Genomic DNA, 57,671 nt, shown 5'->3' on the forward strand with positions numbered 1-57,671 from the left:
CGTGCGCACGGGAATGTTCTGCAGATTCGGATCGTTCGACGCAAGACGGCCCGTGACCGCCACGGCCTGCGCGTAGTTCGTGTGCACGCGGCCCGTTTGCGCATTCACCATGCGCGGCAGCTTGTCGGTGTACGTGGACTTGAGCTTCGCAAGCCCGCGATGCTCGAGCAGGATCTTGGGCAGCGGGTAGTCTTCGGCGAGCTTTTGCAGCACTTCTTCGTCGGTGGAAGGCGCGCCGCTCGGCGTTTTCTTCACGACCGGCAGCTGCAGCTTCTCGAAGAAGATCTGGCCGATCTGCTTGGGCGAGCCCAGATTGAATTCGCCGCCCGCGAGCGCATACGCTTCCTCTTCGAGCGCGATGAGCCGCACGGCAATTTCCGCGCTCTGCTTTTCGAGCCTTTCGCTGTCGATCAGCACACCGTTGCGCTCGATCTTGCGCAGCACGCGCGACGTAGGCAATTCGATGTTGCGATACACGTGATCGAGGCCCTTCTCGGGCGCGATCTGCGGATAGAGCGCGCGATGCAGTTGCAGCGTGACATCGGCGTCTTCGGCAGCGTATTCGGCGGCCTTTTCGAGCGAGACGTCGTCGAAGCCGATCTGCTGCGCGCCCTTGCCCGCTACCTCTTCGTACTTGATCGTCTTGATGCCCAGATGGCGCAGCGCGAGGCTGTCCATGTCGTGGCTGCGATGCGATTCGAGCACATACGATTCGAGCAGCGTGTCATGCTCCACGCCATTGAGCTCGATACCGTAGTTCGCGAGCACCTGCTCGTCGTACTTCATGTGCTGGCCGACTTTCTTGTGCTTCCCGCTTTCGAGCCAGGGCTTCAGGCGCGCAAGCACTTCGCCCTGCGGCAGTTGATCGGGCGCGTCCGGGCCGCGATGTGCGAGCGGCAAATAGGCGGCCACACCGGGTTCCGTCGAGAACGAGATGCCGACGAGCTTCGCGACCATCGGGTCGAGCGCCGTGGTCTCGGTGTCGAACGCGGTGAGTTCGGCGGCTTCGATGCGCCTGAGCCACGTGTCGAACTGCGGCCACGTCTGGATCGTTTCGTAATGACGCGGGGCATCGACGAACAGCGCGGGCTGCACGATCGCATCTTTTTCGGGCACGTCGCCCTGGGTCGCGGCGGGCACCGTCTCGCTCTGCTGACTCGCTTCGGTGACTTCGCGCAGCCAGGTCTTGAAGCCGTGGCGCGCGAAAATATCGCGCAGCTCTTCGCGCGCTTCGGCTCGCGTGGCGAGCGACGCTTCGATCGACTCGAGATGCGGCGTGAGATCGCAAGCCGTTTCCACCGTGACGAGCTTTCTCGCCATCGGCAGGAAGTCGAGCGCGTCGCGCAGATAGCCGCCCACTGCACCCTTGATTTCATCCGCATGCGCGATCACGCCGTCGAGCGAGTCGTATTGCGTGAGCCACTTTACCGCCGTTTTCGGGCCGCACTTGTTCACGCCCGGCACGTTGTCGACGGTGTCGCCGATGAGCGAGAGATAATCGATGATGCGCTCCGGCGGCACGCCGAACTTGGCGATCACGCCTTCGCGATCGAGCGTTTCATTCGTCATCGTGTTGATGAGCGTGACGTGGTCTGTCACGAGCTGCGCGAGGTCCTTGTCGCCGGTGGAAACGATGACCTTCATGCCGAGCTTCTCGGCCTGATGCGCGAGCGTGCCGATCACGTCGTCGGCCTCCACGCCTTCGATCATCAGGAGCGGCCAGCCGAGCGCGCGCACGGCCGTGTGAATGGGCTCGATTTGTGCAGCGAGCGGCTCGGGCATGGAAGGCCGGTTGGCCTTGTACTCGGGGTACCAGTCGTCGCGGAACGTCTTGCCCTTTGCATCGAACACGCACGCGCTATACTCTGCCGTAACGTCCTTGCGCATGCGACGCAGCATGTTGATGATGCCGTATAGCGCGCCCGTGGGTTCGCCGTCAGGACCGCGCAGATCCGGCATCGCATGGAAGGCCCGATAGAGGTAGCTAGAACCGTCGACCAGCAGCAGGGTCTTACCTTCCAGCCCGTTTTGTAGCTTCAGCTTTGTATCCACGCGTAGTTCTTCAGGCATTATGGACAAGAGAAAAGTGATTCCGAGTCTGCGTTCACTCGCAGATCAAGAGCGCGCGACGGCCAAGAAGGCGCGCGCATCGTGGCAGATGTTCACGATTATGGCAGAGTTTATCGAGGCGACCGAGTACCTGTCCGAGATCCGGCCGGCGGTCAGCATCTACGGTTCCGCCCGCCTGAAACCGGAGTCGGAGTACTTTCAGCTCGCCACCACCATCGCGCGCAAGGTGTCCGATGCGGGCTTCGCCGTGATCTCCGGCGGCGGCCCCGGCATCATGGAAGCCGCGAACCAGGGCGCGCATGCGGGCAAGTCGCCTTCCGTCGGCCTGAACATCGAATTGCCGCACGAGCAGTCGGGCAACCAGTGGCAGGACGTCTCGCTGCGCTTCCGCCATTTCTTCACGCGCAAGGTCACGTTCGTGAAGAACTCGGACGCCGTGATCGTCATGCCCGGCGGCTTCGGCACGCTCGACGAACTGGCCGAAGTGCTCACGCTCATCCAGACGAAAAAGTCGCGCCACGTGCCCATCATTCTGGTGGGCGCCGACTTCTGGAAGGGCCTGCTCGACTGGTTCCGCTCGGCGCTCGTGCCCATGGGTCTCATCAATCCCGAAGACATGGACCTGATGCAGGTGATCGACGACCCGGACCAGGTGCTCGAAGCCGTTCTCAAGTTCTACGAAGATGCGGACACCGCCGAAGATACCGGCAAGGAGCATCCGGCGCGCAGCGACCGCGACTCCGACGAAGACCGGATGTTCTATCTCTGATGCACCGCTTGCGGATGGCCTGCGGTTAATGTTTTCGCAGGCCTTCGCACCGCTCGCGCCTCAGCGCATCACTCCCCTCATGCTTTCTCCGCGCTTGCGGGCACGCCGGACGCACCGAGCGGCGCCCGCGCGCTCGCCTGCTGCTCCAGCCAGCGGCAAAACTGCACGACGAGCGGCGCTTGCGCCACCTCGCGGCGCGCCACCCACCAGTAGCCGCGCGCGTCGAGATGCGGCCCCGCGAGCGGCGTGACGAGACGTCCCGACGCGAGTTCGTCGTCGAGCAGCGGCAGCGGGCCGAGTGCAACGCCCAGACCATCCACGGCAGCCTGCAAAGCCAGATAGAAGTGATCGAACGACTGCTTCTTGCGGCATTTGGCTTTCACGCCTGCGGCCGCAAGCCAGGTGCGCCACGCATCGGGCCGCGTGTCCGAATGTAGCAGCACGTGACGCGCAAGATCGCTCGCCTGATGAATCGGCGCGCGCTTGAGCAGCGCTGGACTGCATACCGGCAATTCCATCTCGTCGAGAAAATGACCGGCCTCGCAGTCGGGCCAGTGGGCCGGGCCGCGCCGCACGGCCACGTCGAAGCCTTCGAGCGTCTCGACCGGCGCGTTCGAAGTCGACAGGCGCAACTCGACGTTCGGCGCGAGGCGCTGAAACTGCGAGAGCCGCGGCAGCAGCCATTTCATCGCGAAGGTAGGCAGCGCGCTCACGCGCAGCACGTGCACCACGCCCGTGTCGCGCAGCTGAGTGGTTGCGCGCGCGATGTCGTCGAATGCCGACTGCACGGCGGCGAGGTAGCGCCGCCCGTCCTCGGTCAGCGCGACCCGCTTGCCGTGCCGGTGAAACACCTGCACGCCGACCCACGCTTCGAGCGCGGACACCTGCCGGCTAATGGCACCGTGAGTCACATTGAGCTCGCCCGCCGCAGCGGAGAAGCTGTTGTGCCGTGCAGCGGCTTCGAACGCGCGCAGCGCGGGAAAGGGAGGAAGGGAGCGTGCCATGCTTGTGAGTGTAGATCACAAGAGCGCGGCATAGAAATCGTTTTGCCGCGCGCGCGATTGGGCTTAATCTCCGAACTTGCCTCAGAGGTCCCTTCCATTCATGAAACAACCCATCTCATCGCCCGCCGCAGCCGGACATGGCGCGGACGACGGCCTGCACACGCCCTCGGTACGCGATCTGTTCCTCGGCTTTCTCGGTCTCGGCTTCACGTCGTTTGGCGGTGCGCTGCCGTTGGCGCGCCGCACCATCGTCGAGCAGCGCCGCTGGCTCACCGCCGGCGAGTTCACCGATCTGCTCGGCCTCTGCCAGTTTTTGCCGGGCGGCAACGTCATCAATCTCTCGGTCGCGCTCGGCATGCGTTTTCAGGGATGGCGCGGCGCGCTCGCCGGCATCCTCGGCCTGATCGCGGGTCCGTCGCTCGTCGTGATCGGGCTCGGCGTGCTCTACGAGCGCACGCAAGACGACCCGCACGTGCGGCATCTGTTCGTGGGGCTCGCCGCGGCCGCCGCCGGGCTGCTCGTTTCGATGGCCCTGAAAATCGTGCTGCCGCTGCGGCGCGATCCGGCCGCGGCCGTCGTCGCTACGTTCGGCTTCGTAGCCATTGCCGTGCTGCGCACGCCGCTCTTGCCCACCATGCTCGTGCTCACGCCAGTCGGCATCGCGCTCGCGGCACGCGCGGCGCGCAAGGAAGGAGGCTCGCGATGAGCGCCACACTCGTTGCGCTCGCCGCGATCTTCGGCCAGCTCTCGCTGCTCGCTTTCGGCGGCGGCAACACGATCCTGCCCGAGATGCAGCGTCAGGTCGTCGAGGTCCACCACTGGATGCCGGCGAGCGAGTTCAGCGCGCTATTCGCGCTTGCCCAGGCCGCCCCGGGCCCGAACATGATGGTCGTGACGCTGGTGGGCTGGCACGTGGCCGGCTGGGCAGGCATGCTGGTCACGTCGATTGCGAAGTTCGGGCCGTCGTCGCTCGTCACGATCGCCGCGCTGCATGCATGGGATCGCTTCAAGGACCGCCCGTGGCGGCGCATCGCGCAAAAGGGCCTCGTGCCGGTGACGGCGGGTCTCGTGGCCGCGAGCGCCGTGCTGATCGCGCGGGCCTCCGATCCATCGTGGATCGCCTGGGCGATTACCGGCGTGTGCGCCGTGCTCGCGTTTCGCACGAAGATTCATCCGCTGTGGCTGCTTGGCGCGGGAAGTTTGATTGGGCTGACGGGGTTCGGGCAGTAAGCGACGCCGAATGATTCGGCATCCGAATTGATAAAAGGCAACAGCGCAATTCGACAGACTGGCCGGCGCTCACCGCGCGCCGGCCAGCCATCAAGCGGCTACTGGAACGCCACCTCGGCGAAGCTGCGCAATTTCCGGCTATGCAGCTTGTGCAAGCCGTTCGTGCGCAGGATCTCCATCGCCTTCACGCCGATCTGCAGATGCTGATCGACTTGCGCGCGATAGAACGAATCGGCCATGCCCGGCAGCTTGAGTTCGCCGTGCAGCGGCTTGTCGGACACGCACAGCAAGGTGCCATACGGCACGCGGAAGCGGAATCCGTTCGCGGCGATGGTTGCGCTTTCCATGTCGAGCGCGATCGCGCGGCTTTGCGAGAGGCGTTGCACCGGCTCGCGATGATCGCGCAGCTCCCAGTTGCGGTTGTCGACGCTCGCCACCGTCCCCGTGCGCATCACGCGCTTGAGTTCCACACCGTCGAGCTTCGTGACCTCCGCGACCGCGCGCTCGAGCGCGAGTTGCACTTCGGCGAGCGCCGGAATCGGCACCCACAGCGGCAAGTCGGCGTCGAGCACGTGATCCTCGCGCACATAGCCGTGCGCGAGCACGTAGTCGCCCAGACGCTGCGTGTTGCGCAAGCCCGCGCAGTGGCCGAGCATGATCCACGCATGCGGACGCAGCACGGCAATGTGGTCGGTGATCGTCTTCGCGTTCGAAGGTCCCACACCGATGTTGATCATCGTGATACCGCTGCCGTCCGCACGCTTGAGGTGGTAGGCCGGCATTTGCGGCAGGCGCGCGGGCGCCGTGCCTTCGTCGTCCTGTTCGCCCAGGTTCGCGTTGTAGGTGACCACGTCGCCGGGCTCGACGAACGAGGTGTATTCGCTGCGATAGTTGCGCAGGTCCGCGTCGTCGGTATGCGCCATCATCGCGCGGCCGAGCTTCACGAACTCGTCGATATAGAACTGGTAGTTCGTGTAGAGCACGTAGTTCTGCACGTGCGTGGGCGACGTGGCCGTGTAGTGCCTGAGCCGATGCAGCGAAAAGTCCACGCGCGGCGCGGTGAAGAGCGCAAGCGGATGCGGCTCGCCGGGCTCCGGCTCGAAGGTGCCGTTCACGATGCGGTCGTCGAGCTGCGCGAGATCGGGCGTATCGAACACGTCGCGCATGGCGAAGAGGCGCTCGCGGTCGAGATCGCCTTCGAGGTGGATGCCTTCGGCGAACGCGAAGTGCACGGGAATCGGCTGATCCGACACGCCCACTTCGATGCCCACATGATGGTTCTTCGCCAGCAGACGCAACTGCTCGCGATAGTAGTTGCCGAAAAGATCGGGCCGCGTCACCGTGGTCTCGAACACGCCGGGGCCCGCCACGAAACCGTACGAGCGGCGCGAGTCGATATGCGTGTTGACGTTGGTGCGGATGCGCACGAACGGGTAGCACGCGCGCACACGGCGCTCGAATGCCTCGCCGCGGCGATAGCGCGCAAACGCATCGCGCAGGAACGACGTATTCGCTTCGTAGATGCTCGAAAGGCGCGCCACGGCGTCGGCGGCGTCTTCGAAAAACTCATCCGGGAAGTCGTGCGCCGGCGTCATGAGGGGCCGCAGGTAGCTATCGTTGTTCATCTTCGTTCGCCTCTCCGTTTGATGGGTCCACATTACCACGGAAGGTGCGACTTTCTGGCGACGGACCTGGCCGCGCCGAGGGCTTTTGGAGCACCCGCCGCGAGAGCGCTGCGAGCGCCGCGCACCGCCCGCCGGGCGCGGGCCGCAGCGCTTGAGCGACATGGGGCAAAGCGCCCGGATTTGCTAGAATTGGGGCATCCCATCGGAGAATGACCATGAAGTCGCACCTTCTTGCCGCCGTCGCGGTGACGCTCGCTTTCAGCGGGGTCGCCATGGCCGCGCCGGCCGACGACGCAAAGACCGCCGTCGAGGCACAATCCGCGCAATCGGAGAACGAACGCGCGGGCCTGCCCGATCTGGCTGCGATCAACAACAAGCCGGCCGCACGCGTCACCTCGAAGGTCGACATCAACGACGTGCCGCGCGTGCCCAGCTATCACGAAGTGAGCCCGAACGGCACCGAAATCACCGAGTTCCGCGACAAGGGCAAGCCCGTCGAGATCAACGTGCATTCGAACTTCGGCACGCGCTACACGATGAGCGCGAACCCCGACACCTCGCCGCAAGTGCGCAACAACGGCCAGGCCAGCACGCGCCTGCCGTCGATCAACCTGCATTACTGAGCCATCCGGGCGCGCGCATGCCTTTGTTGGGCATGCCCGCGCCAACGCCATGTGCGCCGCCCCTTGAGCCGGGCCGCGGCCATCGCGCCTGAGCCGGACACGCCTGCAAGCCCCTCGGGCAGCACCTCGCAGCGTTCGCCGACCCGCCATTACCAATCAACCGACCTTCTTGCATGGCCGTCTTCACCGCTGTCACCGACCAAGAGCTTGCCCAATGGCTGCGCGACTACGATCTCGGCGATGTCGTCGAATTTCGCGGCATCCAGTCCGGCATTGAGAACAGCAACTTCTTCCTGACGACGACGCGCGGCGAATACGTCCTGACGATCTTCGAAAAGCTGACGGCCGAACAACTGCCGTTCTACCTCGACTTGATGCGGCACCTCGCCTCGCATCGGGTGCCGGTACCCGACCCCATGCCGCGCAAGGACGGCGCGCTCTTCGGCCTGCTGCACGGCAAGCCCGCGGCCATCGTCTCGAAGCTCGAAGGCAAGCCCGAACTCGCGCCCGGCGTGGAGCACTGCGCGGAAGTGGGCCAGATGCTCGCGCGTATGCACCTGGCGGGCCGCGACTACCGCGGCGACCAGCCGAATCTGCGCAGCCTTTCATGGTGGGAAGAAACGGTGCCGACGGTGCTGCCGTTTCTGGACGACGCCCAGCGCACGCTGCTCACGAGCGAACTCGACCATCAGCGCGCATTCTTCGGTTCGAGCGACTACGCGGCGCTACCCGGCGGTCCGTGCCATTGCGACCTGTTCCGCGACAACGCGATGTTCGCGCACTCGCACCCGGCGCCGGGCCACGAAGTTCGGCTGGGCGGCTTCTTCGACTTCTATTTCGCCGGCTGCGACAAGTGGCTCTTCGACGTGGCCGTGACCGTGAACGACTGGTGCGTCGACCTCGCCACCGGCAAGCTCGACACGGCGCGCGCCGACGCGCTCCTGCGCGCCTACCAGACCGTGCGCCCATTCACGCCCGAGGAAACGCGGCACTGGATGGACATGCTGCGCGCAGGCGCGTACCGCTTTTGGGTCTCGCGCCTGTATGATTTCCACCTGCCGCGCTCGGCCGAACTGCTCAAGCCGCACGATCCCGGCCACTTCGAGCGCATCCTGCACGAGCGCCTCGCCGGCAGCGAGGCGGGTTCCCATCACGCCTTGCCCCATCGCCCATGCAACTAATTGAAGTCCCCGCGAAGACGGGCTATGTCTGGTTCCGCCAGGGTATCTGGCTGTTCCGCCGCAATCCGCTCGCGTTTCTCACGCTGTTTTTCGCCTATTTGCTGGCGATGACGCTGATTTCCGCCATTCCCGTGATCGGCGGCGTGCTGCCACTGCTGTTCGTGCCCGGCGTGGCCGTCGGCTTCATGGCGGCGTGCCGCAACACGATCGCGGGCAAACCGGTGTTCCCTACCATTCTGATCGACGGCTTTCGTTCGTACGGCAGCAACGTGGCGAAGCAACTGCTGGTGCTCGGGGCGATTTACGTGGGGGCGATGTTGCTGGTGCTGGCCGCGTCTGCGTTCGTGGACGGCGGCGCGCTATTGCGGCTGATGACGATCGGCGGCGACCTCGACGCGCAAGCGCTCGCCAACAGCGACGTGCCGCTCGCGGTGCTTGCTTCGCTGCTCTGCTACGTGCCGGTGTCGATGCTGTTCTGGTTTGCGCCCGTGCTCACGGCGTGGCACGACGTGCCGCCCGTGAAGGCCCTGTTCTTCAGCATCGTGAGCTGCTGGCGCAACAAGGGCGCGTTCATGGTGTATGGGGCGCTGTGGTTCGCCGTCTCGACGGTCGTATCGATCGGCCTGTCGACGCTGCTGCGCGCGCTCGGCGCCGGCGACTTCACGGTGGCGATCCTGATGCCCGCGCTCATCATCGTGACGACGATGCTCTATTGCTCGTTCTACGCGACCTATCGCGGCTGCTTTGGCGTGCAGGAAAAGCAGGCCGCGGAAATGCCGGACTCGGGACGCTGACCGGCGGCGCGGTAGTCCTTCAAAGTCAAAACGCAAAAACGGCGCCTTTTGGCGCCGTTTTCATTTTGCCCCGTTAGCGGGGGCTGCATTCCTGCTTAGCCGTAATGGTTCATCCACGACGGGTGGCGCGTGGCCTTCTCGCGATCCATCTCGCGCATGCGGAACTCGAGATCGTAGATATCGACGGACTGCGCGAGGTACGCTTCCTCGCGCTGCTGGCGGCGAGCTTCTGCAGTTTCGGAGAGGAAAAGGAAAAGACGGCTGAGCAGGTACATGATTTGGCCCTTCTTTGACGGGCACGTGCCCGCGAATCGAATGAAGCCATTATAGGGTAAACCCTGTTAAGGGTAAACACCTAAGTTGCCCGTAGTCGCTTTTAACCAACGTCCTGTGTCAATTCGGCGTCGTAGGCCTCGTCGGAGGCCTCGCGGCGATGAGCCTCGAAAAAATCCCAGATCAACGTGCTCGCGTCCGGTCCCGTCGAGGAGTGGAACGGTACGGTGTCGTCGCCGCCGCTCCAGGCGTGGTCGAGGCCCGCCACGCGGCACAGTCGCACGACACTCGCGCCGTCTAGCTCGTAATCCTGCTCGCGATAACCGTCCTTGAAGGTCTCGCGCGACACGACGCCCTGACGCACGCCGCGCGTATCCGCAAGACCGTTCAAACGCAACAGTTGCAGCGCGAGCTGTTCCGCGTTGACGGGCGCGACGACGGCGTCCGCCTCGCCCTGCACGACGATCGCGGGCATGCCCGGATGGATGCGCTCGCCCAATTGGGTATCGACGAGCGCCACTGGATCGTGGTGCACGCCGCGCCGCATCACATCGAGCGCCGTCACGCCCGAGCGCGCCTCACCGAAAGCGGGGCCGGAATGCAGCGCGATGGCGGCGAAACGGCTGGGTGAGCGCACCGCGAGCAGCATCGCGAGCCCTGCTCCCGCTGACAAACCGGCCAGATAGACGCGCGAGCGGTCGAAGCCATGCTCCTCGACGAGCGCATCGACCAGCGAAACGACGGATGCCGCCTCGCCGCCGCCCGCCGCGTCGCGCGAGTCGTACCAATGCCAGCATTGATGCGGATGCGCGCGTTCCGACTGCTCGGGATACACCACCGCGAAGCCATGACGGTCGGCGAGCAGATTCATGCGGGTGCCTTCGGCGAAGGAATCCATCGACTGCTTGCAGCCGTGCAGCATCACGACGAGCGGCATGCCCCGCGTCTTGCGCGCCGTCGGCAGGTACAGCCCGTAAGGCAGGGAACGTCCGGCATGCAGGTCGTTCGCCGGTACAAGGTGCTCCGCGCGGCGCCATTCGCCCGCGGCCCAGGCGGCCGCACGCGGACCCACGCGCGACTCGCGCACCGGCGCGCTGCGCGCCTGCCCCGGCGTGACGCGCCTGGCCGCCTGCTCGGCTGCGGCCTGAGCGGCGCGCCAGATTGCCTGCGGCTTGGGTGCATCGATCCCCGCGCCTTTCAGGGCGTCGCGGGTCGCCCGGGTCTGGATGGCGAGCAGACGTCGCATGCCACCTGCCCATAGCTTCGTCAGATTTTTCGTCATCTATGGCCTCGTAAAAGGGTCCGACACATCGTGGCGTTTTGCCGCGATCCGTCGTTGTGCAACGCACAATAACACCATTTGGATGACGCTGCAGATCGAACAGGCTGGGTTCTGTCCGCGCGTTCGTTCGTCGAGGCACGCCTTCGTCTATGCGAGGCAGCTATACTGGATGCGTGTCTCACGCGCGTGTCGGCCAGCCAGGCGGCTCGCGCGTTAAGTCGCTATGAAGTAGCGGTTAAGCACCTGCAACCCCAGGATCCTCTTCAGACAGCCGGCAGCGCGGACCATGCCAGATTTGCCCCTTCACCTTTGGTACTCGATTACCAACCTCGGCGGCGCCGGCCTCACCCTGCCGCTGGCGTTGGCTATCGCGCTGTGGCTGATAGTCGGCTACTCGTGGCGCATGGCGGCGAGCTGGGTGTTTGTGCTCGGTCTGGCAATCGGCCTGGTGACGCTCACCAAGATCGCGTTTCTCGGCTGGGGCGTGGGGGTAAGAGAACTGGATTTCACGGGGATCAGCGGCCATGCCATGTTGTCCACGGCCGTCTATCCCGTCGCGTTTTTCCTGATGCTGCAAGGCGCGCCGTCCTTCGTGCGCGCCACGGGCGTGACCATAGGCCTCGCGGTGGGACTCGCAGTCGCGCTCTCGCGCGTCGTGCTCGACGCTCACTCGCCTTCCGAGGCTGTCACGGGCTGCGTGGTCGGGGCGCTCACCGCGCTCGTGTTCGCGCGCTACTGGTGGCAGGCGCAAGCCCGGCGAATTTCAGCGGCGGCCGTCGCGCTGAGCCTCGCGGCGCTGACTGTCGCCTTACACAACGTGCATGTGCCCACGCATCGCTGGGTCACGCACATCGCGCTCACGGTTTCGGGTCACGACCGGCCCTACGTGCGTGCCAAATGGAAGGCCAACCGCGCCAACCGCGCGCCGGTCGCGCCCGTCTCGCAAACCCGCAACGGGCTCACGCCGCCCGCCCAGCGCCACGCCTGAACCCGCCTGATTGGCGGCGCCCCGTTCGACGCCGCTCAACCGGCCACGCCTAGCAGCACGCTCGAAGCCTTGAACACGGCCGTCGCCGCTTGCCCTGCGACGAATCCCAGCGCGTCCACGCTCGCTTCGGTCACGATCGCGGCGATCACGGTGCCGCCCGGCAGGGCGAGCGTCACTTCGGCGTTCACGGCGCCACGTTGCACAACCTCGATCGTCCCGCTGAGCCGGTTGCGCGCCGAAAGCCGCTCCGCGTCTGCCGCGCTCGCGACCAGTATGACCGACGTCGCCTTCACGAGCGCCACCACGGGCGCGCCTGCGGCAAGGCCGAGCGCTTCGGCGCTCTCGTGGGTGATCGTGGCGACGATGCCCTCGCCGCCGGGCAGCGCGATCGACACCTCGTCGTTCACCGCACCACGCACGATCCCCGAGACGGTGCCAAAGAGCTGATTGCGCGCGCTCGTGCGCATGGCGAAGCGGCCGAGCACGGCGAGGTCGCGCGCGAACCCGCCAGCGTGCGCATCGCCGCCTTCGCCCGAAACGGCCCCAAGCGCGTGCGCCGCACGCTCGATAAAGCGCTGGTGCTCCCTCTCGATAGCGCGAAACGTCTCGACGAGCCGCAGCGCCCGCGGCGTGAGCGTCGTCCCGCCGCCGCCCTTGCCGCCCGTCGCGCGCACCACGAGCGCCTCGCCCGCGAGATTGTTCATGACGTCGACGGCATCCCAGGCGCCCTTGTAGCTCATGCCGACCGCTTTCGCGGCGCCTGTGATCGAACCGGTTGCATGGATGGCTTCCAGCAGCGCAATGCGCGCCGCGCCGCCAAGCATCTGCTGGCCGGACTGAAACCAGACCGAGCCGCCCAGACCCAGTTCCGGCGCCTCGGCGGGTGTCGATGTATCAGTGGAGCCGGCGTCGGCTTGGCCGGCTCCGGCGGATGGGGAGTTCAGTTCAGTGGGATTCATCATGCGCAACACAAGCCAAAACGAGACGAACGAACGATGGTTCGGCGCGGCTCGCCAAACCGCCAATCCGCGCCAGCGATTATAGAGACGCACGTCAGGCGCCGCGCGCCACCTTCGGCGCACCCAGTTCGCGTAACAGGCGTTCGCCCTCCTTCGCGGTATAGCGCTTGACGGCCTCGCACCAGCCGCGTGCGAACCCAAGCTGATACGGCTCGGCGTCCATGCGCTCGAGATAGCGCAGGGCCACCGCGGCGTCGTTGCCGTCGCCGAGCACGCTCTGCAGCCGTGCTAGCGCGCGCGCCACCTCCATGCGCGTGCGGCGCGACGTGAGCGTGGCGAAGAATTCGATCGTGTAGCGCAAATACTTCGCGTTGATGCGCGCGCGATGACGGCTCGCCTCGTCGATGGCCGTGAGCTTTTGCGTGCTCGCGAGTTGCTCGTAGTAGCGCCGCACGCGCTTCTTCGCGTGGCGATGCAGCGAAAACCCGGCGCTGCCGGCGTCGTGCGCGCGTCGCGCGCGCAAGTCGAGCCACTGGAGCCACGCCAGCGCCGCGAGCGCATAGCGCTGCGAGGCCAGCGCCTCGCGCAGCCGCGCGCGCGCGGCGAGCCGCTGCGCGTTTGCCGCGTCGCGAATCGCGTCCCAGCGCCCCGGCTCGACGTCGGCGGCAGCGAGCGCAGGCAGCGTCGATTCGACGAAGACATCGCGGTCGCGCGCATCGCCGAGCAGGCCGCCGAGCCATTTGAGCTCCGGCTCGATGCGCGTCTCCCACGCCTCGTCGCACCAGCGCGAGAAAATGCGCATGGCGGTGCGCAGCCGCCGCTGCGAGACGCGCATCTGATGGATGAACTCGCCGTTCGTGCTGTCGCGCACGCCCGCGTCATTGCCGAACCACTGCACGCTGATGTTGCGCCCGATCGCCACGAGCGCGGCCTCGGCGGTGGCCGCGCCGGCCAGATCCACGGCTTCGGCCTTGATGGCTTCGGCGTCGCCGGTCACGCTGCCAGCGCTGGCGCGCTCAAGCGCGTCGGTCAGCCGCACGAATGCGGGGAGCGCCCCGATCAGGTCGCCGGCACAGGCAAACAGCGCATCGACGATAGGCCGCTCGTCCTCGCCTTCGGGCCAGGGCGCGCTCACGCGCAACTCGTGCAAGGCGGACAAGTCGGGCGGGGGCGCCGCATCCGCGCCGTGAGTGTCCCGAGCCACCATTTCTTGCTGCGCTGCCGACGGCTCGTGCAAGTCTTCGTCGAGCGTAAGCAATACGTCGATGCCATCGCGCGGCCACTGCCAGCGGCTGCGCATCGCCACGAGGGTGGCCGATGGAGCGAGATCGTCCGCGCCGCCCAGCGCCTCGCGAAACGGCTCGGGCGCGGCGTCGAAGAGCGCATGCGCGATGCCGTTCGCATCGAGCGCCGCCTCGAAGATCGGTGCGACCACGGTAACCCCAGGCGTATGAACGCGTCGGCTCGACACGACAACGCGCTGCGTGTCGCCGCGCGATTCGACCGCCACGCGCCAGCCGAGCCCCCGAAGGACCCCGCCGCGATCGAAGGCGACCGTCGTCACGCGCTCGCGCGCGTCGGGCAGCGCCACGAGCATCGGCAATGCCGCGCCCAGGCTGGCGGCCCGCTCCGAAGGTTTCGGGCTGGCGTGCGCCCTGGACGCCGCTCCCGTGGCGGCGACGGCTTTTGCGTTTTTTCTATCCGGCGCTGCCGGGATCACGACATCCAGCACGATTTCCAGAACGCGATCCATGAACGCTCCAGGGTTCTGTCGGGCGACGGCTTGGAACAGTGCAAGCGGATGGAGAACCAGGAACTGCGACGACGCGATCGATGGTACACGCGAGCGCGCCCCGATGCCCCAGGTAACGTCCCTGACGCTTCGGGCAATCGGAGTCTGATGATGGTCAAGACTGCCACGACCAGACGGTGGAAAAATAACGACCTGCCAATTTCTCCCATTTTGCCTGTCTGTAAGGAGTGTTGAGTGTTCCCTGAGTACAGAGATTTGATTTCGCGCCTCAAGATCCAGGACGACCATTTCGCCCGGATTTTTCATCGTCACAACGAACTCGACCAGCAGATCAAGAACATGGAAGCGGGTGTCGTGGCTTCGCACAGCATGGAAGTCGAGCAGCTAAAAAAGGAAAAGCTTCAACTGAAGGACTCGCTCTACCTCATCCTCAAAAAGGCGGCAAACGCCTGAGCCGGCCGGCGTCCAGCACTGGCCGTTAGCTGGACAAGCGGGCCGGCGCTGGCCAGCGGCGCGCAGGCTTTTGCCTCGGCGCCGCCCTGCCAATCAAGCCCCGACGACTTCCCTGCGTGCCATTGCCGCGCGCGCCTTCGATGCATCCGCGTTGAATGCGAGTCACTCCGCATGCACTCCCATCCCCGCATCCGCCGACACCATGCCCAAATCCATTCCCTACCCCGCTTCCGACGCCGCCAGCCCCGCCGCACGACTGCCGCTCGTCACGCCCCACAGCGCCGAATTGCGCACCGTCGACAGTGCCGTCGAATCCGCGAGCGAGACGATCGCAGGCGCTGTCCATGATCTCGTCGCGCGCACTCGCGCCGGGCACAATCCGCCCGCCATGCTGCTCGAGTCGATCGCAGCATTGATGCAAGGCATGTCGCCCGACGAAGCCGCCCAGTTGCGCAGTCTGATCCTCGAAGGCAACCCTGCCGACTGGCGCAACTCGCGCTCGCGCCACCCCGACGAGGAACTCGCCTCCGGCTGGCGCGAAGGCGGCTATCCGTATCGCAACCTGATGTCGCGCCGCGCCTACGAGCGCCAGAAGTACCGGCTGCAGGTCGAACTGCTCAAGCTTCAGGCGTGGGTGCGCGAAACCGGTCAGCGCGTCGTGATCCTGTTCGAGGGCCGCGACGCGGCCGGCAAGGGCGGGACGATCAAGCGCTTCATGGAGCATATGAACCCGCGCGGCGCGCGCGTCGTCGCGCTTGAAAAGCCCACCGAAGTCGAGCGCGGCCAATGGTATTTCCAGCGCTATGTGCAGCATCTGCCTTCGGCCGGAGAGATCGTGCTGTTCGATCGGTCCTGGTACAACCGCGCGGGCGTCGAGCATGTCATGGGCTTCTGCTCGCCGGAGGAATATGCCGATTTCATGCAGCAGGTGCCGGAGTTCGAACGGCAGTTGATCCGGAGCGGCATCCATCTGATCAAGTTCTGGTTTTCCGTGAGCCGTGCCGAGCAGCGGCGACGCTTCAAGGAACGCAAGGTGCATCCGCTCAAGCAATGGAAGCTGAGTCCCGTCGATCTCGCTTCGCTCGACAAGTGGGAGGCGTACACCCTGGCGAAAGAGGCCATGTTCTCGCAGACGGACACCGCCGATGCGCCGTGGACGGTCGTTCGCTCCGATTGCAAGAAGCGCGCGCGGCTCAATGCCATGCGATTCGTGCTGCACAAGCTGCCTTATGCGAGCCGGGACGCAGAGGCGATCGGGGTGGTCGATCCGTTGCTGGTGAGTCGGGCGCCGTAGGCGGCCTTGCCGATTCACGGGTCTGCGCGCTTCCCCCAGATCAAAGCCTCGGGGTGGCGTTCGAGATAATCGGATAAGGCGTTCAGGCTGGCCAGCGTACGCCGCAACGCGGCCAACGCCTGATGAGCGTCGCTCTGCAACGGCGAATCCTGGTCGAGCATCGCTTGCGCGGAACGAAACGCCCGTTGCGCCGATTCGAGCGTCGAACGCGCACGCGGTACGAGCTCCGTATCGAGCCGCGCAAAGAGGACATTCGACTGCTGCAACGAGGCGTCCAGGTTGCGCCCGATCGCCTGAAGCGGCATGCGGTCGAGCCGGCGCACGATATTCGACACCTGGTCCTGAAGCTCCTCGAGTGAATTGGGCACCGTCGGCAATTCGACCGGCGAGCGCTCCGTGTCGACGCGCGCCGCGGGTGCGTGCGGGAAGATGTCCAGTGCGACGTACTTCTGCCCCGTCAATAGACTTCCCGTGCGTAGCTGGCCGCGCAGTCCCTGAGCGACGAGCTGGTGCAGCAGGCTCTTGCCTGCCGTTCCCGCACCGTCGCCGAGCGCGTCGCGGTAGTTGCGGCCGAGCCGCGAGGGATACAGGCTCAGCGTGACCAGCATGTCGAAACGTCCGCTTTCGGGTTGGAGGTCGATAGCGACCGCCGTGACCGTGCCCAACCCGACGCCGCGGAATTCGACTGGCGCGCCAACGGACAGCCCTCGCACCGACTGCGCGAAGCGCATGCGCACCACGGCAGGCGGACCTTCGTTCGCGCGCATCGCGTCAGTGCGGCTTTCCGCGAGCCGGAAATCCTCGACGCTCGTCGCGGACACTGGGCGCACGCTCCCACGCGGCGTATCGAATGCGAGGCCGCCCGCGAGCAGCGCCGCGGCCGGCGGCGTTTCCAGCCGCATGCCGCTGGAATCGAGCTTGAGCTCGACGCCGCTCGATTGCCACCAGCGCGTATCGGACGTGACCAGACGATCGAACGGTCTCCTGACGAAAACGCCGATACGGACGTTGTCGCCACTGGGCACCAGCGAATAGCCGAGCACCTCCCCGACCTGCACACCGCGAAAATAAACGGGCGAGCCGGCATTCAGCGAGCCGAGCGTTGGGGCGCGAATCACGAAACGCGTGCCCTCTGCGTCGCTGGTGATGGCCGGCGGCGTGTCGAAGCCCGTGAATGTGTAGCACGCCCTGGGCGAATGAATGTCGATATCGACGTCGATCCAGGTTCCCGATACGGCGGTCAGGAGCCCGGAGATGTTCTTCACGTCGATGCGCGGACGCACAACCCAGAATTTCGTGCCGCACATGGCGATGTGTGGTCCGGCCGCATCGAGCCTCAGTTCGGCATCGACGCGCTGACCATCCGCGGACAAGCGCAGATGCTCGAGCCGGCCAACGACCACGCCGCGATATCGCACCGGCGTTTTGCCGGCGACGAGCCCGGCGCCCGACACGAAGCTCACGGTTACACGGGTGCTGCGTTGCGACAGCGCTTGAGCGAGCATCAGGCCGCCAGCCAGGTTTGCCAAAACCCACGCGGCCCAGACTGCGGCATGCCACCACCGCCGGTCACTCACAACTTCCCCACGACGACATGCCACACGCGCCTCGCAAATCGGGATGCGAAGGCGAGCGCATGGCCAACCGCGCATGCAAAGAAGCTGAAGAGACTCACGGTGCGTTGAAGATCTGGCGAGAAAGTCGATGGGGTTCGGACCGGCGGCGCCCTTTGCGCTCAGGCGGCTTCGCCGTTAGCGCAACTGCTCGACGAGCGCATCGGCGCCCTTGTCGATGCCGGTTTCGGCCGCGCTCAGGGAGCCGAAGGCAGCGGGCAGATTCATCGCGTTCGGGTATTGCTTTGTCACGTAGGCGCGAAGCAGACGCCCCGACGCACTGTCGTACACCTCCACGGCATACGACACCGAGCCGCTAAACGCTCCTTTGCCGCCCCGGATCGCCTGAACGCCGTTGTAGAGATTGCCCGCGATGTCGAAATGCATCGCCTGGCCGATCAGGGCAGTCGTTTTCTCCGCGCCGGTCAACGTGAGTTTCACGCGCAGCGTCGCGGGCGACGGCTGGGTCGCCAGGTCGAAACGCTTCGATAGCGTGTCGGCAAACGTCTTGTGCATGTAGGCGGCGAGCACGTCCTTGTCCGAGTCCGACAGGTCGCCGAACTGATTGTCGGCGTCTTGATACACCGCGACCGGATCGACGATGACCTGCGAGTAGCGCGACCAGAGCACCGGCGCCGCATAGCGGAATGGCGTCTGCGCGGCGTCGTGATCCCGGTTCTCCTTGAGCTGGGAGGACGAGGCGAGGCTGTTATAGGCCACGGGCTGCACGCCCGCACACGCCGACAACATCAGGAGTACTACGCAAGCCGACGACATGTGAAGAAAACGGTTGTTGAGCACGAAGGCATCCTTTTAAAAGTTGCCGGATACCGCCTGGCATCCGGCCGAGTCCACGACGAGACGAAGCGTAGCATCGGTCTCGGAGGATGTAAACCGTCTATCCGGTTTGTTTGTGGAACGATGCAGGGGTACAATCGCGCCCATGGATAACCAGACACGTTCCGAGATTTCCCGCAGAAAGGCGATTGACGCGGCGCTTGCGATCCTGACCCGCGACGGGGTCGGCGGACTGACATTCGATGCGCTCGCGCGCGAAAGCGGCATCAGCAAAGGCGGATTGCTACACCAGTTCCGTAACAAACTGGGCGTGCTGCGCGCGCTGCTGGATCGTCAGCGGGAACAATTCGAGCAGATCGCGCAAGATCACCTGGCGGCGGGCGGCCAGGCCCGGGCAGAACCGGTCCTTTCGGCGCAGATCGCGATTTTCAGGGAGTCGATCAACCAGCCGGACTCCGTCGCGCGCGCCGTGCTCGCGGCCCTGGTCGAAAGCCCGGCGCTGCTCGAAGACCTGAAGGCCCAGGACGCGGCCAAGATGGAACAGCTGCAGGTCGAGGCCCGCGACCTCGAACTCTCGTTGCTACGCTACTTCGCCGCGAGCGGCATCGCGTTTAGCACGCTGCTCGGCCTGTCGGCCGTGCCCGACGCGCTGCGGGAACGGCTGTTCGACCGCCTGCTCGACGAGAAGAAGTGGTGACGTGGCTGCCGCGCGGGAGCAATCGCGCGGCAGGCTGACGGCCGCGTCAGGCGGCACGCTCCGCGCTCAGGTTGCGTACTGCGCCACCCCATTCCCGAACGACCAGTTCTCCCGCGCGACATCCACGAGATTCACGAACACGTCCTCGCGCCTCACCCCCGGATCGCGCGCGAGGTTTTCGGCAATCTGCGCGAACAGCGCCTTCTTCTGCTCCTGCCCGCGCGTGTTGTTCACGGCGATCTGAATCATGACCAGATCGTCGCTGCGCTCGATCCCGAGGTAATGCCGGCCGAACACGAAGTTATCGGCATCGTGCTCGGTGATGATCATGAAGATGTCGTCTTCGGGCGCCTTGAACACCTCCATCAGCGCTTGATGAATGCCCTGCGTGAGCGCCTTGCGATACGTGGCGGGCTTGCCTGCGCGAACCGCGATACGAGTGAACGGCATGTCGATCTCCTGCTTCGGTGGGTTTGACATGACATCAGCTTAGGTGCGATCTATCATAATAAACAGGCATAGATAGAGATTTCATCCATTTTCATCTGAAATGAAACCACTGGATCTCGACGCCGTGCGCGCCTTCGTGCTCGTCGCCGAGCTGCGCAGCTTCACGCGTGCCGCCGACGCCCTCGACACCACGCAATCGGCCGTGAGCCTGAAGCTCAAGCGTCTCGAGGCGCATCTGGGCAAGCAGTTGCTCGAACGCACGCCGCGCGTCGTGCGGCTTTCGGCGGATGGCCTCACGTTCCTCGCCGCCGCGCGCGACCTGCTGGGCGCGCATGAGCGCGCGCTCGGGGCGCTTGCGGGCGACGAGCGGCGGCTCGCGCTCGGCCTGAGCGAGCATGTTGCGGACGCCAACCTCGCCCGCCAGCTCGCCCAGCTTCGCGTCCATGATCCGGGGCTCGTGATCGAGCTGCATCTTGGGCTCTCGGCGCATCTGCTCGCGCAGTTCGACGAGCGGCGGCTCGATGCCGTCATCGTCCGTCAGGAGGAAGAGGAGGCGCCGCGCGGCGACGCCCGCCGGCTCTTCGCGGAGCCGCTCGTCTGGCTCGCCGCACCGCAATGGCAGTGGCAGCCCGGCACGGCGCTGCCGCTCGCGCTGCTCGCCGCGCCATGCGCGGTGCGGGCCGCAGCGATTCGCGCGCTAGACGCCGCAGGCGTGGCCTGGACCGAAGTGTTCGTGGGCGGCGGTGTCGCCGCGGTGGGCGCGGCGCTGGCCGCTGGTCTCGCGGTTTCGCCGCTGGCGCGCCGGGTCGCGCCGCGCGAACTGATCGACGTCGGCGCGCGGCTCGGTTTGCCCGCGCTGCCGGTTTCGCAGGTCCTGCTTCACTCGCGGGTGCGCGAGCTGCGAACCGCGGGGACGCTGCAATTGTTCGCGTCGGGGCTCGGCACAGGCTAGATAGCGTTCAGCTCAGGATGGGCGGCAGCGCGTGCGGCATGGGAATCGCACGCTGGATCTGCGGCGGCGGCGCATCCACCACGAGCTTGTGGCGTGGCGCGGGCCGCACGGCGGCAGGATTCGGCGCGGGACGCTTTTGCGTGACGGTCTTGGACGCGGGCGCCGCGCCGGAAGCGGGATGATGCACACGGGCTGCCGCGTGGGCCTCGCCCGGCGCGAGCCATCAATACGCCTGCCCGCACCTCGTCTCTCCCCAAAGCCGTCCCAATGTCCGGCGAGGATTATACCGAGTCAAAACTTGCAATAATCCATATATGGACTAATATCTACTAAAAGTTCAATTCAGGACTCGACCACCATGTCACCCGCCACTGCTTCCGTCACACCGTCGCGACGCCCCCGCGCCGAACCCTCGCTCACCGAAATGTCGGCGGCGGGGCTCAGGGCGTTCTTCAACATTGCGCGCGACTGGGACCTGAGCGCCGAAGAGCAGATTATTCTGCTCGGCTCGCCGGGCCGATCCACGTTCTTCAAGTGGAAGCAGTCCCCGCACACCGCCCGGCTGGGCCGCGACACACTCGAACGCCTTTCGCTGCTGCTCGGCATCTACAAGGCGTTGCAGATTCTCCTGCCCCAACCCACCTCCGCCGACACCTGGATCAAGCGCCCCAACAGCGCACCGCCCTTTGGCGGACGGCGCGCGCTCGACCGCATGCTGGCCGGCAACGTCAGCGACCTCGTGGCGGTGCGCCAGTATCTCGACGCAATGCGAGGCGGCTGGGCGTGACGCAAACGAACTGGCAAGACCGCTGGCGCAGCGCGCATCTCACCTGGTCACCCGCGTTCAGGGTGATCCCCACCCGGTTTCCAGCCGTGAACCTGTTCGACCGCGTGGCTTCCGCGGACGACTTCGAGGCGCTCTACGCGCTCGAAGCGCTCACCAACGACCGGCTGCGCACCGAAACCGGCGACCTCGACCTCGTGCCGCGCGAGGAGCGCCGCTTCGGCCCCGGCTACGGGCCGATCATGGCGGCTTTCACGCATCTGAATCCGCAGGGCAGCCGTTTTTCCGACGGCACCTACGGCGTGTTCTACTGCGCGCGCTCGCGCGCCACCGCCGTGGCGGAAACGCGCTATCACTCGGGGCTTTTTCTCGCGGCCACGAACGAGCCGCCCATCCGCCAGCAAATGCGGCTCTATACGGTGATCGCACACGGCGAGGTGATCGATCTGCGCGATGACCCCGCGCTCGACCCGGGCGTGCTCTCGCCCGACGACTACACGGCCGGCCAGGCGCTAGGCCGCGCCGCCCGCGAGGCGCGTGCGCCGGGCATTGCGTATCCCTCGGTTCGCGACGAGGACGGCCAATGTCTCGCCGCCTTCAGCACGACGCTGCTGCGCGCGTGCCATCACGCGGCGTATCTGGAATACAACTGGAATGGGCACACCATCGACATGGTGTTCGAGTTGAACCGCATCGTATGAGCCGAGCGGCCAACGGGAGACCGGCAGGCGCGAGGCCTCAGGGAAGCACGATCGCGGCCGCGCCGTGCGCGAGCGCCTCGACCTGCGAGACCGACAAGATGCGCGATGTGAGCGCCTCGACCATGGTGAGGCGTCCTTCGGTGATGAACGCTCCGGTGTCGATGAACACCTGCGAGCCGATCTGCCGCACTTCACGCACCGGCGTATGCCCGCAGAACGTGAGCGAGAGCGCATGGCGCGCCGGATCGCCCGTGCCGAGCACGAGATCGCGGCCCCAAAGCATGCGTTCGCGCACGTCGGAATCGAACTGGCCGCTGTCGAGCGCGGCGTCGTCGCCGAAAAATTCAGCGTGAATGATATTGAATCGCTTTTCGCCCTCACCCACCACGCGCGCGAGCGGCAATTGGCGCAGCCGTTGCGCGTAGTGCACGAGTTCGGCGTCGGGCACGCTGTGCGCCCAGCCGCCGCCGATGCCATACCAGCGGTTGCGCGGCATCTTCCCTTCGGCTACGGCGCACAGTGCGTCTTCGTGATTGCCGAGCACGGCGTAGAACCACGGTTTGTCGAGCAGCGCGAGCGCCTGTTCGCACTGCTCGCGCTCGCCGCGGTCAACGAGATCGCCCACAGAAAACAGCCGGTCGCGCGCGGTGTCGAACTCGACTTCGCGCAAAAGATAGCGCAACGCCTCCACGCAACCATGCAAATCGCCTACTACGAAGTCGCGACCTGCAAGATTGGCGGCATGGTGCTGCACGAGAGCGTCGGGTGTATGCGTCATCACTTCATCATAGCGCTGTGTGAGTGGGCCATATGAGCGCCAAATATCGTACCGAATACGATTGCGACAGGCGCGTCACAAAGCAGACAACACGCAAGCGGCGTGCCTGCGTTCACAGCATACGCGTTTGCGGTTATCAGTGCCGGCGCTAACGCGGCGCAACGCCCGGCGTTACGGTGAGTTACTGGGGCTGGGCACGCAGCGCCGCGACCTCGCCGGCCGTGAGCGTGGCCCGAAGATCGCCGAACTGCGTCGTCACGTAGTTGGAAATGGCTGCCACCTGTTCGTTGCTCAATGCATCGCCGAATGCCGGCATCAGCACGTCGCTGTCCTTCGTCTGGCGCCGCACACCGTGCAGGATCACCATCGCGAGGTTGTCCGGGCTCGGCGCGCCTGCAACGCTGTTATGAATGAGCGATGGATACGCGCCCGGCGCGCTTCCCCCCACGCCGCCGCCTGTCCAGTGGTGGCAACTCGCGCAGTTCGCCACGAAAAGCTGCAAGCCGTTCACGGTCGTGATCGTCGTGCCGCGCAGCGCGGTGATGTCGTTCACAGCGGGCTTGCCCCAGGCATCGCGCGGCCGCGTCACGCCGCCCGAAACCGGCGGCAGCGCGCGCAGATACGCCACGATCGAACGCAGGTCCTCATGCGTCAGATATTGCGTCGAGTGCTGGACCACGTCGGCCATCGGACCGGCTGCGCTCGCATGACCCGCGGCAATGCCCGTGGAGAGATAGGCGATCAGCGCGTCGTCGCTCCAGTTGCCAATGCCGCTCGTGCGGTCGGGCGTGATGTTGTAGGCCTGCCAGCCTGCTTGCGTCGCGCCCGAGAAACGCTCTGTCGTCTTGAGACCCTGCATGAAGTTGCGCGGCGTGTGGCATTCCTCGCAATGCGCGAGGCCTTCGACGAGATAGGCGCCGCGGTTGAATTCGGCGCTTTGCTTCGGGTCCGGCACGAAGCGGCCTTCGTTGAAGTTGAAGAGATTCCACAAGATCATCAGCCAGCGCTGGTTGAATGGAAAGCGCAGTTCGTTCGCGGGCGGCGTGTCATGCACCGGCGCGACCGTATTCAGATAGGCGCGGATCGCGAGCATGTCCCGCTCTGTCATGCGCGTGAATTCGACGTAAGGAAACGCGGGATACAGCCGCTTGCCGCCCTTGCCGATGCCTTCATGCAACGCGCGTATGAAGTCGGTATCGCTCCACTGGCCGATGCCGGTATCGGGGTCCGGCGTGATGTTCGGCGTGTAGATTTTTCCAAACGGCGTGCTGATGGGCAGGCCGCCCGCAAACGGCCGGCCTGGATCGGCGGTATGGCACGCAACGCAGTCGCCAATGCGCGCTAGATAGGCGCCGCGCTTGATGAGCTCGGGCTTGTCGGCGTCCGCAATGGGGGTCGACGTGTCGTCGCCGCGCGCCGTGGACATCGGCAGTTCGTCGACGGGACGCGAGTTCGACTCGTGCGAGGCATGCCACGCGATATAGAGCGCGAAGGCACAGAAAAGCGCGGCCGCGAGAGCGGCACGCGCGCGTCGCTCTCGCTCGTGATTCGTGGTGGCCGCTGTGGAGGACTTCGCTGTTTTCATCGTCTGGCTCGTATCAAAGCTCGTGGCGCAGCTTGTCGGCCAGCTTCAGCGACAGCGCGGCAATCGTCAGCGTGCAGTTCACCGAGGCGGCCGAGGGCATCACCGCGCTGCTGGCGACGAACAGATTCGCATGATCGTGCGTGCGGCAATCGGCATCGACGACCGAATCGGCGGCGTTCGCGCCCATGATCGTCGTGCCCATGATGTGATTGTTGGGCGCGAAGGTATCGTCGAATGCGATGTCCGTGCCGCCGAAAAGCTGCGCGATCTGCGCATAGAGTTCATGCGTGTTCGCCGCGCTCTTCTTGACGTAATCGTTGATCGAGTAATAGATCTCGGGCTGTGGAATGCCGAGCCCGTCCTTGTGTTCGCTCGAGGGCAGCACGCGGTTCTGCGGCTCGGGCAAATGCTCGTGGAAACTGTTGATGGTGAGCGTGCGCGACGTGCGCTCGCGTATCTCCCGGTCCAGTTCCGCGCCGGTCAAGCCATTCGCGATGAGCGCGGCCGTCACGGCCATGGTGGGCACCCCGTTCGACAGATGCAGTTTCTTCGCGGCATACGCGGAGCGGAACGCACCGTCGCGGAAGTTCACGACCGAGGTCATTTCCATGGGCCCGCGCCCCGGCCACAGTGGTTCGTTGGCCATGAACGTGATGCCCGTGCCCGGATGATCCATGAGATTGCGGCCCACCTGCCCGGAGCTATTGCCAATGCCGTGGGCAAACGCGTCGCTCTTCGACATCAGCATGAGCTTGGGCGTCTCGATGCCGTTCGCGGCGAGCACGAAGAGCTTGCCGGTCACACGCGTGCTTCTGCCGCCTGGATCCTTGTAGTGAACGGCGGTAACGAGCCCTTTGTTGTCGGCCTCGATGCGATAGACCACGGCCTGCGGCACGAGCTTCGCGCCCGCGCGCTCGGCCTTGTCCGCGTGAACCACGCCGTTGTACATCGCACCGATCGGGCAAATCGGCATGCAGTTGTTGTTGCCGCAGCAGGTGGGCCGCGCATCGAACGGGCGGCTATTGCGCGCGACCGGCTCGGGCACCACGTGAAAGCCATTCGCATTCAGTACTTGCGAGAAGCGCTGATCCATCCAGGAAAGCGGCAGCATGCTCATTGGATACGGCTTTGCCCGCGGCGAGCCGAGATCGTACGTCGCGTCCGGACCGGACACGCCCAGTGCCTCTTCCGCGAGCTGATACCACGGCTCCAGCGTCTCGTAGGGATAGGGCCAGTCGCGACCCACGCCGTACTGGGTTTTCAAACGAAAGTCCGCCGGCAGCAAGCGCCACGCGGCGGCGGCCCAGTGCCACGTGGTTCCGCCCACGAGACGCAAATATTGTGAGTTGTACGGATAATCGCCCTTCTGCACGAGATACTCGTTGGGCGGCGCGTATTCGGGATGCGGCGCGTAGCTCGCAGACGGATACGGCGTGGCGAAATCGGCCTTGGCGGGCGAATTGCGGAAGTTCTCCACGATCTGCCAGCGCGCAACGCGCGGCCCCGCTTCGAGCAGCACCACGCAAGCGCCGGCCCGGGCGAGCTGGTGCGCCACCAGACTGCCCGCCACGCCGGAACCGACGACGACCACGTCGGCGCAACGTCCTGTCGCCATTGTCGACCTCATCCTTTGGCTTTCGTTGTGGTGGCCTGGCGCGGCCGTGATGTATGTGCCGGTTGCTCCGCTATTCGCCTGCGGGTTTGTGCTTCCAGTGGAACGGCACGTCGCGGCAATACGAGGGAATCGTGAGCACGTCGTTGACGGGGTCGAACATCAACGCCTTTTCGAAGGCCACCACCTGCACCTTCGGCATCTCGCCCACGAGACCGAGATACCACGCGCGCATGATGTCGCCCACCATCGATGCGAGTTCCGGCTGATCGGGCTTGAGCGCGGCGGTCACGGTATCGGAGGGCACGCCGCCATGACCTTGAATCCAGGTGTTGAGCGTGGCGACATTCGCGTCGAACTGACTGCGCGCGTGGCCGAGCGCGGCATAGACGCGCTTGCCGAGCACGGCGTCGAAGCTCGTGCGGCCAGTGAGGCGCTGCGATAGCTCGATGAAGGCGTCATAGCCGGTACCGGATGCGCTCGCCGAGGTGGCCGCGAAAGCGCGGCCCACGCCGAAAGGCGCGCGCGAGCGCCCGGCAGCCGCGAAGGCGAGCAGCGCCGCTGCGCACGTTCCCGAGACGAAACGCCTGCGGCCAGGACGGCCGAGGCGCTCCAATACAGCAGGAAGATCGTGCGGCGCCTGAGACATCCCGTGTTGTGTCACCTCTGTCATGGGCACTCCAGATGAGGTCGATCCCGCCAGGTTCCCCTGGCGGGGGGCGAAACACGCTTGCCGCCGGCGCGGGCGGCGCCTGAAAACAGGCCATGCGAAAAACGTTTGCTATCGTCGTTCAACGCGGATCAATGCATATGCACCGTCGTTGCGCTGACTGCGAGAGCGCGCTTGCGCGTTGCGCAAGCAATATAGCCCCTTATGGCCCGATAAGACAAACCGAAAGCTTGCATGCCCGGCATAACAGTGAACAGCGCGTCACCCCGGCGGACCGCGCACGGTAGAATCGCCGCAATTGATTGCTAACCCGCGCGACCCCGGGCCACGCCATGAACTTCATACCGCTGGTACTGCGCAACCGGCCGCACTTGATGATCGCCATCGCCGTGGGCGTCGTGCTCGGCTTGCTCTCGCCCGCCTCGATCCATACTTCCGCGCGCGTCCTGCTCGGCTGGGACGCCACGGTATGGACCTACCTCGTGCTGATCTGGCTACACATGGTGTTAGCAAACGAAGAGAGCGTGCGCGCGAACGCCCGCCGCGAAGACGAAAACGCGGGGACCGTGCTGTTTCTCATCTGCATCGCAACGGTGGCGAGCATCGTCGCCATCGTCATCGAGCTGGGTACGACGAAGGATCTCGGCACGGCCTCGAAAGTGCTGCATTCGCTGCTCACGGGGCTCACGCTCATCGGGGCGTGGTTCCTCATTCCCACCATCTTCACGCTGCATTACGCGCGCCTCTACTACGGTTCCGATCCCAACGAGCCCGCTCTCGCGTTTCCCGACAAAAAGCTCACGCCGAATTACTGGGACTTTCTGTACTTCTCGTTCACCATCGCCTGCGCGTCGCAAACCGCCGATATCGGCCTGCGCGGGCGCAGCGCGCGGCGCGGTGTGCTCGCGCAATCGATTTTGTCGTTCTATTTCAACGTTTCTGTGCTAGGCCTGTGCGTGAACATCGCCGCCAGCATGGTCGGTAGCTGATCCGTTTTTCTCCGCTGCAACCGATACCGGCAATCGCCGCCGGGTTCTCCGCTGGATTCGCCCGCCTTTGCTCCCAGCCTTTGCGCCCAGGCTTTGCGAACATGCGCCTTGCACGCGGCGCCGCGCGCCTGTGTCGCTCATGGGCATGTGCCTTGCTCGACTCCCCCGCAAGTCGCCACGCGGCGCAAGCGGTTTGGTTCCGGCCTGCTCTTGCACTACTCTGAACAGGTGCCTGTCCACCACGCGCAGCGCGGCACGCTCCGGCAGCCCCCGGGCGGCGCGATCGCATTTCGGCTAACCCCGACTTGCATCCCCTTCGCCTGACGTACCTGGAATACGACCGATGGAACCCCCCCACGCCTATGCGCCGCGGATCTACTTCGTCCATTCCGTCCTGGCAGGACCACTCGACGCGTGGCCGGCGCACATCGCCCGCGCGGCGTCGCTTGGCTTCGATCACGTCCTGATCGGCGCGCTGTTCGCCTCGGGCGCGTCGGGCGACGACCGCATTGTCGCCGACCACGCGCGCCTGAACGCAGCCTTCGGCAGCCAGCTCTCCGCCGACGACGCCGTGCGCGAACTCGCGCTCGCGGCGCAATCGCGCGGCGTCACGCTGCTCGCCGATCTCGTGCTCGACCGCAGCGCCGCTGACGGCGCGCTCTACGCTGCGCATCCCGAATGGTTCCATCCCTTCGAGCCCGAAGACGCGCGCCTCGACCCACGCCACGGCCACAGCGAAGCCAACGTGGCCTATGCCGATTTCGAGCGCGCGAGCGCGCCGCTCATCGCATGGTGGACGGCGCGCGCCATCGCGCTCGTCGAAGCGGGCATCGGCGGCTTTCGCGTGGACTCGCCGCACCGCACGCCGCCCCACGTGCTACGCGCGATCTTCGATGCCGTACGCGCACGCTTTCCGCAAGCGCGCTGGCTCGCCGCGACACCAGGCCTGCCGCGCGAAGCGATCACGCACCTCGAAGGTGCGGGCTTCGACGCCGCCTTCTCCTCGCTGCGCTGGTGGGACTTCTCGTCGAGCTGGATGGTCGAGGAGCACGCCGCATTGCGCCGCGTAGGATCACCGATAACGTTTCCAGAAGCGCCCTATGGTGCGCGCTACGCGCACGATCAGGAAGGCGCCGCCGATGCGCGCGCGGTCGAGCGCGCCTATCGCCGCATGCTGCGCGCGGCAGCGGCGATAGGCACCGGCTGGCTCATGCCGATGGGTTTCGAATATGGCGTGGACGAAGCGACCTCGCACAGCGGCAACAGCACGCAGACGTGGGAAGCAGCGAAAGCCCGCGCGCCCTTCGATCTGAGCGCCGATGTCGCGCACGCCAACGCGCTGCAACGCGAAACGTGGGCGCTGCAGACCAACGGTGAACTGCGCGCACTCAGTGGCCCTGGCGCCAGCGTCGCGGCGCTCTTGCGCGGCGACCGCGCGGACCTGCGCGACGCGCAAGACGCCATCCTCACGCTCATCAATCCCGCGCTCGCCGCGCCTGTGCGCGTGGATCTCGCGCGCCTGCTCGACGGCGTGCCCGGCGGCTTCACGCGCTTCGCGCCGCTCGACGCCGAAACGCTGCGCGGCGCGCGCCTGCCCGCGCCGCGCGACGCGAGCGCTATTCCCGATGCGTTCACGCTGCCCGCGGGTGCATGCTGGATGTTCCGCGCGCTCGCGAGTCCGCTCGTAGTGCTCGCGCCGCCCGAAGATCGCGGCAAGACCGACACGAGTGGACACAAGAGCGTGCTCGAAGCGATCGCCGCGCCGCGTATTGCCATCGAGAGCGCGCAGCCCTCGGTCGATCACGGCCGCTTCGCCGCGAAGCGCACCGTCGGCGAGCGCTGCGAAGTGCGCGCGGCCATCTTCGCCGAGGGCCACGACCGCATCGACGCCGCCGTGCTCTGGCGCGCCGCCGACGAAACCGCCTGGCACGAGTCGCCGATGACGCCCGTGCCGCCCGCGGGCACCGACCTGTGGGCGGGCCACATTCCGCTCGATCGCATCGGACGCTACGAATACGTCGTGATTGCCTGGCGCGACGACTTCGCCTCGCTTGCGGAACATCTGCACAAGAAGCGCGCGGCGAGCCAGCCCGTCGATCTCGAACTGGAAGAAGCGAGCCGCCTGTTCGCGCTCGTGCTCGCCACTGCGGAAACATCGGGCTCGGGCGACGACGACCAGAAGCGCAACAACGAAACGCTCGACGCCATCGTCAAGCGCTTCATTGCTGCGGACACCGAAACACGCTGCGCGATCATCGCCGCGCCTGCGACCGCTGCGGCCGTGCGCGCCGCGCGCCATCGCCCGTTTCTCTCGCACGACACAATCGTCAATCGCGTGGATGCGGAGCGCGGCGCCGCACGCTTCGCAAGCTGGTACGAGATCTTCCCGCGCTCGATGAGCGACGACGAATCGCGCCACGGCACCTTCGACGACGTGATCGCGAAGATGCCGCGCATCCGCGAAATGGGCTTCGACGTGCTGTACTTCCCGCCGATCCACCCCATCGGCCTCGCCAACCGCAAGGGGCGCAACAACACGCTCAATGCGCAGCCCGGCGACGTGGGCAGCCCCTACGCGATCGGCGCGGCCGAAGGCGGCCATACCGCGGTGCATCCGCAACTGGGCACGCTCGAGGACTTCTGCCGCATGCTCGCCGCGGCGCGCGAACAAGGCCTCGAAATCGCGCTCGACTTCGCGATTCAATGCTCGCCCGACCACCCGTGGCTGAAGGCGCATCCCACCTGGTTCGCATGGCGGCCCGACGGCACGCTGCGCTACGCCGAAAATCCGCCGAAGAAGTACCAGGACATCGTGAACCCCGAGTTCTACGCGCACGACGCGAAGCCTGATTTGTGGCTCGCGCTGCGCGACGCGATCCTGTTCTGGGTGGACACGGGCGTGCGCATTTTCCGCGTGGACAATCCGCACACGAAGCCGTTGCCGTTCTGGGAATGGATGATCGCCGACGTGCGCGCACGTCACCCCGACGTGATCTTCCTCTCCGAAGCCTTCACGCGGCCGCGCCTCATGTACCGGCTCGCCAAGCTCGGCTTCTCGCAGTCATACACCTACTTCACGTGGCGCGAATCGAAACGCGATTTCACCGAGTACCTCACGGAACTCACACAAACCGAGGTGCGCGACTTCTATCGGCCTAACTTCTTCGTCAACACGCCCGACATCAATCCGCGCCATCTGCAGACTGGCGCGCGTTCGAGCTTCCTGATCCGCGCCGCGCTGGCTGCGACGCTTTCCGGGCTGTGGGGCGTTTACTGCGGCTTCGAACTGTGCGAAGGGCGCGCCATGCCCAATTCGGAGGAATATCTGGACTCCGAAAAATATCAGCTGCGCGCATGGGACTGGCATCGCCCCGGCAACATCGTCGCGGAGATCGCCACGCTCAACCGCATCCGGCGCGCCAACCCGGCGCTGCACACGCATCTCGGCATCACGTTCCTCGACGCGCGCAACGACTCGCTGCTCTGCTTCGAGAAGGCCACGCCCGCGCGCGACAACGTGCTCGTCGTGGCCATCAATCTCGATGCCTTCAACGAGCAGGGCGCCGACTTCGAACTTTCGTGGGCGACGTTCCAGCGCTGGCACCTCGACGACCACGCCCCCCTCAATGTGATCGACGAAACGACGGGCGAGCGCTTCGAATGGCGTGGGCGCTGGCAGCACGTGCGGCTCGACCCGCATGCGCGCCCGTTCGCGATCTGGCGCATCGAGCCCGCGGCGGGCCTGCCGCGCGAAGAACCGCTGCCTGAACACGCCGATGAGCACATCGAGGGCCATCCCGAACTGGACGCGGACTTCCCGCCCGGAGGAGCGACATGAAACGCGACCCCGCTACCCACGAGCCTGTCGCAACGAACGTGCAGACCGTCACGCGAGACTCGACCGCACACGATCCACACCATGAGGAACGCGGCACGCAACGGCGCGGCAAGGCGTCGATGCTGTCCGACGACCCGCTCTGGTACAAGGACGCGATCATCTATCAGGTGCACGTGAAATCGTTCTTCGATGCGAACAATGACGGCGTGGGCGACTTCCCTGGCCTGCTCGCGAAACTCGATTACATTGCCAGCCTCGGCGTCACGGCGATCTGGCTGCTGCCGTTCTACCCCTCGCCGCGCCGCGACGACGGCTACGACATCGCCGACTATCGCAACGTGCACCCCGACTACGGCCAGCTCGCCGACGTGCGCCGCTTCATTCAGGAAGCGCATGCGCGCGGCATGCGCGTGATCACCGAACTGGTCATCAACCATACCTCGGACCAGCACCCGTGGTTCCAGCGCGCGCGGCGCGCCAAGCCCGGCTCTAATCATCGCAACTACTACGTGTGGTCCGACACCGACCAGAAGTACCTGGGCACGCGCATCATCTTCATCGACACGGAGCCGTCCAACTGGACGCACGACCCCGTGGCCGGCGCGTACTACTGGCACCGCTTCTATTCGCACCAGCCCGACCTGAACTTCGACAATCCGGCCGTGCTGCGCGAAGTGCTGCAGGTCATGCGCTTCTGGCTCGACATGGGTATCGACGGGCTGCGTCTGGACGCCGTGCCCTATCTCGTGGAGCGCGAAGGCACGAACAACGAGAACCTGCCCGAAACGCACGGCATTCTCAAACGGATCCGCGCGGCCATCGACGAGCACTACCCGAACCGCATGCTGCTGGCCGAAGCGAACCAGTGGCCGGAAGATGTGCAGGAGTACTTCGGCAACGAAGACGAATGCCACATGGCGTTCCACTTCCCGCTCATGCCGCGCCTCTACATGGCGATTGCGAGCGAGGACCGCTTCCCGATTCTCGACATCATGAAGCAGACGCCGGACTTGCTGCCGAGCTGCCAGTGGGCGATCTTCCTGCGCAATCACGACGAACTCACGCTCGAAATGGTGACGGACTCCGAGCGCGATTACCTCTGGAACACCTACGCGAGCGACCGGCGCGCGCGCCTGAACCTCGGCATTCGCCGGCGTCTCGCGCCGCTCATGGAGCGCGACCGCCGCCGCATCGAACTCATCAACTCGCTGCTGCTCTCCATGCCCGGCACGCCCGTGATCTATTACGGCGACGAACTCGGCATGGGCGACAACATCCACCTGGGCGACCGCGACGGCGTGCGCACGCCGATGCAGTGGTCGTCGGACCGCAATGGCGGCTTCTCGCGCGCCGACCCCGAACAGCTCGTGTTGCCGCCGCTCATGGGCTCGCTCTATGGGTACGACGCCATCAACGTCGAAGCGCAAAGCCGCGATCCGCATTCGCTGCTCAACTGGACGCGTCGCATGCTCGCCACGCGCCGCGCAAAGCAGGCGTTCGGGCGCGGCACGATCCGCTTCCTGCGGCCCGCGAACCGCAAGATTCTCGCGTACCTGCGCGAGATGCCCGGCGAAGCGCCGATCCTCTGTGTGGCGAACCTCTCACGCGCGCCACAGGCGGTGGAACTCGATCTTTCCGAATTCGCGGGCATGTCCCCCGTCGAAATGACGGCCGACTCCGTGTTTCCGGCCATCGGGCAACTGCCTTATCTGCTGACTTTCCCGCCCTACGGCTTCCTGTGGTTCCTCCTGAGCGCCGGCGATCAGCGGCCTTCGTGGAGCCAGCCGACTTCGGAGCAATTGCCCGAGTTCGTGACCGTGGTGATCCGCGAAGGGCAAACCGGTGCGACGCCCGAAAACGTGCGGCTGCTCGAATCGGAAGTGCTGCCTTCGTGGCTCTCGCGTCGCCGCTGGTTCGCCTCCAAGGACAAGCCGCTGCGCTCCGTGCGCCTCGCGGCGCTCACGACGATTTACGGCGCGGGCTTCGCGTTCACAGAAATCGAGGCCGAGCTGTCGGACGGCACGAGCGAGCGCTACGTCCTGCCGATCGCGATTACCTGGGGCACCGAAATCACCACGCCGCTGCATATTCAGCTCGCGCTCTCGCGCGTGCGGCGCGGCCGCACGGTGGGCTATCTCACGGATGCGTTCTCGCTGCCGTGGTTCGCCTATGGCGTGCTGCGCAAGCTGCGCGAGCGCGCCACGGTACCCACCGTGCAGCAGAGCACGATCCGCTTCGAGCCGACCGAGCGACTCGACGAACTCGACCTTGGCGAGACGCCGGAGGTGCGCTGGCTCGCGGCTGAGCAGAGCAACAGCTCGCTCGTGATCGCGGAAACCCTCGTGCTCAAGATCGTGCGCCGGCTGATGGCGGGCGTGCACCCCGAAGCGGAAATGAGCCGCTACCTCACGAAGCTCGGCTACGCGAACACGGCGCCGCTCTATGGCGAAGTGGTGCGTGTCGATCCCGCGGGCGTACCGCATACGCTCATCATCGTGCAGGGTTTCATCGACAATCAGGGCAATGCGTGGGACTGGGCGCTCGACTATCTGCGCCGCACGATCGACGAACTCGCGCTCGCCGTGGACGACGACACGAGCGTCGACCAGGCGCACGAGGAGGAAGCCGTGCACGGCTATTGCGCGGTGATCGGCGCCATCGGCAAGCGCCTGGGCGAGTTGCACGCGATGCTCTCCCAACCCAGCGACGACGAAGCCTTCGCGCCCGTTGCCGCCACCCCCGACGACGTGCGCAACTGGATTGCCGACACCAAGACCATGCTCAACGAAGCACTCGACATCGTCGCGCAGCATACGGGCGAAGACGAGCAAACGCTCGACGAAGACGCGCGCGACCTCGCGCGCAGCCTGATCGATCGCCGCAAGGCGCTCGTCGCGAAGATCGACGAACTCGTGCCCGACGACACCAAGGCCGCGCGCATCCGCATCCATGGCGATTTCCACCTGGGCCAGGTCCTGCTTTCCCAGGGCGACGCGTATTTGATCGACTTCGAAGGCGAGCCCGCGCGAGCGCTCGACTACCGGCGCGCCAAGACCTCGCCGCTGCGCGACGTGGCGGGCCTGTTGCGCTCGCTCTCGTATGCGGGCGCCGCCGCGCAATCGACGCTCGAAAACGCGCCGCAGCAAGTCGTCGATCGCAAGCGCGCCCTGTTCGAGCGCTTCCGCGGCTATGCGGCCGAAGCATTCCTGAGCCAGTACCGCGCGGCCGTGGCAGAAGGACCGCTCACGCTCGTCAGCGCTTCGCACGAGCAGGCGCTGCTCGACCTGTTCCTGATCGAGAAAGCGGCTTACGAGATCCGCTACGAGGCGGCCAACCGCCCCACCTGGCTCGCGTTGCCGGTACGCGGTCTCGCGGCGCTGGCGGCACGCGTGCTAGGGCTCACCCCTACGCAGTCCACGCAATCGCATTCCGGCGGAGGTGGCCATGGTTGAGCGCGCGGCCCAAGCCGGGCTGAATCTCCACGACGCCGACGCACTCGCCGGCGCGTACCACTCCGATCCTTTCTCCGTGCTCGGGCTGCACTGGGTGGACGGCGCCCCTTACGTGCGCGCATGGCTGCCGAACGCCTCAGGCGCGAGCGTGGTGGCGCGCGACCGCGCCCACACGCTCGGTGAACTCTCGCTCGTGCATCCGGCAGGCCTCTATGCGGGACCACTCGCGGAAGCGGTGCCCTACCGGCTCGTGGTCGACTGGCATGGCGTGAGCCAGGAAATCGAAGATACCTATTCATTCGGCCCGCAGCTATCGCACGAAGCGCTGGTGCGTCTCGCAGACGGGGACCCCTACGCGGTGCTCGAATGCCTTGGCGCGCGGCCCTTGACCTGCGACGGCATCCCCGGCGTGCGCTTCGCGGTCTGGGCGCCGAATGCGAAGCGCGTCTCCGTGGTGGGCGACTTCAACGCGTGGGACGGGCGGCGTCACCCCATGCGGCTGCGCCACGAAGCCGGCGTATGGGAGCTGTTCATTCCGCGTGTGGCGGCCGGTGCGCGTTACAAGTACGAGATACTCGGCGCGCGCGGCGCGGTCCTGCCGCTCAAGGCCGATCCCTGTGCGCTGCAGACGGAGTGCCCGCCGGGCACGGCTTCGATCGTGGCGCCCGTCGAGGCGATCGACCACTACGCGTGGCGCGATCACGAGTGGCTGCAAACGCGCGCCGAACGGCAGAACGCACGCGCGGCCATGTCGGTCTACGAGGTCCATGCGCCTTCATGGCTGCCCACGCAAGGCGCCGATGCCCCCGCGCCCGACTGGGGCGCGCTCGCCGAGCGCCTGATCCCCTACGCGCAGGGCATGGGCTTCACGCACATCGAATTGCTGCCCGTGGCGGAACACCCGTTTGGCGGCTCGTGGGGCTATCAGCCGCTCTCGCAGTTCGCGCCCACCGCGCGCCTTGGCGCGCCGGTGGACTTCGCGGCGTTCGTCGACCGCGCGCACGAAGCGGGGCTCGGCGTGATTCTCGACTGGGTGCCCGCGCATTTCCCGAACGACGCGCACGGTCTAATCGATTTCGACGGCACGGCGCTCTACGAGCATGCCGACCCGCGCGAGGGCTATCACCCCGACTGGAACACGATGATCTACAACCTGGGACGCCGCGAGGTGAGCGCGTTCCTCGTCGCTTCGGGCCTTGCGTGGCTCATGCGCTATCACGTAGATGCGCTGCGCGTGGACGCAGTCGCCTCGATGCTCTACCGCGACTATTCGCGTGCGCAAGGCGAATGGGTACCCAACATCTATGGCGGTCGCGAAAATCTCGAATCGATTGCGTTTCTCAAGCGCCTCAATCACGAAACGCAATATGTTCCGCAACGCCCCGGCGTCATCACCATTGCTGAGGAATCCACAGCATGGCCGGGCGTCACGGCGCGCCCCGAGGATGGCGGCCTCGGCTTCCAGTTCAAGTGGAACATGGGCTGGATGCACGACACGCTGCACTATATGCACGAAGACCCTGTCTATCGCCGCTATCACCATCACCTGATGACGTTCGCGATGGTCTACGCGTGGTCCGAACGCTTCGTGCTGCCGCTGTCGCATGACGAAGTGGTGCACGGCAAGGGGTCGCTGCTCGGCAAGATGCCGGGCGACCGCTGGCAGAAGTTCGCGAACCTGCGCGCGTATTTCGGCTTCATGTGGGCGCACCCCGGCAAGAAGCTGTTGTTCATGGGCGGCGAGTTCGGGCAGATGGCCGAATTCGATCACGACGGCACGCCGCACTGGAACCTGCTCGACGATCCGCTGCACCGCGGCGTGCAAACGCTCGTGCGCGACCTGAACCACCTCTACGCGAGCGAGCCCGCGCTCTACACGCTCGACTCGGAACCCGGCGGCTTCGAATGGCTGGTGTCCGACGACAGCGAAAACAGCGTGCTCGCGTGGCGCCGCGTGGACGGATCGGGCCGCGAGATCGTGGTGATCTGCAACTTCACGCCGGTGCCGCGCCACGGCTACCGCATCGGCATGCCGCAGCCGGGACAGTGGGAAGAGGCGCTCAACACCGACGCCGAAGTGTACGGCGGCTCGAACATGGGCAACGGGGGCCTCGTCAGCACGGAGGGCGTGGTGAGCCATGGCAAGCCGCAGTCGGCCGCACTCGTCCTGCCGCCGCTCGGCACGCTGATCCTGCGCCTGCGCCGCTAAGCCGGCGCAGCGGCGGGATTTGATCAGGAACCCGATGCAAAACGAAGAACAACAGATGGAGCATCGTCATGGCAAACGGTCCGCCTGAGCGCCTGCTGCCCGGCTCCCCCTGGCCGCTCGGGGCGACGTGGGACGGACTCGGCACCAACTTCGCCGTGTTCTCGGCCCACGCGTGGCGCATCGAGCTGTGCCTCTTCGACCCCACCGGCCGCAAGGAGCGCATTCGCTACACCTTGCCCGAATGCACCGATGAGGTGTGGCACGGCTATCTGCCGGGCGCGCATCCCGGCACCGTCTATGGCCTGCGCGCGCATGGGCCCTATCAGCCGCATCTGGGGCACCGCTTCAATCCGCACAAGCTGCTGCTGGACCCTTACGCGAAGCAGCTCATCGGGCAGTTCCGCTGGTCGGACACGCTCTATGGCTACCGCGCGCATTCGAACCGCGTGGACCTCTCGATCGACCGGCGCGATTCCGCGCCGGCCATGCCCAAGTGCGTGGTCGTGAACGACAACTTCGACTGGTCGCGCGACCGGCGGCCCAACACACCGTGGGGCGACACCATCATCTACGAGGCGCATCTGCGCGGTCTGTCGATGCAGCGTTACGATTTGCGCACGCACATGCGGGGCACCTTTGCCGGGCTGGCCGCGCCGCGTTTCATCGACCATCTGCACAACCTCGGCGTGACGGCCATCGAGATCCTGCCGGTACACGCGTTTCTCTCCGAGCGCTTTCTGATCGACCGCGGACTGCGCAACTACTGGGGATACAACTCGGCCGCGTTCTTCGCGCCCGAGCCCAGCTACCTCGTGGGCTATGACACCGACGAAATGCGCATTGCCGTGCGCCAGCTTCATGCGGCGGGTATCGAAGTCATTCTCGACGTGGTCTACAACCACACCTGCGAAGGCGGCGAAATGGGCCCCACCGTCTCGTGGCGCGGCCTCGACAACGCCAGCTATTACCGCTGCGTGCCTGGCGACGAGCGCCACTTCATCAACGACACGGGCTGCGGCAACACGCTCGACTTTTCGCATCCGCGCGTGCTGCAGATGGTCGCCGATTCGCTGCGCCACTGGGTCACGTCATATGGCATCGACGGCTTTCGCTTCGACCTGGGCGTCACGCTCGGGCGCGAGCCCGCGGGCTTCGACCCGAACGGCGGCTTCTTCGACGTGCTGCGCCAGGACCCCGTGCTTTCGCAATGCAAGCTGATTTCCGAGCCGTGGGACGTGGGCCCGGGCGGCTATCAGCTTGGCAACCACCCGCCCGGCTTTTCCGAATGGAACGATCGCTTTCGCGACAGCGTGCGGCGCTACTGGCGCGGCGCGCCGGGCCAGCGCGCCGACCTCGCGGCGCGCCTGACCGGCAGCGCGGATCTGTTCGACAAACGCAAGCGCCGGCCCTGGGCGTCGATCAATTTCGTCACCTCGCACGACGGCTTCACGCTCGCCGATCTCGTTTCGTACGAGCGCAAGCACAACGAAGCGAACGGCGAAGAGAACCGCGACGGCCACAATGAAAACTGGAGCGCGAACTGGGGTGTGGAAGGCCCGACCGACGACCCCGCAATCCTCGCCACGCGCGCACGCGTGGGCCGCTCGATGATGGCCACACTCCTCATCGCGCTCGGCACACCCATGCTGCTCGCGGGCGACGAGGCTTGCCGCACCCAACGCGGCAACAACAACGCGTACTGCCAGGACAACGACATTTCGTGGTTCGACTGGGCGCTCGCCGAAACGCCCCAGGGCAAGGCCATGACGCGTTTCGCCGCGCGCGTGATCGCGCTGCGCCGCGAACATCCGCTGCTGCACGAAACGCGCTTTCTGTTCGGCGAGCGCGAGCTGATGCCCGGCGTGCACGACATCGACTGGTTCGACGAACGCGGCGAGCCGCTCTCGCCCGAGGCCTGGCACGCCCCGGAAGCGAGCGCGTTCACCATGCGACGCGCCGGAGCGGGACTCCACGGCCAAATGGAAGTATTGTTAATGATGCTGAACGCCTCGCAGGGCGCGGTGACGTTCATCGCGCCCGCTCCGCGCATGGCATGGGAGGTGCTGCTCGATACCGCGCGGCCCGACGCAGTGCCCTACGCGCTGCCCGACACGACGTACGAACTGGCCGCGCGCGCGCTCGCCGTGCTCTGCGCCCGTCCGGCGCGTGCCGACACGCACCGGCCAGTGGGCACGCGCGGCGACGCGGCCACGCCGGACCCGCGCCGCACGCCGGGCGCCTCCGGGTCGGGCGCCCCCGCGGGCCCGGACCAAGCCGCCGCTGGATAGGAACAGGACGCAACCAGGAATCCACCATGTCCCCGCTTTCGCACGATCCGCACGCCCGCCAGTACATGCATTGCCTGCCGTTCGGCGCGCAGCTGATCGGCGCGGCGCACGCGCAGCCGCATACGCGCTTTCGTTTCTGGGCGCCGTCGTGTCAAACGGTGCAGGTCGTGTTCGAGAACGTGAGAGACGCGCCGCCGCTCGACATGACGCCGACCGGTAACGGCTGGTTCGAAGCGCAGGCGTCGTGCGGGCCGGGCACGCTGTACCGCTACTGCCTCGACGGCCAGCAACGCGTACCCGACCCCGCATCGCGCTTCCAGCCGCAGGGCGTGCATGGGCCGAGCGAAGTGCTAGACCCGCGCGCGTACGCCTGGCAGCATGCGCACTGGCAAGGACGCCCTTGGGAAGAGACCGTGATCTACGAGCTGCACGTGGGCGCGCTGGGCGGCTATCAGGGTGTAATGAAACGTCTGCCCGCGCTGGCGGCGCTCGGCGTGACGGCCGTCGAACTCATGCCGCTCAACGACTATCCGGGCGAGCGCGGCTGGGGCTACGACGTCGTGCTGCCCTACGCGCCGCACGCGGCCTATGGCAGTCCTGACGAACTGAAAGCGCTCGTCGATGCCGCGCATGGGCTGGGGCTGCAGATGTTCATCGACGTCGTGTACAACCACTTCGGCCCCGACGGGAACTGGCTCGGCCTCTACGCCAAACCGTTTTTCCGCCAGGACGTGAAGACGCCGTGGGGCGAAGCGCTCGACTTCGACCGCTTCGAAGTGCGCGACTTCTACTGCGACAACGCGCTCTATTGGCTCACGGAATATCGCTTCGACGGTCTGCGCATCGACGCTGCACATGCGATCGGCAACACCGACTGGTTGCGCGAGCTGGCCGACCACGTGAAGGCGCGTGTCGAGTCCGGCCGCCATGTGCACCTCGTGCTCGAAAACGAGCACAACGAAGCCAATCTGCTCGAATCGCACTTCAGCGCGCAATGGAACGACGACGCGCATCACTGCTTTCACGTGCTGCTCACCGGCGAGTCGGAAGGCTACTATCGCGCCTTCGAGGATTCGCCCATCGGCAAACTCGCGCGCGTGCTCGGCGAAGGCTTCGTGTACCAGGGCGACCCGTCGCCCGTGCACGGGGGCAAGCCGCGCGGCGAACCGAGCGCGCACCTGCCGCCCACCGCGTTCGTGATGTTCCTGCAGAACCACGACCAGATCGGCAACCGCGCGATGGGCGACCGGCTGCGCACGCTGGCCGACGACGACGCCCTGCGCGCGGCCACGGCAATGCTGCTGCTTTCGCCGCAAATTCCGCTGCTCTTCATGGAGGAGGAATACGGCTCGACGCAGCCGTTCCAGTTTTTCACCGCCTTCACCGGCCAGTTGGCCGATGCGGTACGCGAAGGCCGCCGCAGCGAATTCAAGGCATTCAGCGCGTTCAACGACGAAGCGAGCCGGGCGCGCATTCCCGATCCGAACGATCTGCAGACCTTCGTGAATTCGTCGCCGCTGGCCGACGCGCCGCTCGACGGCGAACGGCTCGAATGGATGCACTTCTATAAGTCGGCGCTATGCGTGCGGGCGCACCTGCTCATGCCGCGCTTGCGCCACGCGCGCGCGCTCGGCGCGACCGTGCTCGCCGACGACGCTGCGAACGGTCTCGCCGCGCTCGTCGCGCGCTGGCGCCTCGACGATGGCGAAACGCTCACGATCGCGCTGAACCTGGGCCGCGACGGCGTCCCGCTCGAGCCGCGGCCCGAAGGCATGGTGATATTCGAAACGCCGCCACGTGCGCGCGACCTTGCCGAAAATGGCCTGCTGCCCGAGAGCGCGTGCGTTGCATGGCTCACCGGCAACGTGCCCGAGTACTCGAGCGAACACGACGCGCGCATCGTGCATCGCGAGGAGCCCAACGCATGAGCACGGCGCGCCGCAGCGACACGCTCGCGACACTCGCCGCACGCGCGGGCTTCGAGGTCGAATGGACCGACGCACACGGCGCCGTGCAGCGCGTTCCCGACAGCACGCTCTCCGCTCTGCTGGAATGCGCGGGCCTGCCTTGCGCCAACGCCACGCAAATCCGGCAGAGCACCTCCGCACTCAATGCGGAACAGTCGACGCGGCGACTGCCGCCGCTCATCACCGCCGAATACGACAGCGCGATCGAACTGCCGCCTTCTGCCGTACGCGCGGGCAGCCACTATCGGATCGACCTCGAAAGCGGCGAGCATATCGAGGGCCGCTTCACCTCGCCGCGCGGCGAGAGCGCGTTGCTCGCGCCGCTTGCGGAGCCGGGCTATCACACGCTCACCGTCAACGACCATCGCCTGACGATCGCGGTCGCGCCGCCGCACTGCCATACCGTCGCCGACGCCTGGCGCGCACGTCACGGCGACAGCGGCACAGTGCCGCCGCTGTGGGGCCTCGCCGCGCAATTGTACGGACTCCGACGCAACGGCGACGGCGGCATCGGCGACTACAGCGCGCTCGCCGCGCTCGCCGCGCAAAGCGCGCGGCGCGGCGCGCAGGCGCTCGCGGTGAGCCCGACCCACGCGATGTTCAGCGCCGAGCCGGGTCACTTCAGCCCCTATTCGCCGTCGTCGCGCCTGTGGGTCAATGTCGCGCACATCGACCCCGCTGCGGAATTCGGCGCCAAGGCCGCGCACGACGCGAGCGCGGCCGCGAATGCGCTCGACGCGTGGCGCGAACTCGAAGCCGCGCCGCTCGTGGACTGGCAGCGTGCGTTGCCGCTCAAGCTCAAGGTGCTGCGCGCGCTGTTCGAGCGCTTCGACGCCGACGAGCGCGCGAGCGGCTCGCCGCGTGCCGCCGCCTTCGCCGCGTTCTGTGCGCAGGGCGGCGAGGCGCTCGAAGACCACGCGCGTTTCGAGGCGCTGCAGGAAGCCATGCTGCATGGTCCCGGCGGCGAGCGCCACTGGCGCGACTGGCCCGAGCCGCTGCGCGACCCGCGCAGCGCCGACGTGGCGACGTTTGCGCAGGAGCACCGGCGCGAAGTCGACTTTCACCGCTTCCTGCAATGGCTCGCAGCGCTCGGGCTCTCGGGCGCGCAGCGCAGCGCGCACGAGGCCGGCATGGCGATCGGCCTCGTCGCCGATCTCGCCGTGGGCTGCGACGGCGCGGGCTCGCACGCGTGGTCGCTGCCGCAGGACATGCTGCAACGCGTTTCGGTCGGCGCGCCGCCCGACATCTTCAACCAGGCCGGGCAAAGCTGGGGGCTCACGACGTTCTCGCCGCGCGCCATGCACAACAACGGCTTCCGCGCGTTCATCGACATGCTGCGCGCGGCCTTCGCCCATGCGGGCGGTGTGCGCATCGACCATATTCTCGGGCTGCGCAGGCTCTGGCTCGTGCCCGAAGGCGAAAGCGCGCGCCACGGCGCGTATCTGCGCTATCCGTTCGACGACCTCGTGCGGCTCATCGCGCTCGAATCGTGGCGGCATCGCGCGATCGTGATCGGCGAAGACCTCGGCACCGTGCCGCCGGGGCTGCGCGAGCGGCTCGCCGCGCACGGCCTGTATGGCATTCGCGTGCTGTGGTTCGAGCACGACGGCAAGGGCTTTCTCGCGCCCGCGCGCTGGGACCCGCATGGCGTCGCGACGACCACCACGCACGATCTGCCGACCGTCGCGGGCTGGTGGAGCGGCGCGGACATCGACTGGCGCAACCGCATCGGCCAGACGCTCCCGCGTGCCGACGGACGCGACCCCGTCGCGCTCGACCGCGCGCGGCGCGCGACGGATCGCGTCGCGCTCTGGCATGCGTTGCAGCACAGCGGGCTCGCGCCGCGCGACACCGAACCGCCGCCGGCCGACGAGCCGCCCGTGAATGCCGCGCTCGCCTATGTCGCGGCAACGCACAGCCCGCTCGTCACCTGCCCGCTCGAAGACCTGCTCGCGTTGTCCGACCAGCCGAATCTGCCCGGCTCGATCGACGAGCATCCGAACTGGCGCCGCCGCCTGCCGCTGCCCGTCGAGACGCTGTTCGCCGATCCGGCCGTGGCCGCGCGCGTCGAAGCCGTCGTACGCGCACGCGAGGCCGTTGCGCGCACGCGCGCCGAGCCGAGCGCCGGTGCAGGCGCGAGCGACGCCAACTCAACCGCGAACTCAACCGCCAGCTCGGCGCCAGGTGCGACCGAAAAGAAGCCGACGCCATGACACACCCTCGCGCGACGCTGCGCCTGCAGCTCCATCACAGCTTCACGTTCGCCGACGCGCTCGCGCAGCTCGACTACTTCGCCGCGCTCGGCGTGAGCCATCTCTACCTTTCCCCCGTCACGACCGCGCAGCCCGGCTCGATGCACGGCTACGACACCGTCGACTACGGCACGGTGAGCGCGGAACTGGGCGGCGAAGGCGCGCTGCGCCGCTTCGCCGCGAAAGTGCACGAGCGCGGCATGGGCATCATCGCCGACTTCGTGCCGAATCACATGGGCGTGGGCGGCGGCCACAACGCCTGGTGGCTCGACATCCTCGAATGGGGACGTCACAGCGCGTACGCGCGCCACTTCGACGTGGACTGGCACTCGCCCGACCCCGCCCTGCGCGGCAAGGTGCTGATGCCGTTTCTCGGCGCCCAGTACGGCGAAGAACTCGCCGCAGGCCGCATCGAGCTGAAGTTCGATCCCGCCGCCGCGCGCTTTTATGTGCAGTACGGGCCGCACGTGTGCCCGATCTGCCCGACCGATTACGCGACGCTCCTGCAGTCCGCGAACCGCGCCGATCTCAACACGCTCGCCGGACCATTCCAGGGCCTCACGACCCAGCCCGACGACCAGGCGCGCGCCAGCGCCGGTCGCGACGCGCTGCGCGCGTTCGTCGAGCGGGTCGGCACGGACCCCATCGACTTCGTTCTGGAATCCTATGCAAGCGGCGACCCGGTGCCGCGCGAGCGGCTGCACCGCCTGCTGGAGCGCCAGCACTTCCGGCTCGCGTGGTGGCGCACGGCCACCGACGAGATCAACTGGCGGCGCTTCTTCGACATCACCGCGCTCGCCGGCGTGCGCGTGGAACGTCACGACGTGTTCGAGGCCGTGCACAAGCTCGTGTTTCGCCTTTACGCCGACGGCGTGATCGACGGCCTGCGCATCGACCATATCGACGGGCTCGCGGACCCGCGCGAGTACTGCGAACGCCTGCGGCAGCGGCTCGCCTCGCTGCGCGCCACGCCGCCCTACATCGTGGTCGAGAAGATCCTCGGGCAAGGCGAAACGCTGCGCGACGACTGGCCCGTGCAAGGCACGACCGGCTACGACTTCATGAACGACGTGGGCGCCTTGCTGCACGATCCTGCAGGCGCAGCGCCGCTCGCCGAGGCGTGGGCCGCCATCTCCGGCGACGACCGGCCGTTCGCGGCCTACGCGCTCGACGCGCGCCGCGAGATGCTGGCCGCCTATCTGCCCGCGGAACTCGACCACGTGACGCGTGCGCTGCACCGCATCGCGCGCGAACTCCCGGGCACGCGCGACACCACCTATGCGTCGGTGCATCGCGTGGCTGCCCATCTGGCCATGTACTTCCCGATCTACCGGATCTATCCGGCGAACGGTTTGCGCAGCGCGCTCGACAACCGTTATTTCGACGTTGCGCTCGACGCCGCGCGCCGTGCACTGCCGCGCGCGAGCCTCGCGGCGCTCGACCTCGTCGACGGCTGGCTCGGCGGTCGCGCCCCCGAACCTGCCGCGAACAACGCCAGCGGCGGCGGCGGCAACAGTGGAGGCAGCGCCGCCAGGACGCCACGCGCCGCGCCAGCCGGGGCGAACGCGGGTGCGGGCGGCAACCAGGGGAATACGCCGCTCAGCCACGCGCTCATCGCGCAGCGCACAGCGCTCGCGCTGTTCTCCCAGCTCACCGCGCCGCTCGCGGCGAAGGCCACGGAGGACACGGCGCTCTATCGCTACGGCCGCCTGCTCTCGCGTAACGAAGTGGGCGCGGACCCCGACGATTTCGCGCGCACGCTGCATGACTTTCACGCGACGAACCGGCTGCGCCAGCGTCGTCCTTATGGGCTGCTCGCCACGGCCACGCACGACCACAAGCGCGGCGAGGACGTGCGGGCGCGGCTCGCCGTATTGAGCGAGATGGCGCTCGACTGGAGTGCCACGCTGCGCGCCTGGTCGACGCTGAACCAGACGCATCGCCGCAACGAAGGGACGGCCGGCGCGGCATGGTCGCCGGGACCGGCCGCCGAGGCGATGCTGTATCAAACGCTGGTGGGCTGCTGGCCGCCCGAACTGGACCCGGGCGACGAAGCGGGCGTGCATGCGCTGGCGGAGCGCGTCTCGACGTGGCTGCTCAAGGCGTTGCGCGAAGCGAAGCTGCGCACGAACTGGCTCTCGCCCGACGAAACCTATGAGTCGGAGTGCCAGGCATTTCTCTTCGATATCCTCGCACCGCAACGGCGCGACGGCTTTCTGCAGGCGCTGGCCGAATTCGTCGCGCGTGTGGCGCCCGCTGGCGCACTCAATACGCTGCTGCAAACGGTACTGCGGCTCACCTCGCCGGGCGTGCCCGACCTCTATCAGGGCACCGAACTCTGGGACTTTAGCCTCGTCGATCCGGATAACCGGCGGCCCGTCGATTACGCCGCCCGCGCGGCCGCGCTCGATGAGCAGGCGCCCGCCGCGAAGCTGAAGGACTGGCGCAACGCCCAGGTGAAGCTGGCCACCGTGCACCGCCTGCTCGCGCTGCGAGCGCGCGCACCCGAACTGCTGCGCGAAGGCGACTATCTGCCGCTTACGGTGAGCGGCGCGCAGGCCTCGCATGTGATCGCTTTCGCGCGCCATCACGGCGACGCGTGGGCCATCGTGATCGGCACACGCTTCGCGGCGGGCTTGCTGGATGGCGACACCCCGCTCGTCGCGCCCGAACGCTGGGAAGATACGACCGTCGAGTTGCCCAAAGGATGCGCGCCAGCCACGCTGCACGACTGGCTCAGCGACGCCACGCACACGGTGCGCGAAGGCGGGACGCTCGCACTGCGCGACATCCTGGGCGCAATGCCCGTCGCGGTGCTCGCCACACTCGCGCGCAGCTAGGCTGCACGCGAGGCGCGCTCAGCCGCCCTCGTCCTCGAGATCTTTCGGATACACGCGCACGAGCACGATGCGCGGCCCCTTCATTTTCTTCACGACGATATCGAAGCGGTCGAACCCGACGCGCTGCCCTTCGGTGGGCAGGTCGTTGAGCGCATGAATCACGAGGCCGCCCACCGACTCCGCGCGCCCTTCGTCGATATCGATGCCGAGCGCCTGCTCCAGCGACACCACCGGCAGGCTGCCGCGGCCCATCAGCGTGCCGTCGTCCATGCGGGTCCAGTCGGTGTCGGCCTGGTGAAACTCGTCGTGAATCTGGCCCACGAGCGCGCCGAGCAGGTTGTCGAGCGTGAGAAAGCCGACGGGGCGCGCGTTCTTGTGCCCCACCAGCGCGAAATGCGGCGCGCCCTTGCGAAAGCGGCGAAACAATGCCAGTGCGGGCGTCTCAGGCCGCACGTATTGCACGGGGCGCACGAACTTGCCGAGATCGCTGAGGGCGTTACCCGCCTCTCGGGCGAGCAGCAGGTCCTTCAGGTGGATGAGGCCTGCCACGCGCTCGCCCGCGGCGTCTTCGAACAGCGGGTAGCGGCTGAAACGATGGCGCGCCACGATCTGCATGTTCTCGCGCAGCGACAGGTCGCGGCGCAGGCCCACCATCTCGTGCGTCGGCCGCATGAGGTCGGAAATGGTGAGGCGCGAGAAGTCGAGCGAATGGGCAAGCGTGTTCCATTCGTCGGCGCTATAGGCGTTCGCGGCGGGTGCGGGCAGCAGCGGCACCGCGCCGTTTGCACTCTTTGCGCCGCGCGGCTCGTGCGTCGCGTCATGCGCCTCGGCCTCGGCCTGGGCGGCGGCGCGGCGGCTGCGCAGGATCAGCTTGAGTTCGTCGGTCGAATAGTGCGTGTCGTGGCCGTGCTCCGACGACAGGCCCGCGAGACGCAGCACCGCGTTCGCGCTCGTATTGAGCACCCAGATCGCGGGATACATGGTCCAGTAGAAGCCGTAGAGCGGCATGGCCGTCCACAGCGAAATCTTCTCGGACTGGCGGATGGCGAGCGATTTCGGCGCAAGCTCGCCCACCACGATGTGCAGGAACGAAATGACCGTGAACGCGAACACCAGCGAGATGGCGTGCACGAGTTCCGCCGATTGCACGCCGAGCAGTTCGAACACCGGCGCGAGCAACTGCGCGAACGCCGGCTCGCCGATCCAGCCGAGGCCGAGCGAAGCGAGCGTGATGCCGAGCTGGCACGCGGAAAGATAGGCATCGAGCTGGCCGTGAACCTTGGCGAGCAGGCGGCCGCGCAAGCCGTGCTGCTGAGCGAGGGCCTGCACGCGCGTGGCGCGCAGCTTGACGAGGCCGAACTCGGCCGCGACGAAGAAACCGTTGAGGGCAACGAGCAGGAACGCCCCGATGAGGGCGAGAAGCTGGATCAAGACACAAGGCTCCGAGGGACGAAGCGCTCAGTATAAGGGTGCAAGGTTGATGAAAGATGCGGCGGGCTCAAGCCGGCCCGCCGCTCACGCGGCAGTCGGTCAGGGGCGATCCGGCTCGACCCTGCTCACGCGCCGCTCAGCGGCACATTCAGTACGAGCACCATCTCCTCGCCCTCGCCCACGAGAGCCGGCGCCTCGAAGCGTCCGCCATGCGCCTCGGCCACGCGATGGCACAGCGCCAGCACCCAGGCGTAGCGACCCGCTTCCTGCTGCTCGCTCGCCTGGGCGCGCGCGAACGGTTCCAGCACGTGCGCCAGCGCGCCGTCGGTGAGCGCCGCACGCGTGGCGCGCCATTGCACTTCGAGTTGGGCGGCAGTGGCGCTCGCGCTCGCCGCGAGCGTCACGCTGGCTCCCTGAGCACTCGTTTCCGCCGCGAACACCAGCATCAGCCACAGCGCCTGCGCAATGCGCTCCCGGTCGCCGTCGAGCGTCGCCGCGCCTGTCGCGTCCTGCACGGCGAATGTCACGCCGCGCGCATCGCCGAGCGCGGCGCGGGCGTCATCCGCGGCTTCGCCGAGCAGCGCCGCGACGGCGAACGGCGCGCGCTCGATACGCAGCTTGCGCGTCTGCGCGCGCGTGGTATCGACGAGCGTTTCGAGCAGCCGAACCTGCTGCTCCACGCCCGTGCGAATGCCGCCGAGCGCACGTTGCGCGGAGGCGTCGGCGTTGTCGATCTTGCGTTCGAGCACGTAAGCCCAGCTGTGAATTGCATTGAGCGGACTGCGCAGATCATGCGAGACGCGCGAGAGCACGTGGTCGCGCATGAACAACGCTGCTTCGGCGCACAGGCGCGCCGTGCGCTCGGTACGGTTTTGCGAAGTCGACATCTGATTCCTCGTGTTTCGCCCCAAGCCGGGCGAGCGGTCCCCATTATAGGCAGCGCGTAGTGAGCAACTGGCGTGCCCGACGAGCCGCCGCCCGCCCGGCCCTCCAAAGCGCCTACAATAACGGGTCCAACCTATCCGAATCAGGAGTTTTTCCATGTCTATCGTGACCACCGAATCCGGCCTCAAGTACGAGGACCTGACCGAAGGCACCGGCGCCGAAGCCAAGGCCGGCCAGACCGTCAGCGTGCACTACACCGGCTGGCTGACGGACGGCCAGAAGTTCGATTCGAGCAAGGACCGCAACGACCCGTTCGCGTTCGTGCTGGGCGGCGGCATGGTCATCAAGGGCTGGGACGAAGGCGTGCAGGGCATGAAGGTGGGCGGCGTGCGCAAGCTGACGATTCCGCCGCAACTGGGCTACGGCGTGCGCGGCGCGGGCGGCGTGATTCCGCCGAACGCGACGCTCGTGTTCGAAGTCGAACTGCTCGACGTCTGATGCCCGCTTGACGCTTCACGGCGCTCGCCTTATTTGCAATCGCAACCGGTCATCATGAATCCGCATCACCACGCTCCCGTCACCGCGCCCGGCGTCGAACTGCGCCGCTACGGCGCGATCGAGGAAACCGATCTGCACGATTTTCACCAGATCGTGCTCGGTCTCGACGGCGAAATGGAGATGACCGTGAACGGCCGGGGCGAGCGCATCGACAGTTGTTCCGCGTGGCTCATTCCGGCGGGCGCACGGCATGACTACATGGGTATTGGCGATAACCGCCAGCTCGTGCTCGACCTGCCCGCGGCAACGCTCGCGGTGCCCGAACGGCTGTTCGACACCGCGCGCGCCGTGCGCCTCGACCCCGCGCTCACGCAGCTCGTGAATCAGATCGCGCAGCGCGCCGCCGCAGCCACGCCGCCGCGCGACAGTGCCGACCTGCGCGCGCGCCGCTTTCACTGGGACGCTTCGGCGCGTCTGTGCGCGGCTTTCATTGCACAAACCGGCGTGGCGGCCAGCGCCCAGTTCAGCGCGGCTGCCGGGCTGGACTTCGCACGCATCGACCGGTGGCTGCGCGCGCATCTCGCCCAGCCGCTGCGTATTGCCGATCTCGCCGCGCATTGCGGCTTCGGCATGCGGCGCTTTCATCAGCTTTTTATCGAAGCGTTCGGCGAGACGCCGCATCGCTATTTACAGCGGCTGCGGCTCGACACGGCGCTCACGCTGCTCGCCGACCCGCGCGCCTCGCTCACCGACATCGCGCTCGAAGTCGGCTTCGGCGACCAAAGCGCGTTCACGCACGCATTCACGCGCCGCTTTGGGCTCGCGCCCGGCCAGTGGCGCGCGCTGCCGTCACACTGAGCGCGCAAGCGCGCCTCAATCGTCGAAGCGGTATTCCCACTCGGCGCGTGCGCCCACCGTCACGTGCTTGCCCGCGCCCGTCACGACCATCGCGTTCTGGCCGAATGTGAGGCCGCCGTCCACGCGCGGATCGGCGCGGAACACGGCCAGCGTGTCGAGCGGTTCGGTGGGCCATTGCGCGTCGCGCTCGCCCGATAGCTGATCGATCGTCGTGATCGGGCAGCGCGCGCACGGCTTCACGAAGCGCAGCACGACCTCATCGCCGCCTGTAGCCGATTCGATGGTGAGCGTGTCGATGAAGTCTTCCTCGAATGCGTCGCCAATGTCACCGACGACGATGTTCGGACGAAAGCGCGCCATCGGCACGGGCGGCGCGCCCTTCGCCGCGAGGCGCTCGTTGAGTTGCGCGAGCGACGCCTCGCTCGTCACGAGAATCGGAAAGCCGTCGGCAAATTGCGTGGGCGCGTCTTCGCCGTTCGTCCACTTCTTGCTCGCGAGACGCGTCACGTCATGCGCGAAGCGCAGCAGCCGCACCGGCACGCCTATCGCCTGCGTGAACCACTGCGCCGCGTGATCGCCTTCGTCGAGCGCCTCGAAATCGTCGTCCCAGACCGTCGCCGGCACGCGCGCCTCGCCGCCGCGCGGCGCGAACGGCAGATGGAGCGCTTCGCTCATGCCTTCCATGGTGAGGCGCACGCCGTCTTCGACGAACGCGGGCACGATGCGCGCCATGGCGGCGTACTGGCGCTGCGTGACGAACCGGCCGTTCTCGTCGGCGACCATCCAATGGCGGTCCCACTCGATGCCCTTCAGGCCGAGCTGCGCATCGTCGAGCGCGATCGCGCCGCATGACTTCACGGGATAGACGAACAACGCACGGACAATGGGCATGGTGAACTCACGGGAAAGAAAAAAGGAAATGGGCCGGGCAGCGCCCGACCCACGATGATACAACCCCTGCTTAAAACTACTTACTGCGCCGCATCGAGCCCGCGTGCGAGATCGTCCGCGAGCCAAGGTGTCGTCGATGTTCGTGTTCTCCGTGTGCTGAACAATCAGGCTTCGATCCTGCACGCGCAGGCGCAAAAAAGCCCGCTTTTGCGTCGGCAGAAAGCGGGCTTTCGGAATCGGCGCAAACGCGAGCCTCACGCTCGCGTTTGCCGAAGGGATCACTCCACCGAGAGCTGCAGGTGCAATTGCGAGCGGGAGCCGCCGTCCATCGCGTCGCTCGCGGCGTCGCGGTCCGATTGCGCCTGGGGCGCGAGGCGCGCGGTCTCGATGTTGTCGAGGTAAGTGCTGGTGATGTCGCCGGTGATGTAGTCGCCGTCGAAGCACGAAGCCTCGAACTGCTTCAACTCCGGATTGATGTCGCGCACTGCCTGCTTGAGCGAGTCCACGTCCTGATACACGAGGTAATCGGCGCCGATGATGCGCGCCACTTCGTCATCGGTGCGGCCGTGCGCTACGAGCTCGCCGCGCGTGGGCATGTCGATGCCGTAGACGTTCGGGTACTTCACGGGCGGCGCCGCCGAAGCGAAGATCACCTTGGTCGCGCCGGCGTCACGCGCCATCTGCACGATTTCCTGAGAGGTGGTGCCGCGCACGATCGAGTCGTCGATGATCAGCACGTTCTTGCCCTTGAACTCGATGCCCATGGCGTTGAGCTTCTGGCGCACCGACTTCTTGCGCATGGCCTGGCCCGGCATGATGAAGGTGCGGCCCACGTAGCGGTTCTTGAAGAAGCCTTCGCGATATTCCACGCCGAGCTTGTTCGCGACCTGCATGGCCGCGGGGCGCGACGAATCGGGAATCGGCATGACCACGTCGATCTTCACGTCGGGCAGCTCGCGCTTGATCTTCTCGGCGAGATAGTCGCCCATGCGCAGACGCGCGTTGTACACGGGCACGCCGTCGAGGACCGAGTCCGGACGCGCGAGATACACGAGTTCGAAGATGCAGGGGTTGAGCGTCGGCGCCGTGGCGCATTGCTGCGAGTAGAGGTTGCCGTCGAAGTCGATGAACACCGCTTCGCCCGGGCGAACGTCGCGCACGAACTCGAAACCGATGCCTTCGAGCGCCACCGATTCCGATGCGAGCATCCATTCGGTGCCTTCCGGCGTTTCCATCTTGCCGATGCACAGCGGGCGAATGCCGAACGGGTCGCGGAACGCGAGCAGGCCGTAGCCGGAGATCAGCGAGACGATCGCGTACGAGCCACGCAGGCGGCGGTGCACACCCGCAACCGCCTTGAAGAGCGCGGCCGGGTCGAGCTCGAGGCCCGAGGTCGCGAGCTGCACTTCGTGCGCGAGCACGTTGAGCAGCACTTCGGTGTCGGAATGCGTGTTGATGTGGCGGCGATCCACACGGAACATCTCTTCCTTCAACTGTTGCCAGTTCGTGAGATTGCCGTTGTGAGCGAGGACGATGCCGAACGGCGCGTTCACGTAGAACGGCTGGGCTTCTTCTTCGCTCGACGCCGAGCCGGCCGTCGGGTAGCGCACCTGGCCGATGCCGCTGGTGCCGGGGAGGCTGCGCATGTTGCGCGTGCGGAACACGTCGCGCACCATGCCGTTGGCCTTGTGCATGTGGAACGTGCTGCCGTTCGCGGTGGCAATGCCGGCCGCGTCCTGACCGCGGTGCTGCAGCAGCAGCAGCGCGTCATAGAGGAGCTGGTTGACGGGAGAGCGGGAAACTACGCCTACGATGCCGCACATGGCAGGTCCTTCAAAAAAGCGAAATCGGTCGCGGGTCACCCGGCTTCATTCACACCGGTCGAGCGCCGCAAATGGGCAGTGTTGCCGGGAAGCTGCGCCTCGCATCGCGTCCGATCAGTTTCTGATCAGACGTGAACGTAGGCCGCGAGCGCCTCGGGCAACAACGGTTTCAGTTCGAGCACGCCCTGCACGGCATAAGGCCGAAGCAGCGCGTGGCGCCAGAAGTCCTGCTGGGGCAGCTCGGTCAGCCCGCCGAGGACGACGAGGATCAGCACCAGCACGACGCCTCGCACGAGGCCGAACATCATCCCGAGCGAACGGTCCACGCCGGACAATCCGCTCACCTGCACCAGACGGCCGATCAATGCGTTGCCCACGCCGGCCACGAGCACCACGGCAATGACGATCAGCGCGAAGGCGATCAGCCACTGGGTCAGCGCCCCGCCCGGCCAGTTCGCCGGAATCCAGGGCACTACGTGATCTACGTAGCGGCAGGCCACGAGCAACGCCGCGATCCAGCCAATCAATCCAAAAATCTCGCCGATCAAGCCCCGCCATGCGCCGCGCAGCGCCGACAGGCCCATCACCGCCATTACAGCGTAGTCGAATGCGGTGAACATCGACGGCTTATTCCGCGTTGGCGTTCGAGCCCGCCATCAGGCCGGCGCCACGCACCTTGGCAATCGCCGCCGTGGCCGAGGCGCGGTCCGGGAACGGGCCCGCGCGCAGCAGCGTGCGCGTCGTGCCGTCTGCTTCCTTACGCTGTTCGGTATATGCGGGTACTCCCGCCGCTTTCAACTTCGTTACCCAATTGTTCGCCGTCGTGCCGTTCGAGAACGCGCCGAGCTGCACCGCGAAACGCGCGCCCGGGGGCGTCGCCGGGGCGCTGGACTCGGCCTTCGCGTCATTTGCGCCGCCGGTGTCGGCGGCGTCGTTTGCGGCAGTCGTTGGCTTGCTGTTCGCGGCGACGGTCGCGCTGGCCGACGCGGCCGGCTTGGCAGCGGGCTTTTGCGTTTGGGCGGTTTGCGTCGACTGGGCCGGAGCGGCTGCCGCCTGTGCGGGCCTTTTGGCAGCCGGTGCCGGCGTGTTGACCGTGCTTTGGGCGCTCTGCGTGGCCGCGGCGCCCGAAGCGGCCGCGAGGCCCGACGCACCTGGCGTCGCTTCAGCGGCTGCGGGATTGTCGGGCGCGACGCCGGCCTGCGTGTCTTCGGCGTCGTGCTGGCGCGCGGCGGCCTTGTCGACCGGGCGGCTTGGAATGTCGATGGCGATGTCGTCGGTGACGGGCTTCGGGTGCGAATCGAGCACCATCGGCAGGATCACGATGGCCGCGAGCACGAGCGCGATCGCGCCGACGAGACGCCGGCGCGCGCGTTGCTTTTCAGGGAGTGTGGGGTCGAGCAGCATCGCCTCGGCGTCGCCCGACCGGTCCGGCCGGCGGCTGCGCCGTTCCACGCGCGTGCTCTGGTTGCTGCGCCGGCTGGAGCCGGACTCGGTGCCGCGCCGGCGGGGCGCGTCAGCGTCATCTTTCTTGCCGAACGAGAAAATTCCCATGTATGGCTTGCTGTTGGCCTACCTGGCCTGTCTTACGTGGGCGGCGTACGGTGCCGGGCGGTCAGTGTTGCTGCGACTTTCGCCAGGCCATCACCCCGGCAACCGTCAGAAAACTTCCGAAAACAATAATTCTATCATTTTCGGTTGCACGTTTTAGCGCATCTTGGAACGCGGCAGCGGGATTTTCATAGCGTGTGACGCTGCTGTCCGCGCCGTCCGTCACGCCCGCGTCGCGCAGCACTTCTTCGAGCTGTTCGGCCGTGGCCGCCCGCGGCAGCGGCAGGTCGGTCACACACCAGTGGTCGATCTCGCCCTTCAGGTGCTCGATCGCGCCCGCAATGTCCTTGTCGCGCATCGCGCCGAACACCGCGTAGGTGTACGGGAAATAGCCCATGCTGCCGAGGTTTTGCGCGAGCACGGCCGCCGCGTGCGGGTTGTGGCCGACGTCGAGGATGATCGAAGGCTTGCCTGGCAGCACCTGGAAGCGCCCAGGCAGTTCGACGTTGGCGAGGCCGAGGCGGATGTCCTGCGCGGAAACCGGCAGGCGGTCGCGCAGCGACTCGAGGCCCGCGAGCGCGGCCGAGGTGTTGATCAGCTGGTTCGCGCCGCGCAGCGCCGGATAGGCGAGCGCCGAGCGCCGCATCGTCGGGCCCACGTAGCTCCACTGCTGGCGCTCGTTGCCGGGCTGCCCTTCGTAGCGGAAATCGCGGCCGAAGAGCCAAAGTTCGGCACCGATCGCCTCGGCATGGTCGATGAGCGACTGCGGCGCCATCGGATCGGCGCAGATCGCAGGCTTGCCCGCACGGAAGATGCCGGCCTTCTCGAACGCGATCTTCTCGCGCGTGTCGCCCAGGTATTCGGTGTGATCGAGGTCGATGCTCGTGATGATCGCGCAGTCGGTGTCGAGCACGTTGACGGCGTCCAGACGCCCGCCCAGACCCACCTCGAAGATCACGGCATCGAGCCCGCGCGAGGCGAACAGATGCATGATCGCGAGCGTCGTGAACTCGAAGTACGTGAGCGTAACGGGCGTGGCGAGCGAATTGCGCGCGGCTTCCACGGCCTCGAAGTGCGGCAGCAGCTCGGCGTCGCTGGCCTGCTGGCCGTCCACGCGCGCGCGCTCGTTGAACTCGAGCAGATGCGGCGAGGTGTGGCAGCCCACGTGATAGCCCGCCTTGAGCAGAATCGTTTCGAGGATCGCGCAGGTCGAGCCCTTCCCGTTCGTGCCACCCACCGTGATGATCGGGCAGTCGAACTTGAGGTCCAGCGCGTCCTTCACCTGACGGATGCGGTCCAGCCCCATGTCGATGCCGACCGGATGCGCGGTTTCGAGGTGCGTGAGCCACGCGTCGAGGGTGGGAAAGGTACTCATCAGGATAGAAATTGCCAGGTGCTGCGCGTGAGACGCCGCCAACGGCGGAGGGTTCACGCGAATGATCCGCTTCGAAAGAACGGCATTATCGCGGAAATGACAACGCGCCGCTTGCTTTCGCTCGCGGCGCGTCGGGTAAAGCGTTGCGGCTTGCGGCGCACGCAGCGCCGCAGATCGCTCAAAGCCGGGTTCAAGCCACCGCGTCGGCAGGCTGACGCTGCAGCAGCGCCAGCATTTGCGCGATTTCGTCGCGCAGCTTGCGGCGGTCCAGGATCATGTCGATCGCGCCCTTCTGCAGCAGGAATTCCGCGCGCTGGAAGCCTTCCGGCAGCTTTTCTCGCACGGTCTGCTCGATCACGCGCGGGCCGGCAAAGCCGATCAGCGCCTTCGGCTCGGCGATCACCACGTCGCCAAGGAACGCGAAGCTCGCCGAAACGCCGCCCATCGTCGGGTCGGTCAGCACGGAGATGAACGGCAGTTTGGCTTCGGCCAGCCTGGTAAGCATGGCCGTGGTCTTGGCCATCTGCATGAGCGAAAGCAGGCTTTCCTGCATGCGCGCGCCGCCCGACGCCGTGAAGCAGATGAACGGCACTTGCTGCTCGAGCGCGTTTTGCGCGCCGCGCGCGAAGCGCTCGCCCACCACCGAACCCATCGAGCCGCCCATGAACGAGAACTCGAAGCAGGCCACCACCACGGGCAGCGTGCGGATCGCGCCGCCCATCACCACCATGGCGTCGGTTTCGCCGGTTTCGTCCATCGCCTCTTTCAGGCGGTCCGGGTACTTGCGGCTGTCCTTGAACTTGAGCGCGTCGACCGGCAGGATCTCCTGGCCAATCTCGTAGCGGCCTTCCGGATCGAGCAGGCCGTCAAGACGCTCGCGCGCATTGATGCGCATGTGGTGATCGCATTTCGGGCAAACGTGGAGATTTGCCTCGACATCGTTGCGGTACAGAACCGCTTCGCACGACGGGCACTTGATCCACAACCCTTCCGGAATGCTCTTGCGGCTCTTCGGATCGGTTTGCTTGATCTTGGGCGGCAGCAGTTTATCGAGCCAGCTCATTGATGTTCCTTCCTTGACCTTCGTGATGCGCGGGCGCGGCGGACCGTTTCATCGCCCGATCGGTAAAACCGACCGGGTTCCGACCCCGACCGCGCATGGCGAAAAGTGGATTTTACAGCAGTCTCGAATCTAGCCAACTACGCTAGCCTGCCAGCTCTACCCGGCGGAGACTTCGTCCAGCGCCGACCGAATGCCCGTGATGAACTCCGTGAGGGTATCGGCGGCCGTCTCCGGCGCGGCCTGTTCGAGCAGTTGAACGATTCGGCTGCCGATCACCACGGCGTCCGAAACCTGCGCGACGGCAGCGGCCGTTTGCGCGTCGCGAATGCCGAAGCCCACGCCCACGGGCAGCGAGACATGCTTCTTGATCGCCGGGATTTTACCCGCGATGCTCGAAACGTCCAGATTCGCGGCGCCCGTCACGCCCTTGAGCGAGACGTAGTAAACATAGCCGCTCGCGGCGCGCCCTACTTCGGCGATGCGCTCATCGGTCGAAGTCGGCGCGAGCAGGAAGATCGGATCGATA

47 protein-coding genes (2 of these 47 cut by a window edge) are annotated in these 57,671 nt (G+C 66.5%); 23 read left to right on the forward strand and 24 right to left on the reverse strand.

The window, feature by feature from the left end; genetic code table 11:
- A protein-coding gene (polA, locus tag ACOJB8_RS23180; RefSeq protein ID WP_368616721.1) for a DNA polymerase I crosses the window boundary here: on the reverse strand, positions 1–2,070 show its 5' portion. It extends 738 nt beyond the left edge of the window; only the first 2,070 of its 2,808 coding nucleotides appear in the window; the start codon lies at positions 2,068–2,070; its stop codon lies beyond the left edge, outside the window.
- Position 2,071: 1 nt separating this feature from the next.
- On the opposite strand from polA, the gene ACOJB8_RS23185 reads away from it, so the two are divergent.
- Positions 2,072–2,839, forward strand: a complete 768-nt coding sequence (locus ACOJB8_RS23185) for an LOG family protein (protein ID WP_475014508.1) — start codon at positions 2,072–2,074, stop codon at positions 2,837–2,839.
- Positions 2,840–2,916: 77 nt separating this feature from the next.
- Here ACOJB8_RS23185 and ACOJB8_RS23190 read toward each other — a convergent pair whose 3' ends face one another.
- Positions 2,917–3,843 (reverse strand): transcriptional regulator GcvA, encoded by a 927-nt coding sequence (locus ACOJB8_RS23190; protein ID WP_475014512.1) that lies wholly within the window; start codon positions 3,841–3,843, stop codon positions 2,917–2,919.
- A 100-nt stretch (positions 3,844–3,943) separates the two neighbouring features.
- Here ACOJB8_RS23190 and ACOJB8_RS23195 point away from each other — a divergent pair, with 100 nt between their 5' ends.
- Together ACOJB8_RS23195 and ACOJB8_RS23200 are read left to right on the forward strand one after the other, a co-directional pair.
- Positions 3,944–4,549: a chromate transporter gene (locus tag ACOJB8_RS23195; protein ID WP_342946995.1), complete on the forward strand. Its 606-nt coding sequence runs from the start codon at positions 3,944–3,946 to the stop codon at positions 4,547–4,549.
- Positions 4,546–5,073: a chromate transporter gene (locus ACOJB8_RS23200; RefSeq protein WP_069261343.1), complete on the forward strand. Its 528-nt coding sequence runs from the start codon at positions 4,546–4,548 to the stop codon at positions 5,071–5,073. The genes ACOJB8_RS23195 and ACOJB8_RS23200 overlap by 4 nt, the downstream gene beginning before the upstream one ends.
- 98 nt (positions 5,074–5,171) lie before the next feature.
- On the opposite strand, the gene ACOJB8_RS23205 is transcribed toward ACOJB8_RS23200, so the two are convergent.
- Positions 5,172–6,668 (reverse strand): AMP nucleosidase, encoded by a 1,497-nt coding sequence (locus ACOJB8_RS23205; protein ID WP_370684239.1) that lies wholly within the window; start codon positions 6,666–6,668, stop codon positions 5,172–5,174.
- 245 nt (positions 6,669–6,913) lie between these two features.
- Between ACOJB8_RS23205 and ACOJB8_RS23210 the strand changes: the two genes are divergently transcribed.
- From ACOJB8_RS23210 to ACOJB8_RS23220, 3 genes are all read left to right on the forward strand, one after another.
- Positions 6,914–7,321, forward strand: coding sequence for a hypothetical protein (locus ACOJB8_RS23210; RefSeq protein ID WP_069261345.1), 408 nt, complete (start codon positions 6,914–6,916; stop codon positions 7,319–7,321).
- Between the two features lie 173 nt (positions 7,322–7,494).
- Positions 7,495–8,502 (forward strand): homoserine kinase, encoded by a 1,008-nt coding sequence (locus tag ACOJB8_RS23215; protein ID WP_475014518.1) that lies wholly within the window; start codon positions 7,495–7,497, stop codon positions 8,500–8,502.
- Entirely contained in the window at positions 8,493–9,296 is an 804-nt protein-coding gene (locus tag ACOJB8_RS23220) for a BPSS1780 family membrane protein (RefSeq protein ID WP_368728200.1), read from the forward strand. The genes ACOJB8_RS23215 and ACOJB8_RS23220 overlap by 10 nt, the downstream gene beginning before the upstream one ends.
- A 95-nt stretch (positions 9,297–9,391) precedes the next feature.
- Here ACOJB8_RS23220 and ACOJB8_RS23225 read toward each other — a convergent pair whose 3' ends face one another.
- The gene (locus ACOJB8_RS23225; RefSeq protein WP_475014520.1) at positions 9,392–9,571 is read right to left on the reverse strand and encodes a DUF3563 family protein; all 180 of its coding nucleotides are present in this window, start codon (positions 9,569–9,571) and stop codon (positions 9,392–9,394) included.
- A 101-nt stretch (positions 9,572–9,672) separates the two neighbouring features.
- The gene (locus ACOJB8_RS23230; protein WP_342946993.1) at positions 9,673–10,851 is read right to left on the reverse strand and encodes an extracellular catalytic domain type 1 short-chain-length polyhydroxyalkanoate depolymerase; all 1,179 of its coding nucleotides are present in this window, start codon (positions 10,849–10,851) and stop codon (positions 9,673–9,675) included.
- A 286-nt stretch (positions 10,852–11,137) separates the two neighbouring features.
- Here ACOJB8_RS23230 and ACOJB8_RS23235 point away from each other — a divergent pair, with 286 nt between their 5' ends.
- Entirely contained in the window at positions 11,138–11,839 is a 702-nt protein-coding gene (locus ACOJB8_RS23235) for a phosphatase PAP2 family protein (RefSeq protein WP_069261349.1), read from the forward strand.
- A 35-nt stretch (positions 11,840–11,874) separates the two neighbouring features.
- Here the strand turns inward: ACOJB8_RS23235 and ACOJB8_RS23240 are convergent, their stop codons facing one another.
- Entirely contained in the window at positions 11,875–12,798 is a 924-nt protein-coding gene (locus ACOJB8_RS23240; RefSeq protein ID WP_428995952.1) for a TOBE domain-containing protein, read from the reverse strand.
- A gap of 94 nt (positions 12,799–12,892) precedes the next feature.
- Positions 12,893–14,551, reverse strand: a complete 1,659-nt coding sequence (locus tag ACOJB8_RS23245; protein WP_342946991.1) for a CHAD domain-containing protein — start codon at positions 14,549–14,551, stop codon at positions 12,893–12,895.
- Positions 14,552–14,785: 234 nt separating this feature from the next.
- Between ACOJB8_RS23245 and ACOJB8_RS23250 the strand changes: the two genes are divergently transcribed.
- Entirely contained in the window at positions 14,786–15,004 is a 219-nt protein-coding gene (locus tag ACOJB8_RS23250; protein ID WP_368728133.1) for a YdcH family protein, read from the forward strand.
- Positions 15,005–15,206: 202 nt separating this feature from the next.
- Positions 15,207–16,298, forward strand: coding sequence for a polyphosphate kinase 2 (ppk2, locus tag ACOJB8_RS23255; protein ID WP_428995944.1), 1,092 nt, complete (start codon positions 15,207–15,209; stop codon positions 16,296–16,298).
- 14 nt (positions 16,299–16,312) lie between these two features.
- Here the strand turns inward: ppk2 and ACOJB8_RS23260 are convergent, their stop codons facing one another.
- Both ACOJB8_RS23260 and ACOJB8_RS23265 read right to left on the reverse strand, forming a co-directional pair.
- The gene (locus ACOJB8_RS23260; protein ID WP_475014525.1) at positions 16,313–17,803 is read right to left on the reverse strand and encodes a PqiB family protein; all 1,491 of its coding nucleotides are present in this window, start codon (positions 17,801–17,803) and stop codon (positions 16,313–16,315) included.
- 246 nt (positions 17,804–18,049) lie between these two features.
- Positions 18,050–18,688 carry a DUF3313 domain-containing protein gene (locus ACOJB8_RS23265; RefSeq protein ID WP_475014596.1) on the reverse strand — a complete coding sequence of 213 codons (639 nt, stop codon included), beginning with the start codon at positions 18,686–18,688 and terminating at the stop codon, positions 18,050–18,052.
- A gap of 166 nt (positions 18,689–18,854) precedes the next feature.
- On the opposite strand from ACOJB8_RS23265, the gene ACOJB8_RS23270 reads away from it, so the two are divergent.
- Entirely contained in the window at positions 18,855–19,406 is a 552-nt protein-coding gene (locus ACOJB8_RS23270) for a TetR/AcrR family transcriptional regulator (RefSeq protein WP_069261353.1), read from the forward strand.
- A gap of 66 nt (positions 19,407–19,472) precedes the next feature.
- Here ACOJB8_RS23270 and ACOJB8_RS23275 read toward each other — a convergent pair whose 3' ends face one another.
- Positions 19,473–19,856 (reverse strand): tautomerase family protein, encoded by a 384-nt coding sequence (locus ACOJB8_RS23275; RefSeq protein ID WP_368605186.1) that lies wholly within the window; start codon positions 19,854–19,856, stop codon positions 19,473–19,475.
- A 100-nt stretch (positions 19,857–19,956) separates the two neighbouring features.
- On the opposite strand from ACOJB8_RS23275, the gene ACOJB8_RS23280 reads away from it, so the two are divergent.
- Positions 19,957–20,808 carry a LysR family transcriptional regulator gene (locus ACOJB8_RS23280; protein WP_475014529.1) on the forward strand — a complete coding sequence of 284 codons (852 nt, stop codon included), beginning with the start codon at positions 19,957–19,959 and terminating at the stop codon, positions 20,806–20,808.
- A 7-nt stretch (positions 20,809–20,815) separates the two neighbouring features.
- Here the strand turns inward: ACOJB8_RS23280 and ACOJB8_RS23285 are convergent, their stop codons facing one another.
- The gene (locus tag ACOJB8_RS23285) at positions 20,816–20,995 is read right to left on the reverse strand and encodes a hypothetical protein (protein WP_475014531.1); all 180 of its coding nucleotides are present in this window, start codon (positions 20,993–20,995) and stop codon (positions 20,816–20,818) included.
- 171 nt (positions 20,996–21,166) lie between these two features.
- Between ACOJB8_RS23285 and ACOJB8_RS23290 the strand changes: the two genes are divergently transcribed.
- Both ACOJB8_RS23290 and ACOJB8_RS23295 read left to right on the forward strand, forming a co-directional pair.
- Entirely contained in the window at positions 21,167–21,595 is a 429-nt protein-coding gene (locus ACOJB8_RS23290) for an antitoxin Xre/MbcA/ParS toxin-binding domain-containing protein (protein WP_069261356.1), read from the forward strand.
- Positions 21,592–22,293 (forward strand): RES family NAD+ phosphorylase, encoded by a 702-nt coding sequence (locus tag ACOJB8_RS23295; protein ID WP_069261357.1) that lies wholly within the window; start codon positions 21,592–21,594, stop codon positions 22,291–22,293. Before ACOJB8_RS23290 ends, ACOJB8_RS23295 begins: the two co-directional genes overlap by 4 nt.
- 37 nt (positions 22,294–22,330) lie before the next feature.
- On the opposite strand, the gene ACOJB8_RS23300 is transcribed toward ACOJB8_RS23295, so the two are convergent.
- The 4 genes from ACOJB8_RS23300 to ACOJB8_RS23315 all read right to left on the reverse strand — a co-directional run bounded on the left by ACOJB8_RS23300 (position 22,331) and on the right by ACOJB8_RS23315 (position 26,917).
- Positions 22,331–23,071, reverse strand: coding sequence for a metallophosphoesterase (locus ACOJB8_RS23300; protein WP_475014534.1), 741 nt, complete (start codon positions 23,069–23,071; stop codon positions 22,331–22,333).
- 181 nt (positions 23,072–23,252) lie between these two features.
- The gene (locus ACOJB8_RS23305; RefSeq protein ID WP_475014537.1) at positions 23,253–24,656 is read right to left on the reverse strand and encodes a c-type cytochrome; all 1,404 of its coding nucleotides are present in this window, start codon (positions 24,654–24,656) and stop codon (positions 23,253–23,255) included.
- Between the two features lie 13 nt (positions 24,657–24,669).
- Positions 24,670–26,271 carry a GMC family oxidoreductase gene (locus tag ACOJB8_RS23310; RefSeq protein ID WP_342946985.1) on the reverse strand — a complete coding sequence of 534 codons (1,602 nt, stop codon included), beginning with the start codon at positions 26,269–26,271 and terminating at the stop codon, positions 24,670–24,672.
- Positions 26,272–26,341: 70 nt separating this feature from the next.
- The gene (locus tag ACOJB8_RS23315) at positions 26,342–26,917 is read right to left on the reverse strand and encodes a sugar dehydrogenase complex small subunit (protein WP_342947175.1); all 576 of its coding nucleotides are present in this window, start codon (positions 26,915–26,917) and stop codon (positions 26,342–26,344) included.
- A 353-nt stretch (positions 26,918–27,270) separates the two neighbouring features.
- Here ACOJB8_RS23315 and ACOJB8_RS23320 point away from each other — a divergent pair, with 353 nt between their 5' ends.
- The 8 genes from ACOJB8_RS23320 (at position 27,271) to treY (ending at position 46,773) form a co-directional block, all read left to right on the forward strand.
- Positions 27,271–27,927: a DUF1345 domain-containing protein gene (locus ACOJB8_RS23320; protein WP_069261362.1), complete on the forward strand. Its 657-nt coding sequence runs from the start codon at positions 27,271–27,273 to the stop codon at positions 27,925–27,927.
- Between the two features lie 343 nt (positions 27,928–28,270).
- Positions 28,271–31,765: a maltotransferase domain-containing protein gene (locus ACOJB8_RS23325; RefSeq protein WP_342946984.1), complete on the forward strand. Its 3,495-nt coding sequence runs from the start codon at positions 28,271–28,273 to the stop codon at positions 31,763–31,765.
- 119 nt (positions 31,766–31,884) lie between these two features.
- Positions 31,885–35,217 carry a maltose alpha-D-glucosyltransferase gene (gene treS, locus ACOJB8_RS23330; RefSeq protein WP_342947174.1) on the forward strand — a complete coding sequence of 1,111 codons (3,333 nt, stop codon included), beginning with the start codon at positions 31,885–31,887 and terminating at the stop codon, positions 35,215–35,217.
- Entirely contained in the window at positions 35,210–37,426 is a 2,217-nt protein-coding gene (gene glgB / locus ACOJB8_RS23335; RefSeq protein ID WP_342946983.1) for a 1,4-alpha-glucan branching protein GlgB, read from the forward strand. The genes treS and glgB overlap by 8 nt, the downstream gene beginning before the upstream one ends.
- Positions 37,427–37,494: 68 nt before the next feature.
- Positions 37,495–39,714, forward strand: coding sequence for a glycogen debranching protein GlgX (gene glgX / locus ACOJB8_RS23340; protein WP_475014543.1), 2,220 nt, complete (start codon positions 37,495–37,497; stop codon positions 39,712–39,714).
- A gap of 26 nt (positions 39,715–39,740) precedes the next feature.
- Positions 39,741–41,642 carry a malto-oligosyltrehalose trehalohydrolase gene (gene treZ, locus ACOJB8_RS23345; protein WP_475014548.1) on the forward strand — a complete coding sequence of 634 codons (1,902 nt, stop codon included), beginning with the start codon at positions 39,741–39,743 and terminating at the stop codon, positions 41,640–41,642.
- Positions 41,639–43,894, forward strand: coding sequence for a 4-alpha-glucanotransferase (gene malQ, locus ACOJB8_RS23350; protein ID WP_342946980.1), 2,256 nt, complete (start codon positions 41,639–41,641; stop codon positions 43,892–43,894). Before treZ ends, malQ begins: the two co-directional genes overlap by 4 nt.
- Positions 43,891–46,773, forward strand: a complete 2,883-nt coding sequence (treY, locus tag ACOJB8_RS23355; RefSeq protein WP_475014552.1) for a malto-oligosyltrehalose synthase — start codon at positions 43,891–43,893, stop codon at positions 46,771–46,773. Before malQ ends, treY begins: the two co-directional genes overlap by 4 nt.
- Before the next feature lie 18 nt (positions 46,774–46,791).
- Here treY and ACOJB8_RS23360 read toward each other — a convergent pair whose 3' ends face one another.
- A complete protein-coding gene (locus ACOJB8_RS23360) occupies positions 46,792–48,204 on the reverse strand; it encodes a hemolysin family protein (RefSeq protein WP_069261369.1) in 1,413 nt (470 codons plus the stop codon).
- A 125-nt stretch (positions 48,205–48,329) separates the two neighbouring features.
- Positions 48,330–49,091, reverse strand: coding sequence for a sensor histidine kinase (locus tag ACOJB8_RS23365; RefSeq protein WP_069261370.1), 762 nt, complete (start codon positions 49,089–49,091; stop codon positions 48,330–48,332).
- Between the two features lie 154 nt (positions 49,092–49,245).
- Here ACOJB8_RS23365 and ACOJB8_RS23370 point away from each other — a divergent pair, with 154 nt between their 5' ends.
- Both ACOJB8_RS23370 and ACOJB8_RS23375 read left to right on the forward strand, forming a co-directional pair.
- Entirely contained in the window at positions 49,246–49,587 is a 342-nt protein-coding gene (locus tag ACOJB8_RS23370) for an FKBP-type peptidyl-prolyl cis-trans isomerase (RefSeq protein WP_028202932.1), read from the forward strand.
- 54 nt (positions 49,588–49,641) lie between these two features.
- Positions 49,642–50,445, forward strand: coding sequence for an AraC family transcriptional regulator (locus ACOJB8_RS23375; RefSeq protein ID WP_069261371.1), 804 nt, complete (start codon positions 49,642–49,644; stop codon positions 50,443–50,445).
- A 15-nt stretch (positions 50,446–50,460) separates the two neighbouring features.
- Here ACOJB8_RS23375 and ACOJB8_RS23380 read toward each other — a convergent pair whose 3' ends face one another.
- From ACOJB8_RS23380 to trpA, 7 genes are all read right to left on the reverse strand, one after another.
- Entirely contained in the window at positions 50,461–51,336 is an 876-nt protein-coding gene (locus ACOJB8_RS23380; protein ID WP_475014556.1) for an MOSC domain-containing protein, read from the reverse strand.
- A gap of 278 nt (positions 51,337–51,614) precedes the next feature.
- A complete protein-coding gene (gene purF / locus ACOJB8_RS23385) occupies positions 51,615–53,159 on the reverse strand; it encodes an amidophosphoribosyltransferase (RefSeq protein ID WP_069261373.1) in 1,545 nt (514 codons plus the stop codon).
- Positions 53,160–53,284: 125 nt separating this feature from the next.
- Entirely contained in the window at positions 53,285–53,779 is a 495-nt protein-coding gene (locus tag ACOJB8_RS23390) for a CvpA family protein (RefSeq protein ID WP_069261374.1), read from the reverse strand.
- Positions 53,780–53,786: 7 nt separating this feature from the next.
- Positions 53,787–54,710, reverse strand: a complete 924-nt coding sequence (locus ACOJB8_RS23395; protein WP_342946975.1) for an SPOR domain-containing protein — start codon at positions 54,708–54,710, stop codon at positions 53,787–53,789.
- 61 nt (positions 54,711–54,771) lie between these two features.
- A complete protein-coding gene (folC, locus tag ACOJB8_RS23400) occupies positions 54,772–56,082 on the reverse strand; it encodes a bifunctional tetrahydrofolate synthase/dihydrofolate synthase (RefSeq protein ID WP_475014560.1) in 1,311 nt (436 codons plus the stop codon).
- A gap of 190 nt (positions 56,083–56,272) precedes the next feature.
- Complete coding sequence (accD, locus tag ACOJB8_RS23405) at positions 56,273–57,145, reverse strand: acetyl-CoA carboxylase, carboxyltransferase subunit beta (protein ID WP_069261377.1); 873 nt, start codon at positions 57,143–57,145, stop codon at positions 56,273–56,275.
- A gap of 156 nt (positions 57,146–57,301) precedes the next feature.
- A protein-coding gene (gene trpA, locus ACOJB8_RS23410; protein WP_342946973.1) for a tryptophan synthase subunit alpha crosses the window boundary here: on the reverse strand, positions 57,302–57,671 show its end. Its footprint extends 440 nt past the window's final position; the window shows 370 of its 810 coding nt (coding positions 441–810); the start codon falls outside the window, past its right edge; its stop codon occupies positions 57,302–57,304.

This window comes from Paraburkholderia sp. BR10141 (assembly GCF_056155635.1).

What these genes read in the sequence shown, in the direction of transcription:
- ACOJB8_RS23185 (WP_475014508.1), top strand. Translation starts at nt 2,072, where the DNA reads ATGGACAAGAGAAAAGTGATTCCGAGTCTGCGTTCACTCGCAGATCAA.
- ACOJB8_RS23190 (WP_475014512.1), bottom strand. Translation starts at nt 3,843, where the DNA reads ATGGCACGCTCCCTTCCTCCCTTTCCCGCGCTGCGCGCGTTCGAAGCC.
- ACOJB8_RS23195 (WP_342946995.1), top strand. Translation starts at nt 3,944, where the DNA reads ATGAAACAACCCATCTCATCGCCCGCCGCAGCCGGACATGGCGCGGAC.
- ACOJB8_RS23200 (WP_069261343.1), top strand. Translation starts at nt 4,546, where the DNA reads ATGAGCGCCACACTCGTTGCGCTCGCCGCGATCTTCGGCCAGCTCTCG.
- ACOJB8_RS23205 (WP_370684239.1), bottom strand. Translation starts at nt 6,668, where the DNA reads ATGACGCCGGCGCACGACTTCCCGGATGAGTTTTTCGAAGACGCCGCC.
- ACOJB8_RS23210 (WP_069261345.1), top strand. Translation starts at nt 6,914, where the DNA reads ATGAAGTCGCACCTTCTTGCCGCCGTCGCGGTGACGCTCGCTTTCAGC.
- ACOJB8_RS23215 (WP_475014518.1), top strand. Translation starts at nt 7,495, where the DNA reads ATGGCCGTCTTCACCGCTGTCACCGACCAAGAGCTTGCCCAATGGCTG.
- ACOJB8_RS23220 (WP_368728200.1), top strand. Translation starts at nt 8,493, where the DNA reads ATGCAACTAATTGAAGTCCCCGCGAAGACGGGCTATGTCTGGTTCCGC.
- ACOJB8_RS23225 (WP_475014520.1), bottom strand. Translation starts at nt 9,571, where the DNA reads ATGTACCTGCTCAGCCGTCTTTTCCTTTTCCTCTCCGAAACTGCAGAA.
- ACOJB8_RS23230 (WP_342946993.1), bottom strand. Translation starts at nt 10,851, where the DNA reads ATGACGAAAAATCTGACGAAGCTATGGGCAGGTGGCATGCGACGTCTG.
- ACOJB8_RS23235 (WP_069261349.1), top strand. Translation starts at nt 11,138, where the DNA reads ATGCCAGATTTGCCCCTTCACCTTTGGTACTCGATTACCAACCTCGGC.
- ACOJB8_RS23240 (WP_428995952.1), bottom strand. Translation starts at nt 12,798, where the DNA reads ATGAATCCCACTGAACTGAACTCCCCATCCGCCGGAGCCGGCCAAGCC.
- ACOJB8_RS23245 (WP_342946991.1), bottom strand. Translation starts at nt 14,551, where the DNA reads ATGGATCGCGTTCTGGAAATCGTGCTGGATGTCGTGATCCCGGCAGCG.
- ppk2 (WP_428995944.1), top strand. Translation starts at nt 15,207, where the DNA reads ATGCCCAAATCCATTCCCTACCCCGCTTCCGACGCCGCCAGCCCCGCC.
- ACOJB8_RS23260 (WP_475014525.1), bottom strand. Translation starts at nt 17,803, where the DNA reads ATGCTCGCTCAAGCGCTGTCGCAACGCAGCACCCGTGTAACCGTGAGC.
- ACOJB8_RS23265 (WP_475014596.1), bottom strand. Translation starts at nt 18,688, where the DNA reads ATGTCGTCGGCTTGCGTAGTACTCCTGATGTTGTCGGCGTGTGCGGGC.
- ACOJB8_RS23270 (WP_069261353.1), top strand. Translation starts at nt 18,855, where the DNA reads ATGGATAACCAGACACGTTCCGAGATTTCCCGCAGAAAGGCGATTGAC.
- ACOJB8_RS23275 (WP_368605186.1), bottom strand. Translation starts at nt 19,856, where the DNA reads ATGCCGTTCACTCGTATCGCGGTTCGCGCAGGCAAGCCCGCCACGTAT.
- ACOJB8_RS23280 (WP_475014529.1), top strand. Translation starts at nt 19,957, where the DNA reads ATGAAACCACTGGATCTCGACGCCGTGCGCGCCTTCGTGCTCGTCGCC.
- ACOJB8_RS23290 (WP_069261356.1), top strand. Translation starts at nt 21,167, where the DNA reads ATGTCACCCGCCACTGCTTCCGTCACACCGTCGCGACGCCCCCGCGCC.
- ACOJB8_RS23300 (WP_475014534.1), bottom strand. Translation starts at nt 23,071, where the DNA reads ATGACGCATACACCCGACGCTCTCGTGCAGCACCATGCCGCCAATCTT.
- ACOJB8_RS23305 (WP_475014537.1), bottom strand. Translation starts at nt 24,656, where the DNA reads ATGAAAACAGCGAAGTCCTCCACAGCGGCCACCACGAATCACGAGCGA.
- ACOJB8_RS23310 (WP_342946985.1), bottom strand. Translation starts at nt 26,271, where the DNA reads ATGGCGACAGGACGTTGCGCCGACGTGGTCGTCGTCGGTTCCGGCGTG.
- ACOJB8_RS23315 (WP_342947175.1), bottom strand. Translation starts at nt 26,917, where the DNA reads ATGTCTCAGGCGCCGCACGATCTTCCTGCTGTATTGGAGCGCCTCGGC.
- ACOJB8_RS23320 (WP_069261362.1), top strand. Translation starts at nt 27,271, where the DNA reads ATGAACTTCATACCGCTGGTACTGCGCAACCGGCCGCACTTGATGATC.
- ACOJB8_RS23325 (WP_342946984.1), top strand. Translation starts at nt 28,271, where the DNA reads ATGGAACCCCCCCACGCCTATGCGCCGCGGATCTACTTCGTCCATTCC.
- treS (WP_342947174.1), top strand. Translation starts at nt 31,885, where the DNA reads ATGCTGTCCGACGACCCGCTCTGGTACAAGGACGCGATCATCTATCAG.
- glgB (WP_342946983.1), top strand. Translation starts at nt 35,210, where the DNA reads ATGGTTGAGCGCGCGGCCCAAGCCGGGCTGAATCTCCACGACGCCGAC.
- glgX (WP_475014543.1), top strand. Translation starts at nt 37,495, where the DNA reads ATGGCAAACGGTCCGCCTGAGCGCCTGCTGCCCGGCTCCCCCTGGCCG.
- treZ (WP_475014548.1), top strand. Translation starts at nt 39,741, where the DNA reads ATGTCCCCGCTTTCGCACGATCCGCACGCCCGCCAGTACATGCATTGC.
- malQ (WP_342946980.1), top strand. Translation starts at nt 41,639, where the DNA reads ATGAGCACGGCGCGCCGCAGCGACACGCTCGCGACACTCGCCGCACGC.
- treY (WP_475014552.1), top strand. Translation starts at nt 43,891, where the DNA reads ATGACACACCCTCGCGCGACGCTGCGCCTGCAGCTCCATCACAGCTTC.
- ACOJB8_RS23365 (WP_069261370.1), bottom strand. Translation starts at nt 49,091, where the DNA reads ATGTCGACTTCGCAAAACCGTACCGAGCGCACGGCGCGCCTGTGCGCC.
- ACOJB8_RS23370 (WP_028202932.1), top strand. Translation starts at nt 49,246, where the DNA reads ATGTCTATCGTGACCACCGAATCCGGCCTCAAGTACGAGGACCTGACC.
- ACOJB8_RS23375 (WP_069261371.1), top strand. Translation starts at nt 49,642, where the DNA reads ATGAATCCGCATCACCACGCTCCCGTCACCGCGCCCGGCGTCGAACTG.
- ACOJB8_RS23380 (WP_475014556.1), bottom strand. Translation starts at nt 51,336, where the DNA reads ATGCCCATTGTCCGTGCGTTGTTCGTCTATCCCGTGAAGTCATGCGGC.
- purF (WP_069261373.1), bottom strand. Translation starts at nt 53,159, where the DNA reads ATGTGCGGCATCGTAGGCGTAGTTTCCCGCTCTCCCGTCAACCAGCTC.
- ACOJB8_RS23390 (WP_069261374.1), bottom strand. Translation starts at nt 53,779, where the DNA reads ATGTTCACCGCATTCGACTACGCTGTAATGGCGGTGATGGGCCTGTCG.
- ACOJB8_RS23395 (WP_342946975.1), bottom strand. Translation starts at nt 54,710, where the DNA reads ATGGGAATTTTCTCGTTCGGCAAGAAAGATGACGCTGACGCGCCCCGC.
- folC (WP_475014560.1), bottom strand. Translation starts at nt 56,082, where the DNA reads ATGAGTACCTTTCCCACCCTCGACGCGTGGCTCACGCACCTCGAAACC.
- accD (WP_069261377.1), bottom strand. Translation starts at nt 57,145, where the DNA reads ATGAGCTGGCTCGATAAACTGCTGCCGCCCAAGATCAAGCAAACCGAT.